Source organism: Sphingobacterium sp. DR205, assembly GCF_011064245.1.
In the GTDB taxonomy this organism is placed as follows: Bacteria; Bacteroidota; Bacteroidia; order Sphingobacteriales; family Sphingobacteriaceae; genus Sphingobacterium; species Sphingobacterium athyrii.
This window is the reverse complement of the sequence record NZ_CP049333.1, coordinates 5,882,493-5,940,163: the sequence shown is the minus strand read 5'-3', so window position 1 is coordinate 5,940,163 and position 57,671 is coordinate 5,882,493. Positions and strand designations below refer to the sequence as shown.

General features: G+C 36.7%; 44 protein-coding genes and 2 pseudogenes (2 of these 46 cut by a window edge). 16 read left to right on the top strand and 30 right to left on the bottom strand.

What is annotated here, in order from left to right; translation table 11 throughout:
• Both G6053_RS25380 and G6053_RS25375 read left to right on the top strand, forming a co-directional pair.
• Positions 1–906 carry the 3' portion of a DUF5009 domain-containing protein gene (locus G6053_RS25380; RefSeq protein WP_165308982.1) on the top strand. Its footprint begins 288 nt before the window's first position, so the window shows 906 of its 1,194 coding nt (coding positions 289–1,194); its start codon lies beyond the left edge, outside the window; the stop codon is at positions 904–906.
• Positions 907–1,013: 107 nt separating this feature from the next.
• Positions 1,014–2,060: a glycoside hydrolase family 18 protein gene (locus G6053_RS25375; RefSeq protein WP_165308981.1), complete on the top strand. Its 1,047-nt coding sequence runs from the start codon at positions 1,014–1,016 to the stop codon at positions 2,058–2,060.
• A 127-nt stretch (positions 2,061–2,187) separates the two neighbouring features.
• Here G6053_RS25375 and G6053_RS25370 read toward each other — a convergent pair whose 3' ends face one another.
• The 4 genes from G6053_RS25370 to G6053_RS25355 all read right to left on the bottom strand — a co-directional run bounded on the left by G6053_RS25370 (position 2,188) and on the right by G6053_RS25355 (position 6,742).
• Positions 2,188–3,339 carry a Gfo/Idh/MocA family oxidoreductase gene (locus tag G6053_RS25370; protein WP_165308980.1) on the bottom strand — a complete coding sequence of 384 codons (1,152 nt, stop codon included), beginning with the start codon at positions 3,337–3,339 and terminating at the stop codon, positions 2,188–2,190.
• Between the two features lie 20 nt (positions 3,340–3,359).
• Positions 3,360–4,421 carry a sugar phosphate isomerase/epimerase gene (locus tag G6053_RS25365; RefSeq protein WP_165308979.1) on the bottom strand — a complete coding sequence of 354 codons (1,062 nt, stop codon included), beginning with the start codon at positions 4,419–4,421 and terminating at the stop codon, positions 3,360–3,362.
• Positions 4,422–4,485: 64 nt separating this feature from the next.
• A complete protein-coding gene (locus tag G6053_RS25360; protein ID WP_108636876.1) occupies positions 4,486–5,058 on the bottom strand; it encodes a gluconate 2-dehydrogenase subunit 3 family protein in 573 nt (190 codons plus the stop codon).
• A gap of 4 nt (positions 5,059–5,062) precedes the next feature.
• On the bottom strand, positions 5,063–6,742 hold the full coding sequence (locus G6053_RS25355; protein ID WP_108636877.1) for a GMC family oxidoreductase: 1,680 nt from the start codon (positions 6,740–6,742) through the stop codon (positions 5,063–5,065).
• Between the two features lie 232 nt (positions 6,743–6,974).
• On the opposite strand from G6053_RS25355, the gene G6053_RS25350 reads away from it, so the two are divergent.
• Positions 6,975–7,823 (top strand): AraC family transcriptional regulator, encoded by an 849-nt coding sequence (locus tag G6053_RS25350; RefSeq protein WP_165308978.1) that lies wholly within the window; start codon positions 6,975–6,977, stop codon positions 7,821–7,823.
• Between the two features lie 174 nt (positions 7,824–7,997).
• On the opposite strand, the gene G6053_RS25345 is transcribed toward G6053_RS25350, so the two are convergent.
• Positions 7,998–9,200, bottom strand: a complete 1,203-nt coding sequence (locus G6053_RS25345) for a sigma-70 family RNA polymerase sigma factor (RefSeq protein WP_165308977.1) — start codon at positions 9,198–9,200, stop codon at positions 7,998–8,000.
• Positions 9,201–9,868: 668 nt separating this feature from the next.
• On the opposite strand from G6053_RS25345, the gene G6053_RS25340 reads away from it, so the two are divergent.
• The 5 genes from G6053_RS25340 to G6053_RS25320 all read left to right on the top strand — a co-directional run bounded on the left by G6053_RS25340 (position 9,869) and on the right by G6053_RS25320 (position 16,609).
• Positions 9,869–11,056: a thiol-activated cytolysin family protein gene (locus G6053_RS25340; RefSeq protein WP_165308976.1), complete on the top strand. Its 1,188-nt coding sequence runs from the start codon at positions 9,869–9,871 to the stop codon at positions 11,054–11,056.
• Between the two features lie 21 nt (positions 11,057–11,077).
• Positions 11,078–12,232: a thiol-activated cytolysin family protein gene (locus tag G6053_RS25335; protein ID WP_165308975.1), complete on the top strand. Its 1,155-nt coding sequence runs from the start codon at positions 11,078–11,080 to the stop codon at positions 12,230–12,232.
• 9 nt (positions 12,233–12,241) lie between these two features.
• Positions 12,242–13,225: a hypothetical protein gene (locus tag G6053_RS25330; RefSeq protein WP_165308974.1), complete on the top strand. Its 984-nt coding sequence runs from the start codon at positions 12,242–12,244 to the stop codon at positions 13,223–13,225.
• A 148-nt stretch (positions 13,226–13,373) separates the two neighbouring features.
• Positions 13,374–15,071: a thiol-activated cytolysin family protein gene (locus tag G6053_RS25325; RefSeq protein WP_165308973.1), complete on the top strand. Its 1,698-nt coding sequence runs from the start codon at positions 13,374–13,376 to the stop codon at positions 15,069–15,071.
• Between the two features lie 2 nt (positions 15,072–15,073).
• Positions 15,074–16,609: a S41 family peptidase gene (locus G6053_RS25320; RefSeq protein ID WP_146191157.1), complete on the top strand. Its 1,536-nt coding sequence runs from the start codon at positions 15,074–15,076 to the stop codon at positions 16,607–16,609.
• A gap of 139 nt (positions 16,610–16,748) precedes the next feature.
• Here the strand turns inward: G6053_RS25320 and G6053_RS25315 are convergent, their stop codons facing one another.
• Positions 16,749–17,084 carry a hypothetical protein gene (locus G6053_RS25315; RefSeq protein WP_146191158.1) on the bottom strand — a complete coding sequence of 112 codons (336 nt, stop codon included), beginning with the start codon at positions 17,082–17,084 and terminating at the stop codon, positions 16,749–16,751.
• A gap of 410 nt (positions 17,085–17,494) precedes the next feature.
• Here G6053_RS25315 and G6053_RS25310 point away from each other — a divergent pair, with 410 nt between their 5' ends.
• The 3 genes from G6053_RS25310 (at position 17,495) to G6053_RS25300 (ending at position 20,830) form a co-directional block, all read left to right on the top strand.
• Positions 17,495–18,634, top strand: a complete 1,140-nt coding sequence (locus G6053_RS25310) for a histidine kinase (RefSeq protein WP_108636886.1) — start codon at positions 17,495–17,497, stop codon at positions 18,632–18,634.
• A 10-nt stretch (positions 18,635–18,644) separates the two neighbouring features.
• Positions 18,645–19,346 carry a LytTR family DNA-binding domain-containing protein gene (locus G6053_RS25305; protein ID WP_108636887.1) on the top strand — a complete coding sequence of 234 codons (702 nt, stop codon included), beginning with the start codon at positions 18,645–18,647 and terminating at the stop codon, positions 19,344–19,346.
• A gap of 251 nt (positions 19,347–19,597) precedes the next feature.
• The gene (locus G6053_RS25300; protein WP_165307023.1) at positions 19,598–20,830 is read left to right on the top strand and encodes an IS256 family transposase; all 1,233 of its coding nucleotides are present in this window, start codon (positions 19,598–19,600) and stop codon (positions 20,828–20,830) included.
• Positions 20,831–20,943: 113 nt separating this feature from the next.
• Here G6053_RS25300 and G6053_RS25295 read toward each other — a convergent pair whose 3' ends face one another.
• The 12 genes from G6053_RS25295 to istA all read right to left on the bottom strand — a co-directional run bounded on the left by G6053_RS25295 (position 20,944) and on the right by istA (position 35,956).
• On the bottom strand, positions 20,944–21,873 hold the full coding sequence (locus tag G6053_RS25295; RefSeq protein ID WP_108636408.1) for a class I SAM-dependent methyltransferase: 930 nt from the start codon (positions 21,871–21,873) through the stop codon (positions 20,944–20,946).
• A 4-nt stretch (positions 21,874–21,877) separates the two neighbouring features.
• A complete protein-coding gene (locus G6053_RS25290; RefSeq protein WP_165308972.1) occupies positions 21,878–23,296 on the bottom strand; it encodes a TolC family protein in 1,419 nt (472 codons plus the stop codon).
• Complete coding sequence (locus tag G6053_RS25285; protein ID WP_165308971.1) at positions 23,293–26,334, bottom strand: efflux RND transporter permease subunit; 3,042 nt, start codon at positions 26,332–26,334, stop codon at positions 23,293–23,295. The genes G6053_RS25290 and G6053_RS25285 overlap by 4 nt, the downstream gene beginning before the upstream one ends.
• 9 nt (positions 26,335–26,343) lie before the next feature.
• Complete coding sequence (locus G6053_RS25280; protein WP_165308970.1) at positions 26,344–27,402, bottom strand: efflux RND transporter periplasmic adaptor subunit; 1,059 nt, start codon at positions 27,400–27,402, stop codon at positions 26,344–26,346.
• A complete protein-coding gene (locus G6053_RS25275) occupies positions 27,402–27,836 on the bottom strand; it encodes a hypothetical protein (protein WP_108636404.1) in 435 nt (144 codons plus the stop codon). Before G6053_RS25275 ends, G6053_RS25280 begins: the two co-directional genes overlap by 1 nt.
• Complete coding sequence (locus tag G6053_RS25270; protein WP_165308969.1) at positions 27,823–29,055, bottom strand: DUF4221 family protein; 1,233 nt, start codon at positions 29,053–29,055, stop codon at positions 27,823–27,825. The genes G6053_RS25275 and G6053_RS25270 overlap by 14 nt, the downstream gene beginning before the upstream one ends.
• An 87-nt stretch (positions 29,056–29,142) precedes the next feature.
• On the bottom strand, positions 29,143–29,370 hold the full coding sequence (locus G6053_RS25265; RefSeq protein WP_146191134.1) for a hypothetical protein: 228 nt from the start codon (positions 29,368–29,370) through the stop codon (positions 29,143–29,145).
• A 166-nt stretch (positions 29,371–29,536) separates the two neighbouring features.
• On the bottom strand, positions 29,537–32,575 hold the full coding sequence (locus G6053_RS25260; protein WP_108636402.1) for an efflux RND transporter permease subunit: 3,039 nt from the start codon (positions 32,573–32,575) through the stop codon (positions 29,537–29,539).
• Positions 32,559–32,930 (bottom strand): helix-turn-helix transcriptional regulator, encoded by a 372-nt coding sequence (locus tag G6053_RS25255; RefSeq protein ID WP_108636401.1) that lies wholly within the window; start codon positions 32,928–32,930, stop codon positions 32,559–32,561. Before G6053_RS25255 ends, G6053_RS25260 begins: the two co-directional genes overlap by 17 nt.
• Before the next feature lie 724 nt (positions 32,931–33,654).
• Positions 33,655–34,392 (bottom strand): IS21-like element helper ATPase IstB, encoded by a 738-nt coding sequence (gene istB, locus G6053_RS25250; protein WP_165308968.1) that lies wholly within the window; start codon positions 34,390–34,392, stop codon positions 33,655–33,657.
• 17 nt (positions 34,393–34,409) lie between these two features.
• Positions 34,410–34,949, bottom strand: a complete 540-nt coding sequence (locus G6053_RS25245; protein WP_165308967.1) for a transposase — start codon at positions 34,947–34,949, stop codon at positions 34,410–34,412.
• Positions 34,950–34,999: 50 nt separating this feature from the next.
• Positions 35,000–35,956, bottom strand: coding sequence for an IS21 family transposase (gene istA / locus G6053_RS25240; RefSeq protein WP_165308966.1), 957 nt, complete (start codon positions 35,954–35,956; stop codon positions 35,000–35,002).
• Positions 35,957–36,161: 205 nt separating this feature from the next.
• On the opposite strand from istA, the pseudogene G6053_RS31000 reads away from it, so the two are divergent.
• Together G6053_RS31000 and G6053_RS25235 are read left to right on the top strand one after the other, a co-directional pair.
• Positions 36,162–36,446, top strand: a pseudogene (locus G6053_RS31000) (recombinase family protein); the annotation flags it as partial.
• Between the two features lie 90 nt (positions 36,447–36,536).
• Positions 36,537–37,511 carry a recombinase family protein gene (locus tag G6053_RS25235; protein ID WP_277603217.1) on the top strand — a complete coding sequence of 325 codons (975 nt, stop codon included), beginning with the start codon at positions 36,537–36,539 and terminating at the stop codon, positions 37,509–37,511.
• Between the two features lie 244 nt (positions 37,512–37,755).
• Here G6053_RS25235 and G6053_RS25230 read toward each other — a convergent pair whose 3' ends face one another.
• The 12 genes and pseudogenes from G6053_RS25230 to G6053_RS25175 form a co-directional block, all read right to left on the bottom strand.
• Entirely contained in the window at positions 37,756–40,977 is a 3,222-nt protein-coding gene (locus G6053_RS25230; protein WP_165308964.1) for an SNF2-related protein, read from the bottom strand.
• A 2-nt stretch (positions 40,978–40,979) separates the two neighbouring features.
• Positions 40,980–43,130, bottom strand: coding sequence for a P-loop NTPase fold protein (locus G6053_RS25225; protein WP_165308963.1), 2,151 nt, complete (start codon positions 43,128–43,130; stop codon positions 40,980–40,982).
• An 11-nt stretch (positions 43,131–43,141) separates the two neighbouring features.
• Positions 43,142–46,264 carry a hypothetical protein gene (locus G6053_RS25220; protein ID WP_165308962.1) on the bottom strand — a complete coding sequence of 1,041 codons (3,123 nt, stop codon included), beginning with the start codon at positions 46,262–46,264 and terminating at the stop codon, positions 43,142–43,144.
• Positions 46,251–46,784: an ABC-three component system middle component 1 gene (locus G6053_RS25215; protein ID WP_165308961.1), complete on the bottom strand. Its 534-nt coding sequence runs from the start codon at positions 46,782–46,784 to the stop codon at positions 46,251–46,253. Before G6053_RS25215 ends, G6053_RS25220 begins: the two co-directional genes overlap by 14 nt.
• Positions 46,768–48,132, bottom strand: a complete 1,365-nt coding sequence (locus G6053_RS25210) for an ABC-three component system protein (protein ID WP_165308960.1) — start codon at positions 48,130–48,132, stop codon at positions 46,768–46,770. Before G6053_RS25210 ends, G6053_RS25215 begins: the two co-directional genes overlap by 17 nt.
• Positions 48,133–48,135: 3 nt before the next feature.
• Positions 48,136–49,200, bottom strand: coding sequence for an MBL fold metallo-hydrolase (locus G6053_RS25205; protein ID WP_165308959.1), 1,065 nt, complete (start codon positions 49,198–49,200; stop codon positions 48,136–48,138).
• A 264-nt stretch (positions 49,201–49,464) separates the two neighbouring features.
• The gene (locus G6053_RS25200; RefSeq protein WP_165308958.1) at positions 49,465–49,929 is read right to left on the bottom strand and encodes a hypothetical protein; all 465 of its coding nucleotides are present in this window, start codon (positions 49,927–49,929) and stop codon (positions 49,465–49,467) included.
• 42 nt (positions 49,930–49,971) lie between these two features.
• Positions 49,972–51,445, bottom strand: a pseudogene (locus tag G6053_RS25195) (IS66 family transposase).
• A 34-nt stretch (positions 51,446–51,479) separates the two neighbouring features.
• A complete protein-coding gene (gene tnpB, locus G6053_RS25190; RefSeq protein WP_277603190.1) occupies positions 51,480–51,833 on the bottom strand; it encodes an IS66 family insertion sequence element accessory protein TnpB in 354 nt (117 codons plus the stop codon).
• A 1-nt stretch (position 51,834) separates the two neighbouring features.
• Positions 51,835–52,113, bottom strand: a complete 279-nt coding sequence (locus G6053_RS25185) for an IS66 family insertion sequence element accessory protein TnpB (protein ID WP_241254835.1) — start codon at positions 52,111–52,113, stop codon at positions 51,835–51,837.
• 16 nt (positions 52,114–52,129) lie between these two features.
• Positions 52,130–52,903 carry an NADH:flavin oxidoreductase gene (locus tag G6053_RS25180; RefSeq protein ID WP_165308956.1) on the bottom strand — a complete coding sequence of 258 codons (774 nt, stop codon included), beginning with the start codon at positions 52,901–52,903 and terminating at the stop codon, positions 52,130–52,132.
• Between the two features lie 107 nt (positions 52,904–53,010).
• Positions 53,011–53,790: an NUDIX domain-containing protein gene (locus G6053_RS25175; protein WP_165308955.1), complete on the bottom strand. Its 780-nt coding sequence runs from the start codon at positions 53,788–53,790 to the stop codon at positions 53,011–53,013.
• 289 nt (positions 53,791–54,079) lie between these two features.
• Here G6053_RS25175 and G6053_RS25170 point away from each other — a divergent pair, with 289 nt between their 5' ends.
• The 3 genes from G6053_RS25170 to G6053_RS25160 all read left to right on the top strand — a co-directional run.
• Positions 54,080–56,275 carry a hypothetical protein gene (locus G6053_RS25170; RefSeq protein WP_165308954.1) on the top strand — a complete coding sequence of 732 codons (2,196 nt, stop codon included), beginning with the start codon at positions 54,080–54,082 and terminating at the stop codon, positions 56,273–56,275.
• A gap of 163 nt (positions 56,276–56,438) precedes the next feature.
• Positions 56,439–56,831 (top strand): hypothetical protein, encoded by a 393-nt coding sequence (locus tag G6053_RS25165; RefSeq protein WP_165308953.1) that lies wholly within the window; start codon positions 56,439–56,441, stop codon positions 56,829–56,831.
• 265 nt (positions 56,832–57,096) lie between these two features.
• A protein-coding gene (locus tag G6053_RS25160) for a glycoside hydrolase family 3 protein (RefSeq protein ID WP_241254834.1) crosses the window boundary here: on the top strand, positions 57,097–57,671 show its start. Its footprint extends 1,378 nt past the window's final position; only the first 575 of its 1,953 coding nucleotides appear in the window; it begins with the start codon at positions 57,097–57,099; its stop codon lies off the right edge, out of view.

Here is a 57,671-nt window from a genome sequence, read left to right as displayed (position 1 = left end):
CTGATCCTGATCGGTGTTTTGATTCTGAATGGAGGCCGTCTGGATGCCGCATTGACAGGGATGTCCAATTTTTTGTGGTCAGGTTTATTGTACCTTTGCGTATTTATGGTTTGGAATAGGTTTCCGACGAAATCGGGAAATCAAGCCTTATTTAAGGGGATACGTTTCCTTGGGATCTTGGGGATCTGCTACCTGGTTTATCGTTTTAAAGCCTCTGATGGTAAAGGTCTGGAAGTCGGTTGGTGGGGAATCCTGGGCTTGATTGGATGGGGCTATTTCGCTGCAGCCGCCACATTTGTATTAAGCAGGGGACGGCTTGCTGTTGTGGGATGCGCATGGTTGCTGTTTCTCGTTCTGAATATCCTGTCCCAAACAACGTTCAAATTACATGTTCCGGTCCTCGGAAATTACCTGAATGTGTTGTTGTCTGGCAATGTTCCTTGCATTGTATTGGCCGGGACAATCATTGGTATACTGATCAGGCGATATGCGACTGCACCTAAAATGCTTTTGTGTCGACTGCTGGTTATTGGCATACTGTGGCTGACTGGCGGATTTGTGCTGCGCTCCTGGTTTATACTGTCCAAAATTCATGGTACTCCGAGCTGGGCGCTGCTATGTTGCGGTATAAGTGTACTATTATTGCTACTTATCTATTACCTCATAGATATCCGGAAATACCATAATGGAATATTTGTCTTTGAGGAGGCCGGTAAGAATTCGCTGACCACCTACCTTGCCCCGGATTTGATTTATTTCATCTGTTGGGGATTTCAGATTCCTTTATTTTTCTATAAGCAATCGAGTAATATGGTGTTGGCAGTCGGTGGTTCGTTGCTATGGGCCTTCGCCATGCTGTGGTATGCTATTTTACTGAAAAAGATGAATATCTATTTAAAACTTTAAAAATCCGCGGGTGATAACCTGTTTATTCTGTTGTTTGCCAGAGGTCATCATGAAGTTGATTGGCCCAGAATTAGCATTATTAATTTTCAATTTTTATTATAATCAGTATGAAATCTAAACATGTTACGAAACCCCTAAAGCTATTCGCCTTTAGCTTTGCGGCGATAGCTTTATTGACAATGATTATTTGTCCCCAAAAGAGCTATGCATTTGAAAAAAATAAAAAAGTGGTGATTGCTTATGTGACTTCCTGGTCAAGCGTGATGCCGGATCCGACGTACCTGACACATATCAATTATGCATTTGGTCATGTAAATGATCATTTTGACGGTGTGCGCATTGACAATGAAACAAGATTAAGGAGTATCACTGATCTGAAGAAAGCACATCCTCACCTTAAAATACTGCTTTCCATTGGAGGTTGGGGAAGTGGCCGCTTTAGTGAGATGGCTGCTGATGCTGCTAATCGGAGAAAATTTGCGGGGGATTGCGCACGTGTTGTAAAAGAGTTTAAGCTTGACGGCATTGATATTGACTGGGAATACCCGACCAACTCTTCTGCCGGTATTTCCGCGACGGAATCGGATACAGAAAATTTTACGTTGCTAATGCGGGATATTCGTAAGGCCATCGGTAGGAAAAAGTTATTGACACTGGCCTCTGTATCAAGTGGTCAATATATTGCATTCGACCAGATTAAAAACGACGTGGATTTTGTGAATATCATGACCTATGACTCAGGCAATCCTCCTTATCATCATGCGAGCCTGCACCGTTCATCTTTATCGGGGCGCACGACATGTGCTGAGGCCGTTAAGGCGCATATCGCTGGCGGTATGCCTGCCGAAAAGCTGGTGCTTGGCATTCCATTTTATGGACGCGGAAATAAAACCGATATCAAAGGTTTTATCGACTATAAGGATCTCCTGAATTTGCAGGGTTTTGAACAGAAATGGGATGATGAAGCGAAGGCACACTATTTGGTCAATGCGCAAGGAACTCTGGTATTAACTTTTGAAACGCCCGAATCCATTGCCCTGAAATGTGAGTATGTGCATGAGCAGGGATTACTAGGTGCAATGTATTGGGAGTATGCCGGTGATACCGAGGGGGGCATACTGCGAGATGCGGTGTATAAGGGTATTATACGTTGATATTAGAATTCCTAAAAATTGTGAAAACCGAAATTACTGAACTATCTATAAGGCTTCTTATTTGATGATGATGCAGTAATTTCGGTAAGGGAATCTATTGCTGAAGTCTATATTGTCGTGATGGTCATCAGAATGCTGTCCATTTTTGACTGGACTGTCCAGAAGCTATCACTGTTTCGATAAATTTCATTCCCCTTGCTCCATCTGCTACCGTAGGAAAATCCAACATGGTCTCGGTAGGACTGGTACCGTTTAAGTTGGCGAGAATTGTAGCTGAAAAATTTCTGTAGATATTGGCAAATGCTTCGATATAACCTTCTGGGTGTCCGGCCGGCAAGCGAGTGTTGTGCTGGGCGAGGGAGGAAAGATATTGCTGTCCTGCACGAAATATTTGAGCTGGTTCATTGAGCCATTTTAGTAGAAGAGTATTCGGATCCTGCTGGTTCCATTCCAACCCTGCTCTCTCGCCGTATATCCGTATTTTTAAAGCATTTTCTTCCCCTGCCGCTACCTGTGAGGCTGAGAGCACTCCTGTCGCATCATTTTCAAATCTCAGTAGGACATTTCCGTCATCTTCCAATCGTCTTCCAGCCACGACGGTTCGCAGATCGGCACATATTTGGGTTATTTTTAGGCCGGAAATATATTCAGCCAAATGGGCCGCATGCGTTCCGATATCACCCATGCAACTGCTCAATCCACCTTTTTCGGGATCTGTTCTCCAGGCAGCAAGTGGAGATTCCGTCTCGATTAACGTGCTCAGCCAGCCCTGTGGATATTCGACCATGATTTTACGGATATTGCCAAGTTTGCCTTCGCGTACCAGCTGGCGCGCCTGTTTGACCATGGGATATGCCGAATAGGTATAGGTGACGCAAAGCAGGAGTCCTGTTTCATTGATTTTCTGCTGTAATAATTCCGCTTCTTTGCGCGTGAATGTCATGGGCTTTTCCAGCAGCACATGAAACCCGTGTGTCAGGGCTAGCATGGCTGGCTCAAAATGGGCAACATTTGGAGTTACAATGCTTACAAAATGCATCCGTTCGTCAGGTGGTAGCTGACTTTCGCGCAGGATCATTTCCTGAAAATTTGCGTAGATTCGATCCGTGGGGAGCGAAAGGAGTTCTCCAGATTCCTGTGCTTTAACGGGATCCGAACTTAATGCGCCGCAACATAGTTCGATCTGTCCATCTATACCTGCTGCCATACGGTGTACGGCACCAATAAAAGCATTTTTGCCACCCCCCACCATGCCCATCCTGATTTTTTTGATTTCCATAATAACTGTATTTTAGGCTGTTAATCGTCTGATAAACCTATCAATTTTCGATTCAGGTTGTCATCAGGACCAGCAGATGCAAAGTCGTCGAATGCATGATCACTTACCCGAATAATGTAATCCTTGATATGTTGTGCACCTTCACGGGCCCCATCTTCGGAGTTTTTAAAGGCACATTCCCATTCCAGGACTGCCCAGCCCTTAAAATCATATTGCGTCAGCTTGGTAAAGATCGCCTTAAAATTGACCTGCCCATCGCCAATGGAACGAAAACGGCCAGCTCGTGCTTGCCAATTTTGATAACCACCATATACACCTTGACGGCCAGATGGATTGAATTCAGCATCTTTTACATGGAACATTTTGATCCGCTCGTGATAGATGTCGATGAATTGCAGGTAGTCAAGGCATTGCAGTACGAAATGTGAGGGATCGTACAGGATATTTGCCCGTTTATGATAATTGACTTTTGCAAGGAACATGTCGAAAGTGACACCATCGTGCAGATCTTCACCGGGATGGAGTTCATAGCAGAGATCCACATCGTATTGTTCGCAGGCATCCAATATGGGGAGCCACATATTGGCGAGTGCCGTGAATCCTGTTTCCACTAGATTCTCCGGACGTTGCGGCCAAGGATAAACGTAGGGCCAAAGAAATGCGCCGCTGAACGTCGCAAGGGCCTTCAGTCCGAGGTTATGGGAGGCTTTGATCGCGTAGTAGAGCTGCTGTACAGCCCATTGCTGCCGCTCTTTGGGATTATTATGCAGTTCTGACGGTGCGAATGAGTCAAATAACGGGTCAAAAGAAGGGTTTACAGCAATCAGCTGCCCTTGGAGGTGCGTGGATAGTTCGGTGATCTCCAAGCCGTAGGATTGCACAGTAGTCTTGAGCTGCAATGCATAATCTTTATCTTCCGCAGCTCTTTGGAGATTGATCAATCGAGCATCCCAGGTAGGTATCTGGATACCTTTGTAACCGATCGAGGCAGCCCATTTACAGATGCTTTCCAGGGTATTAAACGGCGCGTTGTCGCCGGCAAATTGCGCTAAAAAAATAGCAGGTCCTTTAATTGTTGTCATAAATATTTTTTATGTAAATAAGATTGCCCATAGGGGGTGGCCTTATATTTTTCTGTTGGTTGTTTTAAGCCCATGCTTTATCTCCTTTTTTATAGGGAACATCCCCTTCATATCGGCCCGGAACCTGATTATAACGGAGTGCCTGTTTATAACCAATTTCCGAGGAGAAATAGCCAAGGAGTGTCAACTGCTTAAACATGGTGTAATAATGATTGGGTGCCTCTCCTTTTTTTTGTGCATATTCTTTTGCTTCCTTGTCAATAGCTGTTAGTAGGGCAAGCCGCTGCTCGGCTGTGGCTTCCACGAATCCCAGATGATGCATTTTTTTACATGCCGCCTCCAATTTTTCCATCCCCTCGAGAAATATTTGCTGATCTGGGACCTCGTAACAGTCATTCACCATGACTGTCATAAAAGAACCGACTTTAGCTGCTTTGGCTCCCGGGCTTTTTTGCGTGGTGGGGAGTATGGTGTCTGCCACCTCATCCAAAAGTGCGATTTGCTGTGGAGTTAACTTGAGGCGTTCCTTAAGGTCGTGTTCTTTGCTGGAGCTGCAGCCCGTCAGAAAAGCATTGCCGCCAATTACGGCTCCGCCTGTAAGCAGTGCGATCATCTTTAAAAGTGTTCTTCTTTCCATTGGCTTAACTGTTAATTTTCTTGAGCTCACTGACGGCATGATCTACCGCCCTTGCTGTCAGTGCCATATAAGTCAGCGAAGGATTTTGGCAGCCCGAGGAGGTCATGCAGGCGCCATCGGTGACATATACATTGAGACAATCCCATACTTGATTCCATTTGTTGAGTACTGAGGTTTTGGGATCCAGCCCCATTCTTGCGGTTCCCATTTCGTGGATACCATGCCCCATAGCATGGCCATTATCCCAGGTGTTCACATTTTTTATTCCCGCGATGGCAAGCATGGCTTTCATTTCTTCCTGCATATCTTTCCGCATCTTCAGCTCATTCTCTTTCAGCTCAGCATCCATGGCCAGTACCGGCAATCCCCATTTATCCTTTCGCTCTTTGTCCAGAGCGATTTTATTATCGTGGTAAGGGAGTATCTCGCCGAAAGCGGTGGCGCCGATGGTCCACTGACCGGGCTCGGTGAGCGCATCTTTGAAATCACCGCCAATATTGAGTTCGGCAACCTCTCTGCCCCAACCTTCACGACTGGCGCCTCCTTGATAACCGAAACCACGTAGGTAGTCTCTTTTGTCGTTACCTATATTGACAAATCGCGGAATATAAAAGCCATTGGCTCTTTTCCCGAATATATACCTGTCTTCGTAGCCTTCCACGATTCCGGAAGCACCGATGTTGTAATGATGGTCCATCACATTATGTCCTAGTTCCCCACTACTGCTACCCAAACCGTCGGGCCAGATGTCTGTTGCGGAGTTGAATAAGATCCATGTACTGTTGAGAGCCGATGCGCACAGAAAGACCACTTTACTTTTGAATTCATAGGTTTGGTTGGTCTCGGTGTCCAACACCTCTACGCCGCTAGCCTTTTTGGTATTTTTATCATAGAGGACTTGCCGAACCAGCGAGTAGGGCCGGACGGTCAGGTTGCCGGTTTTCATTGCTGCGGGTAGGGTAGAGGACTGTGTGCTAAAATAGCCTCCGAAAGGGCATCCTTCCCAGCATCGATTTCTAAATTGACATTTTGACCGGCCAGGAATCAGGGCTGTTAGGTTTGCGGTTCGTCCAATGATCAGGTGTCGCTTGTCTCCATATTCTTGTTTAATACGTTTGGCTACGTCCTTTTCGACGCAGTTCAGCTCCATTGGGGGAAGAAACTGTCCATCGGGCAAGTGTGGGATATTTTCTATGGATCCGCTGATACCGGCAAATTTTTCAACATGGTCATACCAAGGGGCGATATCATGATAGCCAATGGGCCAAGATACAGCGATTCCATCCCGTTCATTGGCTTCAAAGTCCATTTGACTAAACCTATAGGACTGCCGGCCCCATAAAGTAGAGCGCCCGCCCATGCGGTAGCTACGCCACCAGGTAAAAGGTTTCAATTCGGTATAAGGACAGTCCTCCTCATTCACCCAACCGTCCATGACGGCTTCTGAGGCAGCCCAGCCACGATGGATAACAGGATACTTCTTTTTCTGTTCTGTAGTTGTACGTCCGCGGTGCGGGAGATCCCATGGTTCGCGTAAGGCAGATTTATAATCTTTGACATGTTCGTAAGGGCCTCCACGTTCCAGCATCAGGACCTTTAATCCCTTTTCACAAAGTTCTTTTGCGGCCCATCCGCCACTGATGCCGGAGCCTACGACGATGGCATCATACGTATTAGCTTCCATGGTTGATTATTATTGAGGTTGAGTTCATAATTTTATTTTGGTTTATTTTTTATGCGATAGCCGCATACGATTCACATGTGGTTCCCTTGTCGTATGATAAATTTACAGTATCCAACGAGCATCTTTCAACTGCTATTTGGCTGAAAAAATATGCTATCTTGCCATTTGTTGTGTTTATAATCGTATATTATGTGTTCAGATAGCAGATGTATTCGCTAATAAGATTTCTATAATGAAAACACTGATCCAGAAAATACACGTTGAAGAACAATACTCTTTTGCCTGTAGAACGTACAGAACACCGACTTTTGAAACGGCTTGGCATAGGCATCCCGAGTGTGAGCTGATTTTGATCACCGAGGGAAACGGTACAGCGCTTATTGGTGATTACATCGGTGATTACAAACAAGGCGATGTATTTTTCCTTGGCTCGGATCTGCCGCATTGGTTCCGCAAATCAAAGTCGGATGCTATGGGGAGCGCGATTGTTGTTCATTTTCTAAAGGATTTTTGGGGAGCGGGATTTTTAGCGCTGCCCGAGATGCATGTTATCGCGGGCTTGTTGAAAAATGATAGCACGGGAATCCAGCTTACGGGAGATCTTTCGAAAGAGATCGCTCTTATGATCCGTCAGATTGAAAATATGGAGGGGCTTGAACGTATCCAGCTATTATTAAGCTGTATGGATAGGATTGGGGCATCAGAGGAGCAAAAGGTGATCACCATGGCTTTTGATACGATTGCAGGCCGTGATGAAAACATCGTTATCGAAGCGATAATAGATTATTCCTTCAAGAATTTCTTAAACCCTATTTCCTTGGAAGAGGTTGCCGCCAGCACGAATATGTCGATTTCGGCGTTTTGCCGCTTTTTCAAAAAGAACATTAAAAAGAGTTATTTTGATTTTATCAAGGAGCTCCGGATTGGTCATGCCTGCAAACTTTTGCGTGATACGGATCGGCCGATTTTGGATATCTGTTATGACAGCGGCTATAACAGTTGGGCACATTTCAGCAAACAATTTAAGGTGGTGACAAAGGTATCACCCTTAAAGTATAGAAAACAGTTTCGTACGGGATAGCGGCTTTTCTAGTGCAGGTCACAAGAGTTCAATAGAATCTTTAGTGCCTCCATTACAATTTATTAAGAAGGTAAAAATAAGTTAGTTTATCCTGGTCAGAAAATAATTGCTCATCAACTTACCGTCTATAATGCAATTCAGAAAACTTAAAATCTGTTATCACTAGCATATGTATTAAAGATTTATCAATGCTTTAGCTTTCTTTCTAATTGCTGTCATCGCTTTCGAAATAGGACTATGATTGGCATAACCGAGGTATTGACCGATATCAGAGAGCTTCGTAATGCCATTTTTCAGACAAATAACGATCTGCTTTTCTTTTGGATTGAGCAGCGCAATAAAATCTTCCCAAATTAAGTCTTCATGTACTTCGGAGGTCGGTCCGTGTACTGGTATTGCATTATCAATCTCCACGAAAGAAACCTTAATTTTTGATCGCTTGCTATATATTTTACGTTCAAAATCTTCTTTTTCCCGACTCCATAATTCGGAAAAATCATCAGAAACCCGATTTGATTTTATCGCATCAATTATATTGGAAAGTTGCCCGTCCTTATTGGCTAAACCAACCAGCTCTTTGGTAACCTCCCATGCCTCGTCTTCTCCATACCAAGCAAATTCTCCCATTCTGGGGCTATCCATATATATGCCCTGTGGCATTATCTTGTTCTGTTTTACTGCGTTACGCCTATCTTTTTCATTTTTATATGGAGTAGGCGAAGCCAGTAATAACTTTTCTTCAATTATTTTGTTTAGAAATGGAGACCAATAATTAAGATTATGTGTTAAAAGCGAAATCGGTTCTGATTTAGTATATCTATTAATTCTTGAAGAATTATTGATAAGAGGCCAAATATGGTAGGCCATTGCCCTTGACAGTCTTTGATCAAAATCTTTAGGCAGTATTCTGTCGAGAAACCAATGAGCCGACTCTGTAGGCCATATTCCTCTTTTTGTCAATGGCAATCCAAATTTCTCTCTTGTTCTAGCAGGTAATAGATTGAGCAAATGTTGGTGTGCATAATAACCATGCTTCGCAGAATAAGGTAATAAGTAAATGTTTGCATCCTTATAATTATCTAACCAACTGAACGATTCGGGCATCTCAGCCCTTAGTATTTCTCCTCTCAAATGCCCCGCTTCCCATGCCATATTCCATTGAGCTATGTGCCCCTTCATCGCTAATGAATGGATTCCATTGTCATCCGGTTTTATAAATACGAATTCAGGAGGATGTCTTTCAGTGGGATTAGGGATCAACCTGTAGAAGAATGAGCCAGAAAGGCTTCCACAAACTGGATACTCATTTCGATCAAAGGTCGAAGATTTGGGAAACCACTCCTGCTTTTGGCTTTGTAGAAATTCTTTTGTTGTCATAATGTTATTTCATTTACATTATATACGGCAATTCCTATTAAGAATGTTCCAGTAACAAAAAATAAAATTAAATATTTATTCTTGTCATTAGAAAGAAAGCAAATAGACAATTGGAAATACTATTAAGGTTAAAGCTGGGAAGATTCCAATTATTTACTTGAATATAGTAATTTTAATTTGGCCTGAAACTAACAATAAACAATATTACATTATCACCACCAAGCACAAGCGAGTAGTTTAGTTTTATCTTTACTTCTTTCTCTGTGATAATATTTTACTTTCCCAAGGAAAAAGTACTTACCTCCTTTCTTTAGCATTTATTCTATCCTTAAAATTGGTATTGGAGAGAAATCTGTGGAGATCGTTTTTAGTTTAGAAGTATTGGATATTAAGTTCTGTTTTTTTTTTCATCGTGCCAATGGGTGTGTTTGTATTGGTCGAAACTTCGTTCGTCGAGTTTATTTGGTTATAAATAAAATAAGGTTTAGAATTATAAATAATTAGGGAAAGAAGACCTTTTATAATTCGAAATGAAAGTATTTTAGATTGCTACTTTTAATTCCAACATGGTATAATTAGGGGATAAATATATCGGTAAAATTATAAAAGAAGAAGGGGATAAGTTTGGGTATGAATTGTCCAATTTTAAACTTTATATATTACCGATTATGAAAAAGAAACTAAATTGTATTGCTTTAATAGCATCATTTGTGGTTTTAATCACTTCCTGTTCTAAAGATCTCGTTCCGGGCGGAACAATTGAGCCAAGTTCTGGACTTAAAGGTCTTAAAACTTACACTTTTAAACCTACCGAGATAAACCTTTCAAGTTTTGATACGGCAGGAATACAAGGTTTTACAAAAAAAAGTAAACAAAATTCCCTTACATTCCTCAGAGACAGTATTTGGCCCAACAATACAGGAAAGACCTCTTTCTATGAAACAACAGATATTCCAGCGGTTCTAGAAGAGACGAGAAGAAAATTATATCTGGGTGCTATTCTAAAGGGGGAGGCGGCAATTGATGTAGACAATGTGAATCCGGTTTTCATACCAGTTACTTATAGAAACCCGATCACCATGTACGCCAATTTCCCTACTGATAGTATCTATAGAACTGTCATTCCTTCTAAAATACAAGATCTTAGTTATCTGCGCGCAGCATTGAGTTCGGCAGCAGGAAACCAGATCCAATCCTTTACTTACGAACAAAGTCAATTTAGAAAGACCGAGGAACTAAAAAAGTCTTTTGGAGCAAATTTGAATCTTGCTAAAATTTTAACTGTTAATTATCTGGATACCCTTGAAAATTCAACTGCTACAACAATTGTAAGGGCTGAATTTACGCAAGAGAACTTTTCCATCGCTATCGAACCTCCAATTTATGAGCCTTTTCTCAAGAGCAATTTTGACTACTCTATATTCAATGGAATCAGACCTGTAATTGTCAGTTCGGTAACTTATGGAAGAAAGGGGATTTTTATCATGGAGTCAGATTCCTCTTACACCGCGGTCAAAAAAACACTTAATGTGGCGCTAACATTATCCGCAGAAATGTTAAACGTCTCGTCGACTGACAGTCTAGGTCCAGCCTTTTCAGCAGCATTGAACTTGCGACTAACTAATGCGCAGAAAACTATAATAAATAATTCGCGGATGAAAGTGTATATTATCGGAGCTGATGGAAAGAGTATCGTTAAGGCAATAACAACTGGTCTAACAGGTTTTGCAGAGGTTTTGGCTGGAAATGGTGGTTTTACAAAAGATAGTCCAGGGGATATTCTTTATTACTCTTTAAATTATCTCGATGATTTTGCCACCTTTAGGAATCAGTTCAAGATTAATATTGCCAATTAGGTCATTTAAATTTTATTTGGTATGAGAGTCAAAATAATCATAGCCATTTTTTTCCTCCTTTCATTTATAGGATGTAAAAAGGAAGAAATTCAAAACCCATCGCCTGCTGAAAAAGGCGATGGGAAACTGCTCTCGGAATATTTTAGCAAACTTCGTATTGCACCCTTGGATATTGTTGATCTGAGGAATAAAAATAAAGACATCAAAACAGTATTTGACCGCAAAAAAACTGCTGGAATGATACATCTTCGGGATAGTGTATGGACAAATGGGACGGGAACAAGCTCATTTTATGAATCTGATGAGATGGTCGTAACACCGGGGAATCTAAGTTATATTTATCCCGGCTCACTTTTAAAGGCTGCGTCAATAGCATCCGACCAATTTGAGACCTTTTCTGGTTATCAAACTGCGCCAATCAGTGTCCAGTTGTCATTTCCTTCCAGTTTATCAATAGGAACTCTCTCCGTCCCAAGTCTATCCAATAGCCGGATATTTTTACGAAATGCTCTTTTGGCCCCAGGTTTTTCAGGTAATACGATACTTAATTACTCAGACTATTTTGCCGCATTTTCAAAATATGAGGAAGTGAAATATGCTTTTGGCTATAATGTAAATCAGCATAAGCTATTTTCTTCGACTAATACAAATTTTGATTCCTATTCAAGCGGAACCTACTACTCCACTAAATTCATGGCCAGTTACACAGTAGAGAATTTTACCTATTCGATGTCTGATCCTGCTGCTAATGAGCTGATTGATATGGCTTCTATTCCCGCCAATGCTTTTGATGGAATTTCTCCGGTATATATTAATTCCGTAACTTATGGTAGGTTTGGATTATTAGTGCTTGAATCTAACAACAATAGTTCCGAAATGAGCAGCGCTTTTCAGAAGATGGTGAAGAAGATCCTTAAAAAGACCACTGAATCCTACACTCAGGAAGAAACAAATCTTTTTGCAAGTTGTCGTATAACGATCTATCTTTTGGGAAGTACTCTAGGGAATAATGTGATACAGTTATTGATCAATCCAAGTCCTGATGGTGTATCTGATTTTATCGCGCAGAACGTAGGTACATTTACTGCGAGTGATCCAGGTGTGCCGATTTACTATACTGCAAAATATCTAAAAGATAACTCGCCATTTAAAACGACGTTTAGAATTGACCATTAAATATATTTTATGATGATGAATACAGCATATAGACAAAAGAGTTTAGGGATTTTAAGTGTATGTTTACTAATGGCATGCTTCTTATTCTCATGTAAAAAAGATACTCCTGATATTCCTGTAAAAAAAAATGAAAAATGGAGAACTGAAGCTAAAACAGATAGTATCGGGAATAAATATTATGTAGTAAGTACACTGGATAATACTTTGGAGGTCAGGGTCGATAATAAAGATGGGAAGACGATTTTTTCAGAGGTTTGCCCAACGATAGAAGCAAGTGAGATTCCTGAAAATTCGAGTAAGCTTTTTACCTATCTTGTTGCGCCTAGTAAATATATCAATGCCAATCATGCTACGCTTTCATTAAGAATTGTGCTCGATAACATAGATATACAAGAAAAACATATTCAGCTTCTGGCGAATATAGATCTTGACAGCAAGAAATTTTATACCAAAAAGTATAAAGTTGAAGAACCCTTAGACTGGACTTATAAAGTTCTGGACAATCAATTAGTTCAATGGTATGGAAATGGCTTATTAGTAAGAGAAGGTACTGAAAAAGATCTTAACAGAGGCGGAGGTAATATGGGGCTCGGACAACGGGGAACGCAGTTGGTCTGTTATGAACGTGATTTTTCCATTCGCTATACGAAGGATATAGATGCATCTGATGCTTACTATCCTTCTGGTAATTTATGGAATATCCCGATTAACAACTATGAATATATGCTGTTCTTAAATGACGGTTACGTGGGTAGGATGCAAATTGTCACCAGTGTAGAGGATAAGTGGGCAGGAAAGAAGGTTGTGATTTGGCGAGATAACCTAAAGGAGACAAATAATATTCCGGCAGACTATTCTATAAAAATTACTGATTATAATGTTCAGAATAATGTGGTAAGCGCTAGCTATAATATCTATGATGAAAAAGGTCAGCTAAAAGAGAAAAGGACCCGAAAATGGTCAATAGGTAATGGAATGCCGTTAGGTAGTTAATATCCAAATGAATTAAATTTAAAGCTTGACGTAAAGTTCTAGATAAAGTAATTACACTTTTTTTAACCAATTAGCATCATGTTTCCTGATGTCAGGGAGACCTATGCTTATAAAATCTTAAAATATGAAAAGGAGAATTAATTATTTCTTGAAAGGTATCATTAAATATGTTCCTTTGGTACTGATGATAATCTTCGCCATCAGTTGTTCGAAACTGGATTCCGATTTTAACAATGGCAACGGTAAACAAGCTCTTGATAAACTACGAATACCGAAGATCCAAGGTTTTATTGTCGGTTCAAAATCTAACCCGGAAAATAATGTGTCTGGCAAAAGATCAGCAGGAGGGAAAAGAGCAGACTTAACTACACCGCCAGATGAAGATAATCCTTTTAAACCTAAAGCAGGTTCGGGTGGCTACAAAGACGGACCCGGGATCATTGTTAATGGTAGTAATGCTCCAACCCCTGATCCAAATAAATTATATTTCTATCAGAAATATAAATCCCAGATGTTCACTATTTCAGATCAATCTATGGGACTTAATATTTATCCGGGCGCCATTCTAAGGGGACAGAGCATTGAAGGTATTTTTTCCCCACAGATGCTAACAGGGATTTCCAATAATATCCGCCCGATTACCATATCTACTTCTATGCCAGTTTCTGGTTCCGCAGTTGCCCGAACCAGTCTTCCCCGTCCAACTTCTCAAGCGGCATTATACAATGCGGCACTGACAGATTTAGAGAATACTAATCCCGGTGAAGTCGGCGCTGCGTCTTTGATAGTAGAAATGGATACTTTTCGTGTATATGAGGAATTGAAAACTATTTATGGATTTAATAAAGGAATAGATGCGTTTTTAGTTAACACCAATACAACGCAGCAAGGGGAGAACCATCTTATTGCTTCAACATCGGCAATTAAGATTAAATTTTTCCAGCACAATTTTACAATAGACATGGATGTGCCACAAAATAATACTCAACTATTTGATCCTACAGGTCTGGATATGCAGGCCATTACTGGAGGGGTAACTCCGGTCTATGTAAAAAGTGTGACCTATGGTCGCATGGGTATAATGGTAATCGAATCTTCCTATAGTTCAACTAAACTGTATAATGCTGTATATAAACAGCTCGGAATATTAAAAAATCTGATTGGAATCGGTACCTCATTAACTAATGAAGAGAAAGATATAATAAATTCAGCAACGATAAAAGTTAAATATACGGGGATCGGCACGGATACTTCTCCTGCTGTAGCTGTTGCTGGATTAAATGGTTTTATTCAAGTATTAAGTGCTAATACAACGTATTCCAAGGCAAGTCCTGGAGTGCCTATTGCCTTTCAACTTGCTTACTTGAACAGTGGGAACGGATTGGTCGAAGCGCCTTTTCAGATTAACTATGGGCCTTTTGAAAAACCTTATGTCCGAATTGAATATAAAAATAGCAGTTGGGAAGCTAATTCATCCTCAAACCCAAAGTATACAGATTCCGATATTTATATGAGCTTTTATCAAGATCCAGCTGCAACAATCCCTTATAAAGATGTTCCTATTTTTGTAACATATAAATATGAAAGGAGTTTTGGTTCGAAAAGTACCTATAATTGGGCGGGGTCTTGGAGTACGTCTAAACGAACGGATGATTTGGTTCTAAAATATCCGACGGCGAATCAGCGAATCGAAAATAAAAAAGTATTCTATTATGTTAAATATGGGTCTGATGCTACAACTTCAAGAGATTATACACATTTTGATATGGTAGCAAGTGAAAATTATCGTATTCTTTCTAAAGTCTACGATCATTACAATGCTATGAGGTCTGATGAGAGTTATTAGTGATGACTAGAATACAATATATATTTATATTAATTGCCATTTTTAGTGTGATGCAATCTTGTACTAAAAAGAATGATGATATACCTCAAGTATCTAAAGAGCAAAAAAGAATAATTGAAAATTTGGATTCTATTTTTCTTCTCGCAAAAGGGGTATATCTATGGAACGATCAACTTCCTTCGGTTGATCGTTTCAACCCCTTGCGGTTTTATAATCCGGGTCTGAGTGAGTTTCGGTGTTATGAAAATGAAATATTTGAAATAACACAATTTGCGAAAGATGTGGAAACAGGAGCGCTCTATGAACAGAATCTATTAGATCTGAATAGACCTAAATATTCCGGTATTGTATTCAGAGAATTACAAGAAAGAGAACCTCAGAATGTTTATAATGTAAGTAATACGTTTGGTCTTTCCGTAGTGATTAGAAATAATATTCTCCGTTTATTGTATGTTGATCCCAATTCACCAGCAGGTAAAGCAGGGCTCAGGCGTGGTATGCAAATTTTATCCATAAATGGAGAACATGTGTTAGCAGAAGATTCATTTCTAGAGCAATGGAAAAAATCACTTTCCATGTCGTTCATTAAGTTAGAAGTGACAGAGGATGGTATAAAAAAGCGTGAAGTGCGTTTAAATGCAGCTTCGTATGAAATAAATCCGGTGGTAAAGCAAAATATATTGAGAAATGGAGAAAGGAAAATCGGTTATTTTGCATTAAATAGTTTCACCCCAATTCAAAACGCACGGAAATATCTTACACCAATTTTTCTTTCCTTTTCACAGGAAAAAATTAACGAACTAATTATTGACCTTCGGTACAATCAGGGGGGATATCAGGTAACGGCCGATTATATCGCAAATGCGGTTGTACCTATATCTACTAATGGCAAGATTATGTATACTGAACATTACAACAGGCAAATGCAGGGTGGGAATTCAAAAGTATTAGAAAACTACAAATTGTATGATGAATATAATCGGCCTGTTATCATTAATGGTAAAGAGATAAGTCTTTATGATATTGATTATAGCGTGGAAGCCAATACAACGTATTTTCATAAAGATGAAGGGTTGACGGATTTAAAAAAAGTTTACTTTATAGTGAGCAACAAAACTGCATCTGCAAGTGAGTTACTGATCAATATTTTAAAACCGTATATGGATGTTCAGGTCATAGGCGTATCAGAGGATAACCTTTCTGCTGTATATACTTACGGAAAGCCAGTTGGATCATTTGGAATTCCAATGGATCAATTTGACCTGTATTTAGGGATGTATGAACTCAAAAATGCCAATAGGGAAAACAACTATTTCAAAGGTATCAAAGCTGATATCTCCTTGAATGACGATACAGATACTGACTTTGGAATGCAATATGACCCAGCTATTGCTTGGATTCTGGGAATGGAAAAGAAAAGAATGGAACTAAAGGCTAGTAGTAAAATAAGGAAGGATAGATATTCATTTTATTTTAATACTGATCGGTTAATAGGGAATATAAAAAATAGAAGCGAGTTAAAAATTAAGATGAAATAGAGCCGGGGAATTTTCATGCCGAAAGTTAATTACGACAACTGATTTCCGTTTCATTTGTAAGAATAACTGAATAATTAATATAAAAAAACACTGTTAGATTAGCCTAACAGTGTTTTTTTTGTCAATATAATGAGTTGAATTAAAATAGAGATTGCTGTACATTATCATTGCCCAGCGGAGGTAATCGTTCCCAACCATCAAATGGCTCGTAACGATGCTTACCATCTGGACGGTTGGGATATCCTCTAAGTGTGTAGACGGGGTATGACTCTAAGGCTAGACTCGGTATATTATTCCGTAAAAAGATATATGGCAACATAGAGCTGGATTGTCTGGAGATTATAACCTCAGTATGTTGGGAGACGTACCAAGGTAACCTCAATACTGGAAATTTGCAGTGTTGGGGTTTATGCTTAGTGATCTTTGACTCATAAATCTCTTCTTCACAACTTTCTATAATGACGACTTCGTTCATAATTTGATGTTAGAAATTGGCACACTTGGGTTGAAATTAATATTTGTATAAATCTTGATGTTTTAAATAAGATGTGCCAGTTGCTAAAAAATAAATAGGATCAATTTATACTATAAAGGTGTATCAATCAAATTTTTTCGACCAACTCCATTTTGACCTATATTTTTAAGGTAATTAGCCCGATATCTATATTTTCCAAATTAAACTGCGACAACATTAATACAATACATATTTTGTTTATTTTATGTTTTTTAAAATGCTTAATAATAGCTGTTTGCGCATTTTGCCTTTTTTTATTTCAGTATGATTAAAGTAATTGCTATTTATTTGTTAGTTTTTTTGTTTTATTTTTTCTAATTTTCCTACTTATTGCATGTCTAATGACTTGTCAGTAATTTTGCTGTATATAGATGGAAAGAGAATTAATTTGGGGAAAATGGTATACTCCGAGAACTCGTATTCTTACGCATTTATTTTTTTGGTTGGTTATTTCCACTTTATATTATCTTACCTACGAAAGGATGGTCGGAGAGTATTTCTGGATCTTTGCTGTAAAAGACCTGATTGTTACTGCAAGTTTATTCTATATAGCTTCTTGGATTATGCCAAAGTGGGTGTCAAATGGCAAAATAATTCCGTCGTTATTATTTATAATCTTCTCTTATTTTTGGTGGGTTACAATTACATATTTAGATTGCAAAATTGCAGTGTATATTATTCCAAAAAGTGAGAAAAATATATATTCATATTTTCAGTTTTTTCTTGAAGAAGGTTATTTTGGCCTTTTTAGATTGGACAAAACATCTGATTTAATTTTGGATTTTTTGTTTTTGGTATCACTTCCACTGGCACCTAAACTTACCAAAGTGATCTTTGATGGCGCACATCGTCTTACTATTTTGGAAAGAGATAAGATGGAGTTGGAGCGGGATAATCTAGGTCTTGAAAAAGATAAATTGAGTCTCGAACGTGATAATCTCCAGATGGAACTCAATATTTTAAAATCTCAGATTTCGCCACATTTTGTTTTTAATACGCTTAACAGTATTTACCGTATGGCAGAGATTCAAGATACCAATACGCCAAAAGCTATTTTAAACTTATCAAATCTGCTAAGGCATATCCTGTACCAGACGAAAGATGACAAGATCTTTATGAGTCATGAAATTCAATTTCTTAAGGGTTTTATTGACCTAATGAGTTTGCGCTATAGAGATAGTGTTAAATTTGAATTTAATGTACAAGAAGTTAATGAGCCTTACCAAATTGTGCCTCTGATTTTGATACCTTTCCTAGAAAATGCTATAAAACATGGACCTGATCGTAGCCGAAAAAACGCCTGGATTAAATTAGATCTAAGTATAGATGATGATATTTTAACCTATAACATTTCTAATAGTGTAAACAACTTTGCGGAGAAACACCAATACGGAGGAATAGGATTGCAGAATGTAAAGCGGAGATTGGATATTTATTATAATGACCGTTACTCTCTTGATATAATTCAAGAAGAGGAATATTATGCTGTTTTTTTGAAAATAAAACTTTAAAATAAGTAAAATGATTAAGTGTATTGTAATTGATGATGAAGAATTGGCACGAGAGGTTGTAGTGTCACATTTAGACAAGATTCCAGAAATAGAGATATTAGGAGTATACGAAAATGCTTTCGATGCCATACAAATCTTAAAATCAGACAAGGTCGATCTTGTTTTTAGTGATATTCGAATGCCCGATATGGACGGTATTACTCTGTTGAAAACTCTACAAAAACCTCCATTATTTGTATTTGTAACAGGAGATCCAACTTATGCGCTTGAAGGATATGAATTAAATGTTTTGGATTATATTTTGAAACCTCTTAGCGTAGATAGAATGATGAAAACTATTGATAAGGCTCAACTGTTTCTTGAGGATCAGAAGGGGGTAAAATCGAAGAGAGATTTTCTTATTATTAAGGATAGATCAAATATTATTATTTCTCCTTATAATGAGGTTTTTTATATACAGGGGGATAAAGATTATGTTTGGATCGAGACATTGGAAAAGAAGTACAATGTATGGAAGAAGTTGATAGATATGGAAGAAAAGCTTTCGACGGCAGAACAGTTTATCAGGGTTCACAAATCATTTATAGTTAATTTGGATTTTGCTAAGCGGGTAGAGGGAAATGTTATGAAAATGAAGGGGAGCCTTCCAGATATTCCAATTGGAGGACAATATAAATCCGAATTATACAAAAGGCTGGGGTTGTGGGAATAAATTATACTATCTAGCCATTATAGATTTTTCTTAGATTCTGTTATCAGAAATTTTAATAAGAAATGATAAACTACCATTTCCTGTTCTCGCTGTCTAAAAGAAAAAATTCTGTTTAGGAACATGTGGATTATAGAGGCAATAATTGCGCTTTGTTGTCTCTTTGATCCGATGCGATATTTACATTGGAGATAGAATTTGAGGGTGTAAAGTAAACTGTGTCAAATAAAGAATTTTTATATTAGACACAGCAAATGGAAAAAGAGGAATTTGATTTTAAACGCTTCAAAGAGGAAGCAATGAGAGGCCTTTATGCAGGCAAGAAAATGAGCGGTACGGACGGAGTTTTCGCTCCGATGTTGAAACATCTTTTGGAAAGTATGCTTGAAGGTGAGCTGGATCATCATCTACAGGAAAGTAAAGCTTCAGGAGAGGTTAACCGTAAAAATGGGAAGACAAGAAAGACTGTACGGAGCCTTCAGTCCGGACAATTTGAATTGGAGAGCGGTCGTGACCGAAACGGTACTTTCGAGCCTAAGATAGTCCCTAAACGTCAATTGATCATTACGGAGGAGCTTGAAGGCAATGTTATCTCCATGTATGCCAGAGGAATGAGTACACGGGATATTTCAAGCTATGTGAAGGAAATGTATGCCATGGATATATCTGCTACTGAGATCTCCAATATTACCGACAAGGTGATTCCTGCACTGAATGAATGGCGTAACCGTCCGCTTGAATCGGTATATCCTTTTGTATTTCTAGACTGTATGCACTATAAAGTTAAAGACAATGGCAGCGTTCAGACCCGTGCAGTATACAATATACTTGGCGTGAACCGAGATGGTCGAAAAGACCTTATCGGTATCTATCTTTCAGAAAATGAAGGCGCTAAGTTCTGGCTGTCGGTGCTGACCGATCTCAAACAGCGTGGTGTAGAAGATATCCTGGTCGCCTGCGTCGATGGTTTAAAGGGTTTTCCCGATGCCATCGAAGCCGTATATCCGAAAACCCAGGTTCAACTTTGCATTGTTCATCAGATACGTTCAAGTCTGAGGTATGTTCCGGAGAAAGATAAAAAAGCTGTTGTTGCAGATTTAAAACCTATCTATCAGGCAAATAACCAAGAGCAGGGCTATGAAAAGCTACTGGAATTTGACGAAAAATGGGGTAAGAAATATCCGTTATCTGTAAAGGGATGGTTGGATAATTGGGGAAATCTCTCTACTTATTTCGAGTACTCACCCGATATCCGCAGAGCTATTTATACCACAAATGCTATTGAGGCTATGCACCGTCAGATCCGAAAAGTGACCAAAACCAAAGGAGCATTTACTTCTGATCAGGCACTCTTAAAGTTGGTTTATCTCACGGTTAAGGAGATATCAAAAAAATGGACCATGCCTATTCGGAATTGGGGATTGACAATGCAACAATTACATATTAAATTTGGGGATAGAATTAAAGCCTTCGGCAACTCCTTTTAGGGTTCGCACTCGAGGCTTTCAGCCTCTGAGCACGAACCCTAAAAGGAGTGATGTGACACAGTTCAGTTTACACTACCAGGTTAATATCAAAAGATGCTTTTAAGCTTATAGGGTTATAAATAAGGATTTTTGGGTATTTTAATTAATTTGTATCCATCATTCTTTAGCGATTCTTGCAATCCGATTTCGGGAAGGGTTTTAAATATTATAATACTTAAAGACTGACTTGGTAGAATGCCAAAATTTGATAAAAAATCCCTAAGACCTTTTTTGAAGAGAATTTTTCTAAACTTCTTCTCTGATTTTACCGCTGGAATTTTTTCACTTCCAGGGAACCAAAAGTTTGGATTGAAATTTTTGATCGCTACCATTGGTAAATTAATACCGGCTGCAAATTTTTCCATTTCTCTTTCAGAAACTTTATAAACGAAGTTGCCAACAGCTTCATAAGAAAAGCGGTTTTTCCATATCTTATTTACTAAGCCATGTTTAATCTTTTCTAAAACATTGTTCATAAATAACAAGAAAGGCATTTTCATGATCGGATCTTGCGGTTCGATAATAACAATTCCCTTTTTTGCTACTCGGATCATTTCATAAAGAGCAGCATATGGTCGTGGAAAATGATGATAGGTTTCTTTACATAGGATATAGTCTATGCTATTGTTTTCGAACGAGAGATTTTCTGCATTTTCAGCGGAGTATTGCTCAACAATGCCAACTTCTTTAGATACGGCAAGAAATTCATCACTTATATCCGAGGCAATTACATTTTGAACGCCATTTTCGATTAAATAATTAGCATCATGTCCGTAAGCGTCACCTACTGTCAACCAGGATGCGTTCTTATATTTTGTTATGGGTTTGACACATTCAAAAAACTGATTCTGTAACCAATGATTTATTGTTCCTTTGTAAGTTTTTATTCCATTTAACAAAGCTAACTTTTGTTCTTTTTCGGGGAAGAGATTCGTATACCAATTGGAATGTCTATTATAACTATCCTCTTGAAATGATTCGGTATTGTTTTTTGTATTGTCCATAATATTATTTTACAAAAACTGTTAGTTCGTAGTAATTTTCCCAATATTTTCTTAATGATCTTATATATGATTGATTAGCTACGTTATTTTCTTGTTGGGAGTTTATTAGATCTGTAACTGTAATTTTTCCTGTGGAGAATTGGTCGATCAGTAAAGAGTATCGTTGTTTTGCAATTTCAAGCATCTTCCTCGAAATTTCAATATCTTTTATACTATATTCAATACCATTAACTGCGCGCCGCATATTTTGGAGTATTATTTTTTTGTCACTTTCAATAGCTAATTCCACCTCCTTTAAATTATATTCAGCTGCTTTTGCGGTTTCTTTTAATCTTCCCCAATCGAGAATCGGAAAATTTAATGATAAAGTAGCGCTCTGTCTTGGATTAGCCCTACTATAAACATTACCTAAATGATTATCAGTAGAATTATATCCGACAGAGAGTCCAACATTAATCTTATATTTTTCTTTTTTTACTTTTTCCAAATCTCTTTGAGCTTCAAGAGCTTTAATTTTAAATTCAGTATACTCAGCCATGTTTTTTTCCATGCTGGATACCAGGTCTATATTGTCAATTTTAATTTCAGGTAATTGGGAAGGTAAGCGAAGTTCATTGTCTTTTGAAATGTGAATACCAATATAATCGGACAGTTCGACGATGGAGTTGTTTAGATCTTCCAATGCCGCATTTCTTAATTTCTCGGCATCTAGCATCTGGATCTCAATCTGGGAATATTTGTTGAGAGATGTAGTCCCGAATTTCACTTTCTCTTTTTCTTCATTTAATAATCGTTGAAAAGTTTTGTATGCTTCTTCTGAAAGATCGAATGAAGATTTTCCCTCAATTACATTGAAGTATAATTTTGTGGTTAATAACGATATTTGAGCTAGTTCCGCTACACTTCTTCTCTTTGTATTTTCAAGTCTTATCGGTTCAATTATATTTAACCATTTGTATTCATTGTAAGCATTAATGGGTTGCCGGATTGATAAATTTATAGGAATGCCATTATATTGCTTCTCTTTCAAAATAAAATCATCAAACCTTGTAAGATTGGAGGATACTGAAACAGTCCCTCCGGTTTGGGGAACAATCTGTGTAATTGCCAATCCCAGTGTTGAATAATTTTGCGACCTTGATTGAAATGAGATAGTACCGGATGGTTGTATTACACTAAAGTAATCTTTGCTATAATCTAATATTTTAGATGTAAAGCTGATTTCTGGTAAAAAAAGCTTTTTGTAACTATTATATTGAGCAATATTTCTTTGATGATGTGCAACCGAGATTTTATTGGCAATTGATTCGGATTTTGCGATTTCGATAATATTCTCTAATGTATAATCATTTGCCGAGCTCTGACAATATCCGTTAGTTGCCGAGCAGAAAGAAAATATAATAATGTATTTCAGGAGTTTCATGAATTTTTCTTTGTTACTGCATAATAAACCAATGGTATAAAACAGAATGAAAGTATCGTTCCTAGGCTTAAACCTCCAACAACGACACTTACAAAGTTTCGCTGAATATCATTTCCAATACCATGTGAAAAATAAACTGGTACCAATGCTAATGTTGTGGTGAGGGAAACCATGATCAATGGTTTTAAACAAATTCTACCTGCTTCATGTAAAAGTGAAATGAGATTCTCTCTATCAATTTTTCTGCCATGGGATTTTGCTTCCTTTATTAACCTATTGACAGTTTCAACCTTTAAGGTAGGGTCATCTACTATTATCCCTAGAACGACTATAATTCCTATACCCGCCATTATATCGAATTCTCCGCCCATACCCCATAGTGTAAAGAATGAACCAAACAATGCGCAAGGCAATGATGACATAACAACAAATGGATGTAAGAAATTATCAAACTGTATGGCCAAGAGGGCAAAAAGAAGAATTAGGGATATTATAACAACAATGAACAGATCTTTTTTGATCTCTTTCTCAGCTTTGAATTCCCCAGTAAGGGACGCATTTAAGTTTTTTGATTCAATCAGTTTATTTAATTGTTTTTGAATCTTATCAATATTAGACCCTTTAGGGATCTCATTTATGAATATTGATTTATAGTATCCGAATTTATCTGCCGAAATGGATTGATCTTCATCTGAATAGTCATATGATACAAAGTTTTGCAATTGAAAGTATCCATCGTTGCTATTCTTTAGGTAAGATATTTTAAATTTCTGGTTTAAGGATGCAGTATCGACGATCTGAGAAGTGAAGACATCACCGTTTCCTGTAAATTTAATTTTTTCGCTGTCATTAAAGATTGATTTTAATTGATGGATGACATCACTTTTTTCCAGCTGATAGCTACTTAATTTTCGTTCATTAAGATGAAGGTTTACATTCGTAACTTTTGATAGATTGCTGGAGTTTTCCCATTTCAATTCCGGTAAGGCATTTTTAACAAGTTGGACGTTATTTTCGCTATCTCTGTTATCTAAAAGAGCATCTTGTCGAAACCGAACTTCCATTTGTGGCACATCGTTTTCAAATAAATGTGTAAAGGCATTTTTAGCGCCTGAAATTTTTATAAAGGCATTTGGATAATTTTCGTTAAAATATGCTAACAGTTTCTTGTCTAATGCATTTTTTGATTCGGTGTCTGTACATTTATAGTAAATATCTGAACTATTGATATTGCGTCTTTTTATATCTATCATTAAGTCGCTTATACCGATATCAGCTTCCCAATGAACAGCGCCATTGAGTAATTTTGAGAGTTCGTTAATTCTATTTTCATTTTCTTGTATCCCTACCGGTTCGTTCCAATCTATATTTACAGAGGTTTCATTCTCTTCAAATTGTGGCATGATCCGTATTGGAATACGGACTGCTATTAGATATCCTAAAGGAATCAATATTAAAATACCTAAAATGAACTTCCTCCTGTTTCTAAATATCACTTCGTATAAAACATCATAAAATCTCATGATAAACTTAAATACAAAGGTTTCCTCACCAGATTTAATTCGCTTTTTACTTCTTGCATTAAAACTATAAAATAAGACAGGCGTTAGAATAAAGGCTACAAATAACGAAACAAACAAAGAAATGGTCAATGCAATTGCTTGGTCATAAATCAGCTCTCCAGCTATTCCGCTTAAATAAATAAGTGGGGCATAGATGACAATTGTACTTAAAACTTGACTCAGAACAGGGACGAATACTTCGCCAGCACCTTTTATACAAGCTTCTTCAAGATCAAAATCCAGATAATTTCTTGAAATACTGTCAATAACAACAATAGAATTATCAATGAGCATTCCAATACCCAATGCAAGTCCTGAAAGCGAAATGATATTGAATGATATTTTGAAATAATAGAAACAGATAAAAGTTAGCAATAGTGATATAGGAATACTTATACCCATCAAAATAGGAGACGATATGTTATTGACAAAAAGAAAAAGAAGTAATACACATAAAATGCCTCCATAAATAAGGTCTTGTGTCAAGTTTTCTATTCCTGCATTTAGGAGATAGGTCTGATCCTGAGTGAGATCAAAATTTAGCTTGGTATAATCATTCCTGATTAAATCCAATTCATCATGGACAGACTGTATTACCTCATTCATTCTAGCATTTGCCTGTTTGTGAATCGCTAATACAATTGCCTCTTCATTATTGAACAAATGCTTGCCAACTTCCTGATCCGCTACCGATTCAATTTTTGCAATATCTCTCAATGAAATAACACGATTATTTTCGAGCCGAATGGAGATGTCCCTTAAATGGTCAATGTCACTAATATTATTTGCCATCTTGACCAGATAGGAGTAGTTGCCGTCTTTTACTGTTAAAGCACCAGAAGAAGAGCCGCTTGTCTGAACCGTTTCTCTTATCTTTTGTTCATCGAGTCCTAAATATCTGATCTTTGTTTTATCCAGAATTATTCTGACACTTCTAGTCTTTAAGCCATTGATATCAACCAGGGAAACACCTTCTATTTTTTCTATCCTTCTTTTGATAAGTTGAAGTGTGATATCAGATGCTTCCAACAAGTCTATGCGTACTTTTGGTGTGATTTGTAGATTTACTATCGGAACATCTGAAACATTTTGTTTAATTAGTTGCGGTCTAATAAAATCGCTTGGAAGATCAGGAAGCAACTGGTCAATACGTTCATTTAGTTTAATGAATTCATCACTCATATTTGTTCCGAATTCATACGATAAGTTTATTAATGCAAAGTGGCTATATGATTCGCTCTCTATGGATTTGATTGAGCCTACAGAACTGATACCTTCCCGGATAATTTTTGTTACATTGGATTCAACAGACTGTGCTGCATGATTTGGATAGTTTATTTTTATCTGAATGGCAGGTTTCTCAATGTTAGGTAACAAAGAGACGGGAATGTTGAAAAAACAAAAGCCACCCCATACAACTGCAATTAAAAAAATAAGGTATACGGCCAGTGATTTATGCAAAAGAAACTTCATCATAATGTAGCCTTAATTTAGTACCACATTAGAATTATGGGATAGATAGTTGTTATTGGAGACAATTACGGAACTTCCCGGTAGAAGACCATTTTTGATTTCCACTTGATCGCCATTTATTACACCGATCTTTACCTCATTCCATATTGCTTTTCCAGATTCATAAGTAAATACAATATCCTTTCCTGACCTTTTAACCAATGCATTCTTAGGAACCCATAAACTCCTTTGAGGATTGACCAATACTTCAACATCTACATTCATTCCGAGATAAAGGTGATTTGGATTTAGTATATCCGCAATTATTTCAATGGTACCATTCTCGTCAACTATTGGATTGATTTCTGAGATCTTAGCCTGGAAGGTGCCGTTGAATGCTTGTGGGACGATTTTAATATTATCACCGATTCTTATTAATTTGATTTCACTTTCCATGATTCTAAAAGAACATTTTAGATTGGCTGTAGAATAAATCTTGAATAATTCGTCTCCCTCTTTGATGACACTTTTATTTCCTATTTTGGTATCATATATAATTCCAGTAACGGGGGAAACGATCGCTAGTTTTTTTTGCTTTGATTTCAGCTCATCAAGTTCGATTTGAGAAATTGCGACTCCAGATTCGATTTCGAGCCGTTTCAATACTGTGTCTGTAAATTGTCGTCCATCAATATTGTTTAATCTACTCTGGCTAATGGAATCACTTTTGTACGTTAAACTGTTATTAAATAAAGAAGCTTTTGTTTTACGAAGACTATAGTCCAGTTCGTCATTTCTTAATTGTAAAAGCAAGCTATTTTCCTGTACATGTTTTCCATTCTTTAATTCAGATCTCACAATTACACCATCTATTGGAGAATAAATGGTATAATTATTTTTAGAGACTATTTTTCCATTTGAATAAATTGAAAATGAAAGATTGGATTCATCAACTTTTTTGGCTTGTACTACGATATTCTTATCCGATATTTTTGAATTAGTGGATTTGGCCGTTATTACCTTAGATTCTTGTGCACCAGAACAAGAAAATAGGACTGAAGCAAAAATAAAATATGCTATCCTCCTGTTCATTATTGAATAATGGAATTATACGTATTATCATCAAAATTTTGAATTTCACCAATTTCTCCATCATTTCCCTTGAAAGATATAACTTGTGGATAATTGGAGACAATTTCAGGCGCCAGGAAGTAATTATCCTGATCAATCTTAACATTAGGATTTTTCAGAAACTCTTCTCCGACTTCATTTTTTAGCAGTTTTTTGTCCATTACTCCTGTAAATACTATGGTAACACTATCTTTTATTTTACTATAGTTATTCACTAAAAAATAAGTTGCATTTGATATACACCCGCCACATCCTGCACCAGGAACTACCACTACATATTTTTGGTTCTCGATATGGTTTTGATTTAAGGCGTTCTTATATAAGCCGCTATTTTTGTTTCCTTTGGAACAAGAGACAAATAATAAGATTAGAGCTGTTATTTTAAATATTCGCATCTTTTTTCAGTTTATATCTATCAAAATATAGGTTATTGTTATCCTCGTTATATTTCTTTTTATTGAATACATACATATACCCATTGTCAAAAAATATCATTCTATAATCCAATTCTGTTGCGTCAGGCAGAACTGTTTCTCCAATTTTGTTGAACTTATTGTCCATGATTATTGCACTATATTTAAATTTATAGCGGGTTAACGGATCTCTATATTCCGATTTCGTCCTTGGTAGATAAGCTAAACGAACATACACGTCATTTATGTCATCATAAAAAACTGAATAATAAGAAGGATTGGTCAGTTCATATTCTGCCGATTTAGCCATGTCATCATGACTGGGATTTAGAGTTTTATCATTTTTGTTAGATAAAAATGGATCAATACTTTTGAAATTCTCGCTTCCGATAAATTGACTAGGGGTCACTTTTTCATCATTCAAACTGAATGTATATAAATGGGGATCAGCTGCATAACCCATTACTAAACTATTTTCTTTGGAATTCTGAGCACCATATAAGTAATAAAGGTTCATGTTATGGCCCCAAAATCCATAGTTATATAGATTGATCCTATTGAATAATGGTTTTATTTCTTTATTGGCAAGATTGACCTTTAGCAGATCCTTGATTTCGTTCTGAGGAGAATAATATACGTTATACGCGCACAGCAAATAAGCTGTTCCATTCTTATAAATAATTGGCGAATTGGTGCTTGGATTAGGTTTTGGACTGTTATCAACTATTGAGTTTTCAGAAACTAATTGAACACGGTCCAAAAGATCCCCATTTGTATTCAATACATTTAGGTAATCCATATTAAAAAAGAGAATTGAATCCTTCGAGATAACTTTATGCATCGAAGGAAGATTGATGGCTCCCATACTATTCCTTCCTTCCTGAAATAAGGGAACTTTCTTAATAATTGCTTTCTTGTCAAAATCGAATAATAGAATAGACTTTGAGGACGGATTTAGAAATGAAATCGTCTTGGTGTTGTCATTTTTATCCTTAAAAATATCAATACCATAGATCTTACTATCTGTATTTTCATCAACGGGTAATAGGTAGGAATCTGTCAATTCTAGCGTAGCGTTCTTTTTATAAGATTTGGCGTTTTCATCTTTATATTCGACGGGATTATCACCAGATCCTGAACACCCATATATCGTACTGCAAAGTAAAAGTAACCGCAGAGAATTGATAAGTCTATTATTCATTTATTGGAAATTTAAAATAACTGATTTTTAAATTTTTGAGATTTTAATAAAGAGAACTGTTCTCAATTGAACAGTTCTCTAAGGCAATTAACCACCAATGTTGTCAATTACCGTTCTGTTACCAGCACAATCTGATCCCGATGTAGCGTAGCGGTTACACTCCACTCCATACGTGGCACTTACACATTTACCAATTGATGGTCCTGAGGCAAGACTTAAACAATAAGTCCCAACGGCGATGTGTGCAGAAGTTGTACCTACAATACCACCAAGCAACAAAACAAATGCTGCTACTTTTTTAATTGATTTTTTCATGTTAAATGAATTAATGAAATTATGCCTACGATTATGGGTTTAGGCTTCCCCGTAATTGATTACTGTTCTATCAAATTTAATTAAAAGACAATCAGGGTTTTGATTGCATTTTTGACATTTTGATTGTTAGTTTTGCATTTTTACCAATCACGAGAAAATTTAATAATCAATGATTTAGTGAACCCTTATTTATTGAAAATAATGGAATTACGAATGTGGTAATAACAACAATTGCAATCGAGGATGCTAAAACTCCGATGGAAAAAGCTGGCCAAAAAGGATCGTTATATTGAGTGATTAGGTAAGTTAGATTTCCAACACTCCCAATGAGTAATGATAGACTTATTAATTTAATGTTCTGGCGGAGGTAGAGTCTGCTGCCTTTTGTTTTTACCACCACACTTAAATCTTCCCAAAAATAAAGAAGATAACAAAATCCAATTAATATGGTAAATATAAAAGAAGCCTGTCCCCCTTCATCAAATTTTAGATCACCAATATAAAATGTAGCAAAGATTGCTGAAAGAGATATGTAAACCATTAGAAAAGCCAAACTAGCTTTTTTAAAACTATTCAATCGAATTGTTAATAGAATAAAGATAAAGGATGTTGCAGAAAGAAATATTAGCAATTTTGTTGTAGGAGGTTTCGAACTTTCATAATCGCTTAAGACATCTATTATGTAACCTTCTGGAAGTTCCTTATTAATTCTATTTGTTTCCTCTAAAAGGTAATTGTATCCTGTTTCGAGAGACCCGACATATTTTAAATTAAGTGTCTGAATATATCGTCTATTCTCTCGGACTATTGATTCTACTCTGTCTGCCTTTAGGAATGTCGTTAACGAATTTGGTTTGATGTAACGATCTTCAAGTCTAATTGGGTGGGTTAGAAATTCATTAATCGTTAGATTACCTTGATTTTTCGCAGTGATTTTTATAGGAATATTTTCGTTGGATATACTTATTGACATTTTCTTATCCATGATTTCCGAATTGTTCAGGATAAGTTCCGATTTAATATTCTTATCGTCGAGTTCTAATTGCGCGAGTTTCCTGTCATTTACAGACATTTTGTATTCATGATTATTATCTGAAATAAATTGGTTATCAGAAGCTAAAGTTGCACTATTGACTCTGTCATTTTTGGAAATCTCAGTTTTAACAAATTCACCTATTTCTTTTAATCTGGCAAAGTTATATCCACTTATTTTTAGTTGGAAACTAGGATGTTCCTTTGTCATTTTATTACTAAACCCTTTACCGATTCCAAAAAATGTCCAACCGACTCCGTCTAAGTTTTGAGATGCATAGATTAACTGTTGCCTCAATTTTTCAGGGTAATGAATGGGTATATCGTTTAAAAATTTAATCTTTATAGTTCCTCGTTGTCCGGAAAAAACCTGTGAGACATATAGGTCTATATATTCTGTACCTGAAAGAAATTTTTCTAAGTATTCTAGTGAACTTTTCATTTGTTCTGCTGTTGCACCAATTGGCAGTTCAGCATAGATATTCAAAGAAGTTTCTTGCGAATCTTCAAAATCTGTATTTACATAAATATTTTCATGGAATAATCTCCACATACCTCCAATTGCTAAACTGGATGCCGGAATAATCTTATCCTGTAAAAAGGGCGTTCCGAAAATTTTATTATAAGTATTGTTGCCCTCTATTTTAGTAGGAATCATAAATAGAGGTATCCCTGTAAAGAAAAGAGAAAGAAATAAAATAATATATCTGTACTTTATTATTTTAACATTCGTAAAGATTGTTAGATTTTTGATGCTCTTTTGGCTGTTTGAATTGTTGGTTAATAAATTGTGTAAACTGGTTGCAAAAAGGAAATTAGTAATTGTTCCCACTGCAATTACAATTAGTGAAAATTTTAATATGGATTGAAGTTGTTGTAAATCTTGATAATCTAAAAAGTCTAACGCCACATATAATGAAGTAGCAATAAGGAATATAATTACTTGCGATTGCTGTATTCGTCTTTTGCCTATTTTATCAAATTGACCCAATGCAATTAGAAGATTAAAACATAAAAATGATAAAATGAAGGAGATACTATTTATGGTAATTAAGTCAATTGGAATCTTAAATAGAGAATAAATTAGAACTAATAAACAGAAATTGATAATTATGGTTGAAATTACTATTAAGAGGTATTTCCAGTTCTGAAACAATAGTAAAACAAAGGCAATAAGTAAAAGAGTAATTCCGCCATTTAGCACGGCTATTTTGACGAGTTTCCTCAAATGTTTGGAATTGTCCTGTTCTAACCTTAATTCACTTCCTTCTGGAAGTTCTTTTTTGATCTTTTCCAAAACTTTGGAAATTTTCGAATAGGTCGTTAAAACATTTTCTGATTGATTGTCATAAATATGGATCAATGCTGTGTTTTTTCCATTGATTCTATATGAAAAATCATTTTTTTCATAAGTTTCAGAAATAGTCGCAATATCCCTTAATTTGACTAAAGGACTATTATTTAAAACGACCTCTTCTAATGCTGGGATGCCTACGGACTGCTGAGCTAATCTAACAAAATAATTCATGCTTCGATCAGCGACATTTCCTAGATAATTTTCGTTTGTAAGACCTTGCAGTGAAGAAATTACATCACTAATAGCAATCTTCTTTGAAAACATTCGGTTTTTATCGTATTCGATATTAATAATCTTTCTACTTCCTCCAGTAACTTCTAAAGTAGCCGGGATATCATTGTTTCTAAAGATTTTTTCAAAAATTGTTTTTATAGAATTGATCTCGGAATTGCTTATTCCGCTTATGGAATATGATATTAAAGGTTTTTTTTCTGATCCTTGTCCTATTTGTGATATGATCGGAAAAGTTGTTCCCTGAGGTAAGTTTTCAAAAACTTGCCTTAGATTTAATAGTATATCAAATCTTTTTTGAAATAGGTTGGAAGAGGTATTAAAAGAAACTTTTATAGAGCCATTGTCCTCGGTAGAAAAGGAGCTAATTGTTTTGATATTATCTATTCTAGATAAAGCGTTTTCGATTTTTGAAGTAACATATTGTTCTGTTTCTTCAGGTGTAGTTTTAAATGTAGAAAAGGATATTTCTAACGAGCTTTCAGCTGAGTTTTGGTTCAATTGAAAATTTAAGTTTCTTATAGAAAATATACTTATGAAACCTAGAATAAAAAAGATTATGATTAATCTAAATGAAGTAACCATCGTTTTGTTTAATTAGGATCTCACCTAACAATTTCTTCATTTGAATTATGTCCGAATTTAAATTGGTTATTTGTACAGCTATGAAATTTTCCTGATTTTTATGAGTCCTAGAATCTTCTTGTATGATTTCGGCAATCAATGACATTAAATCCAAATTATAGCATTCTGCGAGTTGGGGTAATTTGGATAAGGGGATTTCATGATAATCATTTTCCCATGATGAATAACACGGTCTGGATACATGTATTAAATCAGCTATTTCATTTTGTGTATACCCATGTTGTATTCTATGTCTTTTTAGTACAGGCCCGATTATAAGCTTTGGACAATCAATTTTCTTATTTGATTTCTTCATGAGTTACTAATTAAATGCTAAAAGATACAGTTGAAGCCTTTATCAGCCAAAAATTCTCGACAAACTCTATTTTGACCAATACGAACACCTGGTTTACTAATATATTTTTTAGAGCGTGTCAAACTCACAATAATTCTTTATCCGCTAATATTTAAACTACTTTCTTATGAATTTAAATTCGGAAAATCGGCAATTTGAAGTGCTTCGATTCCTAAAAAAAATAATACTGAAAATTTAGGTTTACTAGGGAATATATGTTATTCGAGCTTCTACTTGATTTGTTTTGGGGGGAGATTCAATAAAAAATGGATTTTAATATAATATCAAGTTATGTCAAAAAATACAGTTTTAAAAGATAGCAGTAATCTTGGTAAAGTGGATAAAAAGACAATAATGTAGCTGACTTAAAGATAAAAAACGAAGAAAAATTAGTGAATTTAATAGTTAAGATTTTGGTAAACAAAGCAATAAAGGAGGCTAATGAAAAAGGGTATACGTTATTTAAGGTTCAGCAGTGATGGTCAAAGTTTACATAGTATCGAACGTCAAGATTTAATAACAAGCCAGTGGATGAATAATAGTGGTGTGGAAATAGTGGATACATTTATCGACGAAGGACATACTGTCTATTTCGGTGATACTGGGCCAGTGATTTCGGCGTCAATGGGCCAATTATTTCACTAGTCAATGGGCCACTTTCCGATTACAATAATATGCAATTCAATTAAGATTCCAATTTCTTTTTTCTACGATAGGATTCACCTGTCAGTTCGACTCTATGCGAGGAGAAAGTAACCCTGTCCAGAATGGCATCGGCAATAGTACTTTCGCCTATCAGTCCATGCCATTTTTCTACGGGTATCTGAGTAGCTATTATCAGTGAGGCACTATTATAGCGATCTTCTATGATATCCAATAGTGCCGTCCTTGCCTGCTGATCTATGGAAGTGAGTCCAAAGTCATCAAGTATAAGTAATTCCGCTCTTTCGAGCTTTTTGAGCAATTTATGGTAAGTTCCATCCAGTCTGGCAATTTTCACCATATCAAAGAACCTACCCGTATTGAGATATAGTGTCCTGAACAGCATCTGACAGGCTTTGATACCTATGCATTGTGCAAGGAAGCTTTTTCCGCAGCCAGCAGGGCCTGTCAGGACAATGTTCTCCCGGCGGTTTATAAAGCCCAGTGAAAGCAGTCTTTCAAACATATTTCTGTCAAGGCCCCTGGAAGGATTGTAGTCAATATCTGTGGCGGAGGCCTTTTCCTTGAAAGAATCCCTGTAGATCAGATTATCAATATTCTTATTCTGTCTGGCTTCCCATTCGGCATCGATGATGGTCGCCATAAAGCCGTCCAAACTCATTTCACGATAAAGATTATCACTTAGGCTACTGCGATAGAGTTCAGCCATGGTCATCATACGCATCTTGCGCATTTTTTCAATTGTTGTGTTTTCGTTCATATTGTTATTGTTTTATACTATCTGTAGATTGAGGTATCCCGTAGATTTTCATGTACAGGAATGTGGAAAGTCTGTTGCTCCAAACCTTCTTCGAGGGTATCAAGTCTGTTTTTTAGGATATTATGTATTGTTTGATAGGATGATTTGTGATGAGAAAGTGCTCTTTTACATGCATTTTCAACGCGAGAAGTACCATATGTTTTAACAAAAGAAAGTATTCCCTGAGCCTGCTTGTAGCCCAATTCGGGGTAATTGTACTGCCCGATCAGTTTGCGGATATATTCCTGTGCATATGGCCCAACAATGGCGGCCCGCTGTTCAAAGTATATCGGATTCCACTGGTTATATACCTGGTGCGAAGAAGGCATATGATCCCCTATGGTGGCATAATTTCCTGGACGAAAGCTTCTCTGATGCTTGGCGATACGTTGAAAGTTATAGAAGACTTCTACTGTTTCATTGTTGTATTGGACTTCGACGTAATGTCCGATATAACGGTGAGGTACACTGTAGTAGTTTCGATCTACACTCAGGTAGACGTGGGATATCTTCTGCACTTTCACCCGTCTGAAATACCTCAGGTTATATGTTGATACTGGAAGCGGGGTCAGATATTCTTTTTCCAGATCAATGAACTGGCTTCTTCTGGTTGCCCCCCATGTGAGAAAAGGTAGTCATTGTATAGCACCAACTGCTCCGCTATGGCCACATTGAGCTCTTTCAGACTAAAGAAGGTCTGCTTATCCAGTGGGTAAAAGATACGCTGATAAACCAATGTTACGCTACGCTCTACAAGTGCTTTATCCTGTGGATGATATGGCCGTGCAGGATCAACTACACAGTTATGGAAGAGAGCAAAGTCTGCAAGTGTCTTGTTGATTTCAGGAGCATATTTAGAGCCCTTACTAACAGCTGATTTCAGGTTGTCGGATACAATAGCCTGGGGCACACCGCCTGACCACCTAAGGCAGCTCTCAAGACAGTCGATAAAGTCTTCACGCTTTTGGCTGGCAACGGCTTTTACAAACGTATATTGACTGCAGGGGTAAACGGCTACGAAGATTTCCACGGGAATAACCTCACCGGTGATCCGGTCAATATACGACATCTTTTTACCTGTAAAGTCTACAAAAAGCTTTTGCCCCGCTCTATGTTCCAGCTTTCCTGAGGCTTTGACCTGACCCCGCCATTTTCTGTAATGGGTTGTAAACTGTGTATAGCGATATCCATCTGGATATTCAAGGAGATAGTTGTGCCATATGGTCCGTAGCGTCGCTCCAGGGCGTTTGAGTTCATTCTGTATTTTACTGAACTCAGAGGATAGGGTTTCGTAACGTTTCTTTTCTGTCTGGTCTTCTTCTGTGAAAAGGTCGTGAAGCTCGGCATCATCCATGCCCAACAGTTCGGAGTGATCCAATTCCAGTAAATTAAACCGACTAATATAGCTATCTACCGTTTTACGGTTGATGTTCATCATCTGGGCAACCTTACGGTTACTAAGTCCTTTTTTCTTAAGAAGGATCAGTGTTCTAAGTTCCATTTTGTCTTTCCGTTGTCCTGCCATGCTGCTGTGATATATTTATACAACAGCAACTTAAGCAGGTTAAGGGAAAGTGGCCCAATGACTTCCGTTTCTAAGTACGAATGGCCCAATGACCTCCGAAATTAAGGCGATTTTTTGGCCCAGCGACTTCCGAAATAATTGGCAAATCAAACCGAATTAACTGGCCCGGTGACCTCCGTGATAGACACATACTGCCCGAAACTTTGATAGGCCGGATATTAAGGTACTTTTTGACTTTATCAAAAAGAACCATGATCAAATTGATTATTTGGTCGTAGCTGAGTTAACAAGATTCAGTAGGATCGCAGGCGACGCCATTAATATGGTTACAAAAATTCAAGCACTTTATGATGTGAGGATTTTAAGCGCTAGTAGAGGATCAATTTATGATTGTATGGATCATAATTCCTTCTTTATAATGGGACTTGAATTTTTAATGGGCAATTCTGAAAATATAAAAAGACAGAATGACATAAATGCAGGAATCTATGCAGCAAAAGCCATAAAAGGACTATGGATAGAAGGAGAACCTGCACCTTTTGGTTATAAAAAAGAAGGAAAGAATGAGGAACGTCGCCTAGTGATTAATGAAAGTGAAGCGATAGTCGTTAGATATATTTATGAAGCTTTTATTTCCGGGGTTGCATTATACAAAATCAAAGAAAAGGCAAAGGAGTTAGGTTTAAAACGTATGGGAACTACAGCTGTAGAGCGAATATTGACAAATCCTTTGTATTATGGATTCCAACATGTTAAACCGTGGAAACAAAATCCAGGAGGTTTATACCCACTAAAAAATCATGAACCTATTGTTGATCCAACGACTTGGAAATTAGTAAATGAAAAAATAAAAAGAGGTACTAAAGAAAGGAAAATTTATGACGATCAAATTCCACTACGTGGTGCTTTACGCTGCCATTGCGGAAAACTATTAACAGGTGCTGCAAGTAAAGGGAAAATGGGAAAATATTATTATTACTATAAATGTAGTATCGCTAGTGCCCATAATAATATAAATGCTGAAAAAGCTCACAAACAATTATCCGGCGCTTTAGAATTAATGAGTCTTCCTGAAAAACTAATATCCAGTATAAAAGAAAAGAGTGAGATCGAGATGGAGACAACTTTAAAAGAACATAAAACATTATTGAAACAACGCCAAATCGAATACGAGCAAACTGGCCAAAAGCTTTTGTCAATTGAAGAAAAATGGATTTCAAATCGAATTCAACACGACACATATGAAAGATGGCATAACGAGCTGACTATAAAAAAAGAATCTCTAAAAGATCAAATTGATAAATTAAGACATAATTCAGATAAGACTTATTCATTGTTACAAGATCAGCTGTTTTACCTTTCAGACCTAAATTATGTTTATACCGAAGCTAACACAATAGAAAAACAGGAACTCATTAAAATGGTGTTCGACGACTTTTTATACTATGAAAATGGTATCTATCGAACTCCGTATATTATGGAGCCTTTTATTCGTAATGAATTTAAAATGAGGGGGATGGGTTGTTTAGATTATACAAAAAAACGGGATAATTGAAAAATTATCCCGTCAAGTGGAGGTCACGATAGTTCAATAGAACCTTTAGTGCCTTTATTACAGTTTATTAAGAAGATAAAAATTGGTAAATAGAATTATATGGAATTACCCAATATAGTTCTATTTGCCGGTTTTTGTTTATCTAAATCATAAGGTATAAGAGATTTAATTTTGTTTTTTGTTATCAATATGCAGCAAAGGAAAAAAAAGGTTTGATACCTTTTTCTGGAAGATTTAAATCGTCTTAAACTTTAATTGCTATGATACAAGCTGAAACTAACTCATCCAATGTATTTGAATATTGACAGCTTTCCAGCAACCAATCTAACCTTTCGGATGTGATATTTACATTTTTATAATCAAGATCTTTTAAAGTATATATTTTTCTTCTCCTCATTTGAATACTCTTTAGCTTGTCAAGTTCCGGAATTAATATTGTAAGCCATAGTGTAGCAAGGTGATCTAGATCAACATATTCATCAACATCAATTTTAGTGTCAAATAGGGCTATTAGTTTTTCGCATTTAAATTTGTCTTCGGTAGATTTAAATATTTTTTCATGATATTTTTTAAGAATACTTTCTCCTTTTTCTAATGCCCGTTTTTTCTTCCATGGAAGTAAATTTCTTTCTTGCCTTCTTAGTTTTTGTATGATTATTTTCATTTGGGTGGAGGTATCTACTTCGCTCCATTTCCTTTGAATAATATTATCTTTAGCTAAATATTCCTTCAATTTTTTTGTGATTTCAGAAAAATCTGTATAGCCTTTATTCTGCTCATCAATCAATAACCACTTAGGACTTTTGGTCGTACTACCTCTAAAAGCGAAAAAGCTCCAATTCTTGTCAGATTCAATAAAGCTTATTGCTGATTTCACGGTAGCTTCCACGTCTTTATATGTATCGTAAATCTGGTGATTTATTAACGCATCGCCTCCTTCCATTAAGCTGTACAGATATTGAGTGCTGTCTTTTACACCTTTCCATTCATAATCTTCTGTAGCATACTCATTGAAGGCATTAATTAAGTCATGAGTATTAAAATCATCTTTCAAGTGTTTTTCATAGATTGCCTTAGGAATGTCTACATTATTTCCTATAAGATTTTCAGTTATTATTAAGGTATCTAACATTCTTTTGTCTCCTTTAAGAGAAAAAGCATCGGAGTCATCAGGCCATAAAATTCTAATTTCATCATGTTCGCAGTCCATGCGCTCTAGTCTGCCGATCCGTTGCTCTATAATTCTCAGTACACTTGGCATATCTAATAATACTAAACAACTCGCATCTTGAAGGTTGATACCTTCAGACATGGCATCAGAACATAAAGCTATCAACTTTTCATCTTTCGCTGCCCCAAGTGAAAAAATCTCCATGATTTGATTTCGATTTGTCTTATTGTGTCCCGCTGCAACAATGGATTTTACTTTTTGTTGTTTTTCACTTATTATTTTATGGAGATAATCTAAGGTGATTACCGTTGAATCAAAAGCTAGTACTTTGCTGTTTAGTAGTGCGGACTTAATAAGTGTATTAGCTTTTTGTAATTCCCTATTTCCACTTAACTTTTCAGTCAATAAAGCTATTCTCTCGTAAATCTTAATTTCTTCTTCACACACCTGATCATACCTTAATTTATCATAAAGCCATTGTTGTTCTTCTTCTAGGAGGTGAGTTTCCACATATTTTTTTGGAAGATTAAGTTTGCATTTAGCAATTTTTGACAAAATATTTCCCGAATTATTTTTGGTCGATTTAAGATCAAATTTTTTGTTTGCGGCATCTGTACCATATAAATATTCGTATAAAGCACACATAGAAGAACGCAGATTCATTCTTATCATATAGCCAGCAAGTGCTATTGCTGATGTGAACCTTTGTTTGATATAAGCTGCTTTCTCATCATCTTTATTTATATAATCAGGTATTCTAAGAATTTGCAAGTAATGAACTCCTTTTAATTTGAGTGTTAGATTCAATATTTCCTTAGCAATTGCCTTGTCGTCTTCTGTTTCTCCTGTAGAATATACTTCTGATTTTGTATTTGGATATTTGCAGGTATTACCATGCCTATTTTTATAAAGATCGGGTTCCCTATCAACCATTTTGTTTAATTCTTTTTTTGTTCGACGGACAATAAACTGGTTGATATATCCTTTAAGTTGTTCAAGATGCTTTTTGTCTATATTTTTCTTACGGTTTTTTCTTAATTCTAGATAAGTCGTTAAGTCTTCATCACTCAGATTATCTATATCAAGCAATTCGATTAATCTTAATAAATCATCGGCTTTTTTATTTATCGGAGTCGCTGTTGAAAGAATTACATGACTAGACCCCTTTGGTGATATAGCTTTACTTCTTTTGGATTTTGGATGGAGATAATTATGAGCTTCGTCTATAACCAATATATCTGACCCTTCGATCATTTTTTGCAATGCTTTTTGGTTTCTATCAAGTCCTAGACTTAATTTCCCCATTGACTCTATTTTATTATAAAGACTAAAATGAGTTTGTTCTCTTTCCCAATTATCCATAACCTGCCTTGGACAGATAATTAGAGCATTTGAACGGTCTTTTAAACCATTTTCCCATAACCAATGAAATAGTGTATATGCTAGAGCCGTTGCAAATTTTGTTTTTCCGCTACCTGTTGGGTCAGCAATTAATACCCGTCCTTGATCTTGAACAATTTTCATTGCTCTTGCGATACCAATTTTTTGAGATGGCCAAAGGTTGTGAGTGATAAGTGCCTGATAGAGGGAAGGATAATCTTTCATCCATTTGCTTTCTAATATTTCAGCAATCGCTCGAGCGATTGCCTCTTCCCAAGTAGCATCTTTAAGAAGTTTCTTAAAAAGTTCCATCAATCCTTCATTATAATCGCTGGCTGCATCATAGTAGTGATCAGCAATCTTTTTTATATCGGTGTATTGATCTTTTTCTACTTGAGATAAAATAGGCTGTACCCTAATATTGGCTTCTGTTTGGAAGATTGTTCCTGACTTACTAAAATTTGATGAACCTAGTATTGCTGCTTCATCACCTACATATATTTTTGCATGAAGTTTATCCTTTACTTTGAAATTATACTTACCCTCTTTTATTTTTTCAATAATATTAATTATTGGACCACAGAGTCTAATACTGACATTCTGCTTTACCCAATAATTCTTAATTTCCGTTGGTAGTGAATAATGAGGCAAACGTTTACTTACACGTTCATCGGGGTCAAATCCAATAACAATACGTAGACTTTGTAACTCTGGATAATCGATGGTTCCAAAAATATCGATTAAATTAGATAACGATGTGAATCCAGTTAGGATTATATAGTTCCTAGAATCTTTAATATCCGTTAATAGAATATCTCTAACCATTCTCCCTTGTTCTTTTAGATTCAACGGAAATTTTTCCTGTCCGGGAAGGTCCAGATTATAGTTGAAGTCGAAAAGGTTAGGATTAGTCATAATTAACTGTTTTCAATAAACCATTGAAAGATAGATATTAAAGTGTAATCGTCGATGGGGTCACGATCTGAAATAACCGATGGACCGGTTTCATGCGGATGATTACCATACGCGGTTATAAGGTTATCATTAATAAGATTTACATCAGCAACTTCTTTCACTGCTCTATAATTAGTTTCATAAAAACCAGATTTGTATGTGCTTCTATGAACATTCTTACTCTGTGGACTAAAGGAACTTGAGCTAATCGTCGGGGTGAAAACCTTTATAAGTTGCAATGCGAAATCAGGATTACTCCTATTACTTAAGTGTTTCTTCCAAAATGACTGTAACTTATTCTTGTACTTCTTTGATTTACTCCACCAGCTGAGAACATGCCAAAGATTACCATCCGAAAGAAGTGTAAAGAAATTTTCATCTGTCATTTCATTCAGAAAACGTTCAATAATGAATTCCTGAATTTGAGTTTCATCATTTTTCGAGAAAATAGCCTTATCAGGGTTATTCTTTTCCCGATACATCAACCAATAGTGTATTTCCATAGCATACTCTAATGATGGAGTTTCTAAAAGTAGCTGTTTGATAAACTGTATCTGATTTGACTTATGTAAATTTCTGACTAATCGTGCAATAAGGCTTGCAGACTGAGCATAGGTCGTTGCAAAATGAATATCCTGTTCCCTGGGAAGAGTATGTCCGATTTGCGCCAATGCAAGAGACAAATTGATTGACTGCTCTTCTGTAAACAATTCTTCTTGCATACGAAGTTTTAAAATAAGCTCAAATGCTGAATATTGCTCAATAGATTGTTCCAGTTTATGAAAGGTTTCTTCAATAGGCATAATTTCAAGACTATTTATTAACTGATCAAAATAGTTGTCAGGTATGACTCCTTCTTGAACAGTATAGGAAAAATAGCGCTCAAAATACCTGTTAGAGCAAATCTTTTTTTCTTTTGTCCATTGGGTGTAAGATTTGTCTGGATAGGTTGTATTACTGTAGATAGATTTTAGTTGTGGAAATAGTAACTGCAACAATCCAACTATCACCTTTTGTTTGTCTTCATTATATATCTGAATGACCGAAGAAATATGCCTTTTTATATCATCTTTTTTGTGCTGTGCTCTTCCAAATTCAGAATAATGTTTATCTGTTCTTTCTAGAAATAAATAGCCATTTGTCCTGATAAAATCGTACAATTCGGGATAGAATATTTTAACACCTTCAATAATAATTAAATCTCCTGTATTGGCCTCTCCTTTAAGAAGGGGTAAGGAAAAGGATAACGTGTTAGCGTATCGAATTCCCAAACGAGGGGTATCCATAAATGGCAGAAAAGCTGAATTAAAGGCTTCAATAAAACTATTATTTTCATGCTCGCTTAATTGAATGGACCAATTTTCAAGAACTTTATTGAGCAAAGTTATAGTATACTTTGACATAGCTTTTTTACTCGCTATGGGTATTTTCAATGGCACCTGAATAATTTTCTCTAAGAAATTGTATCCTGAAACTTTGCTGTTTCCACCATACTTTGGAGCCAAAGCCGCCGAAACCATTTCATCATCAAATGAAAGAATATAAGCCGTTTGAGGAAAATCACCGACTAATTTAACTAACTTGAAAACATATTGGATCTCCTGAATGTCCAATCTATCAATATCATCAACGAATACTACGATATTCTTTCCTGAATCAATTATCAAATCATCAATACGTTTTTTTAGCTGTTCTGAAGAGGTATTCTTTAGTTTATTCCCTAACTTCTCCAAACCATCAGTCTTTACACCAACGAACTGTGTTATTGTTCCAATCGCTCCTCCATAGTCACTGAGCAAAGCACCGATTTTTTCTTTATTTGTTTTGTCAGAAGCACCTAATGCATCTGTAATACTCGAAAAGAAAGATTTAAGTAAATGTTGCTCATCAGAAAAAAGCCATGGATTGAAATTCACAACGACTGTATCCGAAGGCAATTCTTCCCGAATAAAATTCATAACCGTAGTCTTTCCTTCTCCCCACCTGCCATATAGCCCTACAATTAGAGATTTATCAATTTTTGGAGTAGCAACGATGGATGCAATACGTTTTGCAAATTCGTAACGCTGAAAATTATCTTCTGATTTGACTGATGCTGGCTTGTCTGTATACATTGAATAAAAAATTAATTTACTCTAACCTTTCCAAATGATTCCAGTTCCAAAAACTTCGATTCAAAAAGTCCAGAAGGTATTTTTTTCTTTAACAAATTATGGAAGTTCTCGTCGTGTGTAGATAAAACAATCTGCTTCCCTTCATTTACCACTATACTCCTAAATAGATCAATAGTCGATAATACATTTACACTATCCATGGATTGAATTGGATCATCAATGAAGATGCAATTATAAACTTTTGAATTTAATGCTGTTGCTAAGAATATGCTTAAACTCAATATATTAATTTGGGCAGTACTGAAATATAGGTTTGGTATTAGGACATTTTCATTCTTGGTATTCTCAACAAAAACATCCAATCTTGGATGATCGGAATCAAAGTTTGCCTTAAATTTTACTGACTTAAAATCAGGGTGCGGGTCTATTTTCCTGTATAATTTATTGATCAATTCCTCGTGGAAAAAATTTTTGATTCGATTTTCAAGATAAGTTCTGGCATTATCACGTTCTGTTGTTATAACCAGCTCAACTTTCTGTTCTAAAAAGTCAAGTTCTTCTATTGCATTAGCAAGTTTCATTTTAGCATTTTCGGATTGGAGAAACGGCCAAACATTCTCACTATATTTTTCCAGTTTTTGATATTCTAATTGTGTAGATTGTGTACGTTCTATATCAGCCTTATATTTTGTCTGCTTTTCTTCGATTATATTTGATAGAGTCGTCTCATTCATTTGGGATGAATCAATATTCAAATTGTCTTTTAGGAAGTAACGGTAGGCAGTAAGTTTTAAATCATTTTCATGAGTCAATTTTTCTAATTCCGTTTTCTCCTGTAACAAATTCTCTCTTTTAAAGGATGTCAGTTCTTGATTAAGGGCATCACTTTTTTCTTCTGTTTCTTTCAGTTTGGTAGCAAATTGACTAATACTTTGTGTTAATGAAGAGTCTCTTTGGAGCAACAATTCCTTATTTATTTCTTTGTCTGGGAAATACTCATTAAACCATCCTGTTACAGACACATATTTCTCGTTATTAATTAGACTTTCATTTTCTTTTTTAATTAAATCTATCTGATTTTTCAAGGAAACTAACTGCTCCTTGGCCTTATCAATAGCCTCTTTATTAATAGAGATTTTAGGGCTAACAATATCTCTTACTTTATTAGCTTCTTTTATATTTTCATCAATTTGCTTTTCAAAAATTTCAAACGACAATCCTTTTAAGTCGAGTTTTTGGATTTCGTTCTTCTCTTTTATTATATTCAGTTCTACCTCAATATCTTTAATATTCAATCTTAGACTTTCCAACAACTGTCTTTCTTTTTGATTTTTAGTAGAAAGTTTGTCAAGTTGTTGGCTATAAATACTTAGAAGCTGTTCTCGACTTTGTTTTACATTTGTCGTTAAGTCAGAAATGCGTAGTTCACTCTTACTTTTTTGAGCAAGAAGTGTTTTCAATGTTTCATCTAATGCCTTATTATTGGTGATTTTTTCAACTAACACACTGTATGAGCCATAAACTTGTTCACACAAAGGACAGGAGGAAGATTGACGTTCATTAACAATAGACAAGCCTGCCTTTATAAAATCTGATATTGTTTGATTTAATGTTTCCTGTTGTTTAATAGTTGTGTTGAGAGATTTTAACGTTGTATTTTCATTAGAAAGCAAATGTTCACCTCTTTCTAATTTTTGCACTAATTCACTTACCTCTAGATTTTCGTCTTCGGAAATTTGAGGATAAAATCCATCAGTTATTTCCTTGATTATTCGTTGTAAATTCGTAATAGCACTTTCTAATTCACGCTGTTCTTTTTCGTTCTTATCAGCTTGTCCCTTTTTATCGTTTAGTTCCTTATCTGTTTTTTGAATTAAGTTATTTAGATGTTCAAATTCTGCTTTCATTTCAGGAATCTTAGCTTTTTTAGTTGCCAATTCTTCCAATTGCCTCAATACCGTTTCAAGTTGGCTTCGTAATTCTATTTCTATACGATTTAGCTCACCCAATTGCTTATTAATATCCTCACTAATAGCCTCTGTTTGCGATATTTTACTAATTTTTTCCTGTACTTCTTTTAATATCCGCTCATATTCCGGAAAATCTGAAATCACCTTGGTAACTCGATTTTTGTCATCTATATGGATTTGCTGTGATTTCTTTATGTTATCTATTTCGATTCCTGTCTTTTCAAGACTTTCAAATTTTTCTAAGAGCGGTTGTATTTCTAATAACTTTTTACGATCATTTTGAATACGTTCTTGAATAGAAAAGTAGGTTTTAAGTCCGATGACCGAATCATTACCTGATTTTGAGATATCTACATACTCCAATAATTTAACCAATTCAGATTCATAATTACTGGAAATAGTCCTGTTTGCGATAATATCTTTAAATCTCTTTATGTCTTCCTGCGTACTTTCAAGTGACAAAAATGTTAAAGACTGTTCTTTAAACTTTTCTATCAATAATTGAATTTGTTTATTAACAGCCTCAAGTAGATTTTCAGAATCTATATTTTGAATGTTCTTTTCAAATTCTGCAATATCCTCTTTGAGTTTATTCTTTTTAGTTTCGTGAACGGAACAGGTTTGCTTAAGTTTATTATAATACTCGTTTATACTTGACAACTCAGGTATTTCCATGAACTTCTCATAACGGTACTCACCATTCTGTTCAGTGAGAAATGCTGTTATCCATTCTTGAGATAATATTACCTTTTGAAATTCATGGACTTCTGGTTTTATTTTGAAGTTTAAATCATGAATTTGGTTGCCATGTTTTTTAAATTTTTTATTGATAATGGGCTTTTTATCCGAATCAGTAGTAATATTTATATATGTCTCTCTATCTGGAGGAGATTTTATATTTCTAATAAAAGACAATTCGTTCTGTTGATTTTGAAAATTGGCTAATTTATCCAGTTCTCTATTACCTACGAAAAATCTGTTTATAGAACCTGTTATGCCATATTCGACTGCATCATAGAATGATGTTTTACCAAATCCATTAGGTGCGTATAATGATATAAAACCTGCTGGTTTATCTGATGCTGTTGTTAAGTCAAATGTTGCATCTTTAGGATCATCATATATCCTAAAGCCCGATATCTCAATTTTTTTAAACTTCATCATTCTCTACCTTTTTTAATTCGCGAATAATTTCATCAAGCCCATTTTTAATATCATCTGTAATTTTCTTTTTATAGCTGATTCTATTTAATATTTCCCAAATAGCGGAGTTTGGTTGAAATGATGTTTCTTCAAAACCAATAATAGGCTGTATTTCTGTATCATCATTCTTTATATGTTCTTGAATAATTGATTCGATATCTTGTTTAGGATAAATAATAATTTTTCTGCTTGAGAATGTGTCGTTTTCAATGATATATTTTAGGTCATCTTTTATTTCTTGTTCCAGAATGAAAAATAGATAAATATTCCATACACTAAATTCATTTCTAAGCGATGATTGAAAATGTACTGCAATAAATTCAGTAATAGATTTCCATTGATTTGTTAGGGTTTTCTCGTCTTCAATATTTATAAAGAAAGTTGGAATTATGCCACCAAAATTTGTCTCCCTATATCCGAATGAGATTTTAGGGAACTCACTTTGTATATCAGATAGTAACTCTTCAATTAAGTAGTTCATGGTATTCTTGCTTTAATTTTGTTAATAACTGAATTTCACTTAAATTCTCGTATTCATCCAGTTTATTTAAAATGCATTCACTCTTGAAGTAATCTAAGTGAATAAAACTAAATGATTGAAAGGGGTCTATTCCTAAATCCGTTCTAAATCCTCTTTTATCTTGCGGTATCTTGATATTATTAATCATTCCTCCAACAGGTATTCTAAACGGCTTTCGAGGTGTTTTTTTTGAATTAATAATTACTGTTCCACCTGACTTTAATCCAAAATAGTCTGATTTAGAAAGGCGATCTTGAAAAAGGGTAGTACAGTCTTCAACGTGTGTATATTTTAACCTTACATTATTAAATATTTCCTCCAATTGTTGAGTGGTTATATTCTCTTCTTTAATAATATTGAAGATTGTAAGAAATTCTAACCACCCCAACCATATACTCTTGTTGTCCAAGCATTGAACTTCATTTTCATCTATTAATAACCTTCTTTCAAACAATTCTCTTATACCTAAAGGAGTTATATTTGACTGGATAACATCCAATGCTTTATTTCTTAGATGGATTCTTATTGATTCTATTTTGTTTTCATCCCAGGCGTCAACTTCCAAAGCGAATGCTTCATCTCTGAGAAAATCAAATTTCCCTAAAAACGGAGGATGCAATTTTGTCAAAAATGCTTTATACTCTTCATAGTCGATTATCTCAGAAAAGTATTTCATAGGAACAAAGCATATTTTCCCGTTAGCCCAGACTGCATGTTTCATTTCGCTTTGTATTCCAATAATATAAACATTTTCACCCTGGATTGATAGTATGCCTCCGCCCGACATTCCTTCAATTTGAAGCTTGTTAAGAGTATCGTTTATTAGTTGTGCATTTTGCAAGTATTGTGCTGGAAGTCCAGATTCTCTAATTTTGTAATCGGTATCCCTGCTGCCAATTGCATTATTCTCCATTTGTTTAGGAAACCCGTATAATGAATAGTTATCAATTTTGTTAGGGATTTCGATTGATATTATTTTGTCAAATTCAGGCAATAAAGGTTCAACTTTTAATATAGCAGCATCGGCATATTTATGGGGGAAATAAGTTTGATTTCGTATTAGAATGAAGGGAATTATTTGTTCTTGCCAATGACCACCAACATTCACTTGCCTAACAATAGAAATTTCCGTTCCGTCTGGAGTTGCATACGCAACATCGTTACCATCTTCATCCTGTGATACACTTTCAAACAGATGCTTAGCAGTTAGGATATAAGTATATTTATTTTCTTCTAATATAGGCTGGAATAAACATCCACTTCCATCCTTTACGCGAACAGTGTATAGCTTTAATTCGTCTAATGTCATTATTTAAAAATCTAGTTCTTTGATTATTCGAGCTTTTATTTTAAAATCTTGCCTATCTTGCTTTGAGAATATATCATTTCGGACATGTTCATAGTTAAAGTGAAAAATTGCATTAGGGTTTACATTTAGTATTCGGGCTAATGTCCTTTTATCCGGATGATTATGTCCAGAACTATCAGTACTAATAATATAATTTTCTGTTTTTATAACTTCTAACAGCTCCTTGTTAGTATTTGCTTTACTACCATGATGAGAGACCTTCATTACTTCAACTTCTAAAGGTTTTTCTTTACTATAGCCAAGTGCTTTTAGTTGTGTTACTATATTTTTAGGATGAGAATCTGCCAAAAACAAAAAACGTTTGTTACCCAAAGTCAAGATAAATGAAATGGAGCTTCCATTTTTGACACTAGTATCCTGATTAAATTTGAACTCAGATTTGTTTTCTTCCTCAATAAAATCCTTGATATTTTTATTCCAGTCTTTTTCTTTTCCAGCAGTATATGCGGGATCGCCAGTTTTTTCTTTATATTCCTTTAGAAGTTTTTTCAATTGTGCTTCACTGGGCGAAAGAATTTGAATTTTTACACCGTATTTATCAAGCTGTTGTCCTTCTATTATTATTTTTTGATCCCATATCTTGTTTTTAATCAAATAGTTCTCAAAATCTATGGCTTCATGAACCCCCGTTTGTGTATCGGAAAATATCTTTATACCCACTCTTAAAACCTCATTTTCTGGTTCTTTGAGATAAGTGGCAATTAATTTTCCAGAGTTGAACCAAACATTTTTTACCAATTCATGGGCTTTGTCATCTAATTCAAACCATTTTAGTAGACCGCAAATATGATCATTGTCAATATGAGTTAATACGAGAAGATCTATAAATTGATTTTTTTTTCTGAGTGATTTAATTTCAGAAAGTAGGTCTCCTTCAATATTAGTATTAACAGAGTAATATGTTTGTTCTACACCTCCATCAATTAGTATATTTCGATTGGTACTCCCATCATTGAATGATAAGAGTAGAGAATCTCCATTTCCTGCTTTTAGTAATTTTATCTTCACGGCAATTTTACTCTCTTTGGTTAATAAATTTGGGGCTTAGCAAAGTTGGTTTATGCAAATATAATGAAACTAGCCGTTGGCTTAGATAAAAATATAGTTTAAAAAGTGATATTGTTTGTTATTTTGAAAAATAATTCCAGGATATTTTATTAAAGTAAAGTTTCAAAATGCTGCATAAGAATTTCGATTTTATCCTTTATATCCTTTTATCTCCAAAATTGGATTTTTTTGGACACTTACACACTATTATATTTTATAACTTAGTTAAGCTTCATTTGCCCATTCAGGAAGAATACATTTGATGCCGTAAGGTGAACCCATAAGGGTGGCACATGTGTTGCAGTGATCACACCCGTTTACATACTTTTTGCCATAAGTATTCAAATGGTTAACCATTGCTGGATCACGCATGAGAGGCCTGCCTGACTGAACGAAATCAAATCCTGTTTCCATCACTTTTTCAAGGCTTTCCGTTTCTGTAGCCCCGCCCACATACACTAGATTGCATTTTACTGCATCCTTAATTTTTTTTGCGTTGTCCAATAAATATAGTTCTTCATATGGATATGTTTTAAACATACTGGGGCCCATCATCCGCATGCCAAGTTTCAAAAGAGGATTGGTTTCAAACTTCAGTAGACCGTTAAGGAGAGATTGTCCATGGAATAGCAACATAGGATTTTGGCTGGAGGTACCGGCACTTAGAATAATGGCATCAATTCCTGCCATGTCTAACATCTGGGCTGTAGCAATACGTATCCGCCCTGCGAACTACATGTCAGTTGATTTCTTGAAGTTTTGTGGATAAAGGTCTTTTATATCCTTATGGTTTATTGATTCTATATTTATTAAAGTATGCTTTAACCACTTAAAAGGATTTACTTCATGCTTTTTGCAGATAGCGAAGAAAGAATATATCATTGCCGCACGCCCGGCGGCTTCATGACTGCCGGCGAAGAGCCAGTTCTTGCGACCGAGCGCTATGGGTCTGATAGCGTTTTCCACGAGATTGTTGTCTATCTGTAGGTTTCCATCATGCATATAAGCCGAAAGCGCATCCCAACGTGCATAGGTATAGGCCATAGCCTTTCCGATCTGACTTTTAGGAAGTGTTTTTTATCTCTTCGAATATCCATTTACCCATATCGTTGATAACCGGCAGCGATTCTTTCAGCCGTAGCTCCTTGACCTTATCAGGCGATAACTTTTCTTCCTTAGCTTTTCGTTCAACTTTATAAAGATCCTGTATCATCAGTAAAGCCTTTTTGGCTCTTTGCGGGTCATTTTGTAGGGCTCTCTCAAACTCACGGCGTGCGTGTGCCCAGCAGGCCAGATGGGTGATGTCTTTCTTTTTACCAAACTTTTCGTATGCCGCATAGCCATCTGTCTGTAGATACCCTTTAAAGTTATCCAGCATGGATTTAGGTACATGACCAGCACGGGAAGGGTTATAATCGAACAGCACCGTTTTATCCAAAGGCGAATGGTAGACCCAAAAGTACCCCTGATGGGAAGCTCCTTTTTTATCGCTGTCCAGTACTTTTATTACTGTTTCGTCAACCTGTAGATATCCTTTTGTTTTGGTGTCGAAGACGAGTTGCTCATACAGTGGTTCCAGTTTTTCCAGCGCCTGTTTTGTCCATCCTTCGATAGTGGATGATGGTATCTGTATATTTTCCCTGGCGAACATCTGCTTCTGGCGGTAGAGCGGAAGGTGATCCATATATTTTGCAGTCAGGATCATCGCTAGTAGCCCCGCTCCGGGTATCCCTTTATCGATGACACGCTCGGGAAGCCCTGCGATGGATACGCCATCTCCGTTTTTAGCCGCATATTTATAACGGATGTAACGTTTGATATAGAACTTTGCAGGCTCGCACTCAAGCTCTTCGGTAATCTCTTTTCCAATACATACCATTTCCGATAGGTCTCCTTCGGGGTGGATCTCGACCTCTTCTACCGGTAGATGTTCAGGTAACTTCGCACGTCCTTTATGGTGAGGACGTTTACGGACATACTCGATCTTTTCCTTGATTTCCTCCTGTTGCTGTACAACTTCGGCCGGCTCTGCTTCAAAGGGGAGCATGGTCTGGTTTGGGTCTCCTTCGAAGCGTTCGCGACTCTGTCCGAACTGCATGCGCTTGTACATGGCAAGCTGTGACTTTAGATAATCTATCTCTTGATCACGGCTGGAAACAACCTTGATAAGGTCTTCTTTCGAGAGGTTTTCCAGCGCTTTTTCCATGCCATAAAGATACGCATTTATTGCCTTAATACCATTAAAAAAGCTGTTTTTGAGGTAATAAATAACGTTTTTTCTGTATACTCTTCACAACATGTATACCCTCGACCATCAGTATCAGATCGCTCCAGGACAGCTCACCTTTCTTAAGTTCAGATGCACCAAAAGTTCCCTGCTCCAGACGTTTGTAGTAAAGTACAAAGCCACCACTTTCCCAGTGTAATAGTTTTATATGGGTGCGGCTACGGTTTAGAAATACAAAGACCTCTCCGCTGGTAGGCTGGCGTTGCATCACAGAAAGCACCAGTCCGCAAAGTCCATCAAAACTTTTTCGCATATCGCAGTAGCCGTCGTAAAGGTAGAATCTGTGGGAAGACCCAAGCGAAAACATATTAGTAAAGACGGATCAGCTGAGACAGAAGACCCAGATCGCTTTCCACTTTCAGAACAACCCCGTTGGGATAGATGATCTCTATCTCCTTACGGACAGATCTGTCAATCGGTGTGAAACTTCCACTAGCACCATCTTGTTCCCTGCTCCGAGAAAACCAATAATAAAACTTCGCCTCATTGATCCCCCTTGAATCACAGTACTGCTTCTTGCTCATACCGCTCTGCTGCCAATCTGCTATCATCGACAGCATCTGATCTCTTTTTTCCTTTGAACTCATTAAGCAAAACTCGGAATTATAAAGCGTTCATAAAATATGCACTTGGTCGGGCGGATACAGCAATACCATCATTTAAAGATATTCCTCCTTTGACATCATCATACATCGTGATTTTTGCCAATATAGGAAATTCATTGCCCACCGTTTTTCTTACAGCTTCCAGTACACGAAGAGGAAAACGCATCCGGTTTCCAATGCTACCGCCATAGCTGTCCTTTCTTTTATTTGTGATCGGGCTTATAAATTGGCTTAACAGATATCCGTGCCCGAAATGAATCTCGACAGCATCAAATCCGGCGGCTTTCATGATTCCGGCAGTACGGGCAAAGCCATCAATCACTTCCTGCATTAATTTTTCGTCCATTTTCCCCGTAAGGAACATACCATACGGGATACCCGACATGTTCAAGATCTTCGAAGGGGCAATCGGTCGCCGGCGTTGTAAATTTGTATTGCGGCTGAAACCACCGCAGTGAGCTATTTGCCCTGAGAGTTTCGTACCGTATTTATGTACAGTATTAGCTAACTTTTCTAACTGCGGCTTAATTTCTTCCCTAATATACATGTAATGTCCCTGCATTCTGCCGTCTGGTTCCGGGGAGCAATAAGCCAATGTGGTCATTCCTACGCCGCCCTTGGCGAAGGTTTCATGAAAATCAATACATTTCTGAGATATGTTAAAATTATTATCCAACATTGATTCAAAAGTTGCGGCTTTGATGAGCCTATTCGGTAATGCCAGCCCGTTCAACATGACAGGAGATAGCAGTTTTTTTAAAGGGTCGCTCATTTTGTTTCAAATTTTAAATAATTATTGGACTAGTTTTTAAGCTGTATCACAAATAGCGTGTATGTTTCCGTTTCAAACATCATAATCATATTTTCAGAACTTAAGTATTAGAAAATAGAAACTCCGTCTTTAAGTGCCATACTATAAACTTCTTTATTGAATGTATATAAATATGGCGGTCGGTGCCCGGCAACATTTTTCAATTCGTTGGTATTTTTGATGATGCCCAGTGATAATAGTTTTCTGGTAAAATTACGGTCATCTATTTTAGTGCCTAGAACAGTCTCATATAAAGCACGTATTTCCGGGAGGGTGAATTTTTCGGGTAAAAGTTCATATCCGACCGGATAATGATAAATATGTAGACGTAGCGCTTTTAAAGCTTCAAGGATAATCTGCGTATGGTCAAAAAGTAGTGGAGGCAATGTGTTAATATCCCACCACTGAGCGACTTCCGCGAAGAAAGAGCCGTTGATCTTTGCTTTAGAAAACTCAGTCAATGTATAAAATCCGATGGAAACGATCGGTTGGAACATCCAGTGGTTTTCATCTATTTTCAGACCCGTTAATTGGCTTAATACTTCTGGAGTGATATGGGGATCTCTGTTCCTTCCCGGTGTACTGAACACTTTAAATTGCTGTAAAAATAAATGATCAAGGCCGGTACGCTGATGCGCTACTCTGGTTGCCGCTTTTTCCACATCTTCTGTTTTTTTTATATATCCTCCGGGTAACATCCAGGAACCGAAGTTTGGATTGCGCAGTAATAGAACTTTAAGTTCTTTATCATGGTAACCAAATATCACATTGTCTACGGATATGTTGGCCAGATAATCCTGGTTGCCTTTTAAAAAGAGGTCTTCTAATTCTTCTTGTGCGTTTATCATATTACAAATTAAAAAAATATTTCCGTCATTTTGACGGATTGTAAAAATTATTTATATCTTTACGTCATATTGACGGATAGGTGTGAAGCACATACCTAGCCAGTGATAACCAAATTATAAATTGAAATCAACAATGGGAAAAAATCTAACCGTGTTTTTATGTGGCCCCGTGGCCATTCTTCTGCTGGCTGCCCAAACAGTGGTGGGTCAGGTCTAGGATTCTATTAAAACTGTAATTGATACAGCGAGTTCCTCGCCTCGGGGGAAAGAGGAAAAAAATCGCAATGTAATGCTTAATGCAGAAAGCAATTCACAGCCCAGGCAGGTGAATATCGGGTTGCCGTTTAACGGTGATATCCTTATCCTCGAAAACGATGTACCTGTTGTTTATTCGTTTTGGCCAACCATCCCAACCACAGCTTGGCGCTACGACAATAGTTTAAGTCGTATGGGGCTTTTATCCTTTGCAGAAAGTGCGCTTCTTTTTGGGAAGGTAGGTTTTACGGTTAACTCGACTGATCGTGAAGCCGGGTCTTCTTTTAAAGGATATGCTTCGATATACACCAACAGCTTCGGGTCATTTCGCTATGATGCGACCGTTACTGGTCCCCTCAGCAAAAATGGTTGGGGATATATGTTGAGCATGTTTCAGGCGTATGACCGGGGGAGCGGTATAAATTATATGTACACTCCCTGGCAGGATCGTACCGCCATTATCAAAGCAGGAATTTCGAAAAAATATAAAAAAGGCAATATCCGTTTATTGTATAAATATTCCGATTCGCGGATCCAGTTTTCTAACTATAATCCTTTTATCTATGAAGGTGATGGTAAAACCAGGCCACTTGACGGTTTTAAGCCGGGTGAAGACAGCTATCTGGTGAGAGACGGGAAAGTTCCTTATTATGATCCATTCAATGGTAAACCCGGGGTGCTTAATCTTGATGATGACAAGTTCAATCGTTCCGAAAACCATTCATTATACATAAATGGTACGCATAAATTTGACAACGGATGGAAGATGAACTACTCTTCTATGTTCCAGACTGCAAATTCCCCATTTGTCATTCAATTTCCCATCAGCTTGAATATCATTGATCCCGATCAGCAAGCGGGACAACAGTATAAATATCAAGGAACTGACAAAATGTATGATGGGCCTGTACAATTTGTATCTAACCAGGCACTTTCAGATTCAAAGGTCAGAACGCTCATATCGAGAGTAGAATTTACCAATAAGGTCAAAGGCCATGACCTTCGTTTTGGCTTTACGCAGCAGTTCAATGCAACAAAGTATAAGACTTATGCCAGTGTTTATACCCAGACTATTGAACCTAATCCGTCTTTATTGGATATGTATGCATTTGTTCCAGAAATGAATGGATATGCTAAAGCAACCAATGAGTTTGGAGCGATGCCTGCTTCTGCGGGAGGTTACGGTAAAATATCCGATAGCAGGATCAGTAAGGTGGCGCTCTACGCCTCTGACGATTTTAAGCTTAATAAATGGCTGAGTGTTGGCTTAGGTGCAAGAATTGAACATCAGAATATACATGAGGTTTATAATCCTTATATCAATGATTTTGTAATGGATAGACCTATGGTGACGAAAGATTTTAAGAACAAATGGAACAAGGTTGGATTAGCGAACTTCGTAGCGAGTGTTGCCGGTGGATTTGGTTTTTTAGGAGATGTGACTTACAATTCCTGGTATGACCGTTACTGGGACTATCCACATAAAGATGCAAACGGTAATCCTGTTCCAGATCCTTCAACACCCGGAGCGAAACCGATTCAGAATGTTCCTAATAGTTTCAAAACCGATGTGCTGAATATTGGGGGAGGCGTATATTATAATTATGGCTCGTTATTCAGTATAGTCTCTAAAGTTACCCGAATTACCAAGAACAATATTCTGGTCGGCTTAAATATTACCAATCCTGCAAACCCTGCCCAAAGAAGTACATTTGACCCCTTATTCTATGACATCAGTACCCTTGGATGGTCTACCGATATTGTTACAACACCGTTTAAGGGTTTCAGTCTGCACTATCTGTTAACCTTACAAAAACCGCAATACAAGAATTTTGCCTATGGCGCATTTGGCCTGAACTACAACTATAGCAATAACACGATTCCGGAATTATCCGGTACGCTCATGGAGTTTGATCCATCTTATTCTTTCTTAAAAGGGGCGATGAAAGTTTGGGTTAGCCTGCGTTATTTTGGAAAGCAGTACGGTAATCAAACGAATTCCATTTATTATAAGGGATGGTGGGAAAACTTCGGGGGGCTTGATTATAGGTTGAGCCGTAATATCGACTTTAAACTTCAGGTGACCAATTTCCTTAACCAGCGAGGTGTAAAAGGAGCGCTACAGGGGGCAGATCAGATAATTGATCCGACACCTTATATCGGACGTAAATTGGTTGCCGGTGCCATACGGCCCCGGACCATTGAATTCACGGCAAATTTCAAGCTTTAATTCTATTTAACTATTCCGAACGGTGGACTCCATCTTCTGAAACCGCAGTCTGGCATTGAGGAACTAAACGGAAAGTCCCTGTGGGGAAAAGGGAGGATTGATCCTTAAAATTATAACATTTAAACATTCAATAATTCAATTTTTAAATTTAAAACAAGTAAACATGAAAAAGTTAAATGCTTTTATTGCAGGAATATTCCTGCTGTTGGTATCCCTGAATGTCAATGCACAGGATACAACTAAAACAGATTATTTCGCTGGCAAATGGTCTGTTGTGGCTGAAGGAACGCCAAATGGCGACGCCCAATTTCTGGTAAACCTACAGCGGAAGGATGGAAAGCTCGTTGGGACAATTGACGATCCTGCCACCGGTAAGGAAACCTCCAAGATTGATAAGGTAGAGGAGAAAGAAAAATCGGTAACCGTATATTTTGTCGGAGGTGGTTTTGATGTATATCTTTTCCTTGAAAAGAAAGACGAGGACAATGTAACGGGTAGCCTCATGGACATGTTCGAAGCGGTCGGAAAAAGAGTAAAGGACAGCCCCGCGAAGTAATGCGCTGTTGTGACAGGGAGGTAACCGTTTCCTTCCTGTATTTCATTCCAGGCTGACGGTCCTTTCAGGTATAGAAAGGACCGTCGGCTTGGATCTTATGTGGTAAAGAATCTAAAATATAAATCAAACAAACAGCTATAGGAGGCCTTTCGACCAGCTTGCCATTACGGATTTTCTAACAGGACCAGGGTCTTGCAGACACGGCAATTCAGTTTGGCAGAAAGAGGGGGAACGAATAGTAATTGTAGAAACTAACAGGATGAAGATGAAAATATTTCTTTACAAGTGGCTGGTGTGCTCCGCTCTACTGGGCTTTACTAAAGCTTTCGGTCAGGGCAATGCACCACAGCTGGGAAAAAGTTCCATCAGCGAGGTTATCGGTGCGATGACATTGGAGGAAAAGGCGAAACTGCTGGTAGGCACAGGCATGAAGCTTCCCAGCATTTCCACCGATGGGTCAGCTATCGGACATACCGACAATGAAGTGGCCGGTGCTGCCGGTACCACCTTGGCGATACCGCGGCTGGGCATTCCATCCATCGTGCTGGCTGATGGTCCGGCAGGGGTTCGGATCGATTCGATCCGGAGAGGTTCTCCAAAAAAAACTTACTATGCCACGGCATGGCCTGTGGGTACCCTGCTGGCTTCAAGCTGGGATACCGAGCTGGTGACCAAGGTAGGTACAGCATTTGGAGGGGAGGCCAGGGCCTATGGGGTAGATATCATGTTGGCTCCCGCGCTGAATATTCATCGGAACCCTTTGGGAGGAAGAAATTTTGAGTATTATTCGGAAGATCCGATGGTGACAGGAAGGATTGCCGCAGCCATGGTCCGGGGTAT

What these genes read in the sequence shown, in the direction of transcription:
- G6053_RS25365 (WP_165308979.1), bottom strand. Translation starts at nt 4,421, where the DNA reads ATGACAACAATTAAAGGACCTGCTATTTTTTTAGCGCAATTTGCCGGC.
- G6053_RS25255 (WP_108636401.1), bottom strand. Translation starts at nt 32,930, where the DNA reads ATGAAGAAATCAAATAAGAAAATTGATTGTCCAAAGCTTATAATCGGG.
- G6053_RS25345 (WP_165308977.1), bottom strand. Translation starts at nt 9,200, where the DNA reads ATGACAACAAAAGAATTTCTACAAAGCCAAAAGCAGGAGTGGTTTCCC.
- G6053_RS25355 (WP_108636877.1), bottom strand. Translation starts at nt 6,742, where the DNA reads ATGGAAGCTAATACGTATGATGCCATCGTCGTAGGCTCCGGCATCAGT.
- istB (WP_165308968.1), bottom strand. Translation starts at nt 34,392, where the DNA reads ATGAACGAAAACACAACAATTGAAAAAATGCGCAAGATGCGTATGATG.
- G6053_RS25170 (WP_165308954.1), top strand. Translation starts at nt 54,080, where the DNA reads ATGCTTAATGCAGAAAGCAATTCACAGCCCAGGCAGGTGAATATCGGG.
- G6053_RS25230 (WP_165308964.1), bottom strand. Translation starts at nt 40,977, where the DNA reads ATGACTAATCCTAACCTTTTCGACTTCAACTATAATCTGGACCTTCCC.
- G6053_RS25310 (WP_108636886.1), top strand. Translation starts at nt 17,495, where the DNA reads ATGGAAAGAGAATTAATTTGGGGAAAATGGTATACTCCGAGAACTCGT.
- G6053_RS25200 (WP_165308958.1), bottom strand. Translation starts at nt 49,929, where the DNA reads ATGGCAGGAATTGATGCCATTATTCTAAGTGCCGGTACCTCCAGCCAA.
- G6053_RS25290 (WP_165308972.1), bottom strand. Translation starts at nt 23,296, where the DNA reads ATGAAACTCCTGAAATACATTATTATATTTTCTTTCTGCTCGGCAACT.
- G6053_RS25340 (WP_165308976.1), top strand. Translation starts at nt 9,869, where the DNA reads ATGAAAAAGAAACTAAATTGTATTGCTTTAATAGCATCATTTGTGGTT.
- tnpB (WP_277603190.1), bottom strand. Translation starts at nt 51,833, where the DNA reads ATGTTTTCGCTTGGGTCTTCCCACAGATTCTACCTTTACGACGGCTAC.
- G6053_RS25165 (WP_165308953.1), top strand. Translation starts at nt 56,439, where the DNA reads ATGAAAAAGTTAAATGCTTTTATTGCAGGAATATTCCTGCTGTTGGTA.
- G6053_RS25185 (WP_241254835.1), bottom strand. Translation starts at nt 52,113, where the DNA reads ATGAGTTCAAAGGAAAAAAGAGATCAGATGCTGTCGATGATAGCAGAT.
- G6053_RS25320 (WP_146191157.1), top strand. Translation starts at nt 15,074, where the DNA reads ATGACTAGAATACAATATATATTTATATTAATTGCCATTTTTAGTGTG.
- G6053_RS25265 (WP_146191134.1), bottom strand. Translation starts at nt 29,370, where the DNA reads ATGAAAAAATCAATTAAAAAAGTAGCAGCATTTGTTTTGTTGCTTGGT.
- G6053_RS25215 (WP_165308961.1), bottom strand. Translation starts at nt 46,784, where the DNA reads ATGAACTACTTAATTGAAGAGTTACTATCTGATATACAAAGTGAGTTC.
- G6053_RS25295 (WP_108636408.1), bottom strand. Translation starts at nt 21,873, where the DNA reads ATGGACAATACAAAAAACAATACCGAATCATTTCAAGAGGATAGTTAT.
- G6053_RS25220 (WP_165308962.1), bottom strand. Translation starts at nt 46,264, where the DNA reads ATGATGAAGTTTAAAAAAATTGAGATATCGGGCTTTAGGATATATGAT.
- G6053_RS25300 (WP_165307023.1), top strand. Translation starts at nt 19,598, where the DNA reads ATGGAAAAAGAGGAATTTGATTTTAAACGCTTCAAAGAGGAAGCAATG.
- istA (WP_165308966.1), bottom strand. Translation starts at nt 35,956, where the DNA reads ATGGCAGGACAACGGAAAGACAAAATGGAACTTAGAACACTGATCCTT.
- G6053_RS25275 (WP_108636404.1), bottom strand. Translation starts at nt 27,836, where the DNA reads ATGCGAATATTTAAAATAACAGCTCTAATCTTATTATTTGTCTCTTGT.
- G6053_RS25280 (WP_165308970.1), bottom strand. Translation starts at nt 27,402, where the DNA reads ATGAACAGGAGGATAGCATATTTTATTTTTGCTTCAGTCCTATTTTCT.
- G6053_RS25260 (WP_108636402.1), bottom strand. Translation starts at nt 32,575, where the DNA reads ATGGTTACTTCATTTAGATTAATCATAATCTTTTTTATTCTAGGTTTC.
- G6053_RS25330 (WP_165308974.1), top strand. Translation starts at nt 12,242, where the DNA reads ATGATGATGAATACAGCATATAGACAAAAGAGTTTAGGGATTTTAAGT.
- G6053_RS25210 (WP_165308960.1), bottom strand. Translation starts at nt 48,132, where the DNA reads ATGACATTAGACGAATTAAAGCTATACACTGTTCGCGTAAAGGATGGA.
- G6053_RS25225 (WP_165308963.1), bottom strand. Translation starts at nt 43,130, where the DNA reads ATGTATACAGACAAGCCAGCATCAGTCAAATCAGAAGATAATTTTCAG.
- G6053_RS25180 (WP_165308956.1), bottom strand. Translation starts at nt 52,903, where the DNA reads ATGAGCGACCCTTTAAAAAAACTGCTATCTCCTGTCATGTTGAACGGG.
- G6053_RS25270 (WP_165308969.1), bottom strand. Translation starts at nt 29,055, where the DNA reads ATGAATAATAGACTTATCAATTCTCTGCGGTTACTTTTACTTTGCAGT.
- G6053_RS25360 (WP_108636876.1), bottom strand. Translation starts at nt 5,058, where the DNA reads ATGGAAAGAAGAACACTTTTAAAGATGATCGCACTGCTTACAGGCGGA.
- G6053_RS25285 (WP_165308971.1), bottom strand. Translation starts at nt 26,334, where the DNA reads ATGATGAAGTTTCTTTTGCATAAATCACTGGCCGTATACCTTATTTTT.
- G6053_RS25175 (WP_165308955.1), bottom strand. Translation starts at nt 53,790, where the DNA reads ATGATAAACGCACAAGAAGAATTAGAAGACCTCTTTTTAAAAGGCAAC.
- G6053_RS25350 (WP_165308978.1), top strand. Translation starts at nt 6,975, where the DNA reads ATGAAAACACTGATCCAGAAAATACACGTTGAAGAACAATACTCTTTT.
- G6053_RS25375 (WP_165308981.1), top strand. Translation starts at nt 1,014, where the DNA reads ATGAAATCTAAACATGTTACGAAACCCCTAAAGCTATTCGCCTTTAGC.
- G6053_RS25370 (WP_165308980.1), bottom strand. Translation starts at nt 3,339, where the DNA reads ATGGAAATCAAAAAAATCAGGATGGGCATGGTGGGGGGTGGCAAAAAT.
- G6053_RS25335 (WP_165308975.1), top strand. Translation starts at nt 11,078, where the DNA reads ATGAGAGTCAAAATAATCATAGCCATTTTTTTCCTCCTTTCATTTATA.
- G6053_RS25305 (WP_108636887.1), top strand. Translation starts at nt 18,645, where the DNA reads ATGATTAAGTGTATTGTAATTGATGATGAAGAATTGGCACGAGAGGTT.
- G6053_RS25315 (WP_146191158.1), bottom strand. Translation starts at nt 17,084, where the DNA reads ATGAACGAAGTCGTCATTATAGAAAGTTGTGAAGAAGAGATTTATGAG.